Source organism: Pacificoceanicola niger (genome assembly GCF_048553275.1).
In the GTDB taxonomy this organism is placed as follows: Bacteria; Pseudomonadota; Alphaproteobacteria; order Rhodobacterales; family Rhodobacteraceae; genus Pacificoceanicola.
In genome coordinates, this window is the sequence record NZ_JBLZMW010000003.1 from 57672 (window position 1) to 113757 (window position 56086).

The following is a 56086-nucleotide window of genomic DNA, read 5'->3' on the forward strand; positions in this document are numbered from 1 at the left end:
CTCGACGTCGAAATCCTTGTAGGACAGCTTGTGCGCAGGCGCTTCGATCTGGATATAGCCGCCGGCGCGGAACTTCACGTCCTCGCCTTCGGGCAATTCCAGAACGAGGTTCTTGATGAAGGTCGCCACGTTTTCGTTGGAACGCACCGTGCATTCCCACTTCTTCACGCCAAAGACCTCTTCGGGGACCTCAATCTCCATATCCTGCTTCACCGACACCTGACACGACAGGCGGTCGCCGCAGGCGGCCTCGCGCTTGGTGATGTGGCTTTCTTCCGTGGGCAGGATCGAACCGCCGCCGGAATGGATGCGCACGCGGCATTGCGCACAGGTGCCACCACCGCCACAGGCGGAGGGCACGAACATTTTCTGCCCCGCGAGGGTTTGCAGCAGCTTGCCGCCGGAGGGGACCGAAATGGTCTTTTCGCCGTTGATGGTGATGTTGACGTTGCCCGAGCTGACCAGCTTGGAGCGCGCCGCGATGATCATCGCCACCAGCGCCAGAACGATCAGCGTGAAAAGAAAGACGCCAAGTCCGAAAGTCATCATGGATCGGGTCCTCCGCTTACAGTTTCACGCCGCTGAACGACATGAAGGCCATGGCCATCAGTCCCGCGGTGATGAAGGTGATGCCGAGGCCCTGCAGGCCGTCGGGAATGTCCGAGTACTTCAGCTTCTCGCGCACGCCCGCCATGGCGGTAATCGCCAGGGCCCAACCAAAGCCGGAAGAGACACCGTAGGTCGCCGCCTCGGCAAAGTCGTAGGAGCGTTCCACCATGAACAGCGAGCCACCGAGGATGGCGCAGTTCACTGTAATCAGCGGCAGGAACACGCCGAGCGCGTTGTAGAGCGGCGGGAAGTACTTATCGAGCACCATTTCGAGGATCTGCACGATCGCGGCGATCACCCCGATATAGGAGATCAGGCCAAGGAACGTCAGGTCCACATCCGGGAAGCCCGCCCAGGCCAGCGCGCCGGGGGCGAGCAGGTAGGTCAGGATCAGGTTGTTCGCCGGGACGGTAATGCCCTGCACCACCATGACGGAGATGCCGAGACCCATGGCCGTCTGGATTTTCTTCGACACGGCAAGGAAGGTGCACATGCCAAGGAAGAAGGACAAAGCGAGGTTCTCGACGAAAACCGCTTTGACCGCGAGGGAAATCAGACCTTCCATCAGTGCGCCTCCACGTTCTGGATGCGGTACTCACGCTCTTCGACCTGTTTCGGCTTCCACGTGCGCACAGCCCAGATCAGCAGCCCGATGACGAAGAAGGCCGACGGCGGCAGCAGCAGCAGACCGTTGGGCACGTACCAGCCGCCATTGTTCACGGTTTCGAAGATGGTGATGCCAAAGAGCGAACCGGAGCCAAAAAGCTCGCGGAAGAACGCCACGATCATCAGCAAAAGCCCATAGCCAAGCCCGTTGCCGACGCCGTCGATGAAGCTGTCCACCGGCGGGTTCTTCATGGCGAAGGCCTCGGCGCGGCCCATCACGATGCAGTTCGTGATGATCAGGCCGACAAAGACCGACAGCGTCTTGGAAATCTCGTAGGCATAGGCCTTGAGGAACTGATCCACCACGATCACCAGTGAGGCGATCACGACCATCTGCACGATAATCCGGATCGAGCTCGGGATCTGGTTGCGCAGCATCGAGATGAACATCGACGAAAACCCGGTCACCAGCGTCACCGCCAGCGACATGACCAGCGCCACCTGCATCGAGGAGGTCACCGCAAGCGCCGAACAGATGCCCAGCACCTGCAGCGTGATCGGGTTGTTGTCGATCAGCGGATCGACAAGTTGCGAACGATAGGTCTGTGCCATCAGCCAACCTCTCCTGCTTTGAGGCGCTCAAGGAAGGCGCCGTATCCGGCCTCGCCCATCCAGAACCGCACCAGGTTGTTCACCCCGGCCGAGGTCAGCGTCGCCCCGGCCAATGCATCGACGTAGTAGTCCTGCCCTTGCGGCGGCGGTGTCTTGGCCACGGTGATGGCCAGTGTGCCGTCGTCGGTAAAGAGCTTTTTGCCGTTCCACAGGGCTTTCCAGCGCGGGTTGTCCACCTCGGCGCCCAGGCCGGGTGTCTCGCCGTGCTGATAGAATTGCAGCCCGAAAATATCGTTGCCGTTCTCTTCCAGCGCGATGAAGCCATAGAGCGTGGACCACAGGCCATAGCCTTCGATCGGCATGATCACCTTGTCGATTTCGCCGGCCTGATCGCGCAGCAGGTAAACCATGCGATAGGACTGCATCGAGCCGCCCAGTCCCGCGGGGTCCTCATCCAGCGCGCGGACAATCGCGGGATCGTCCTTGGCTGCCAGCTGGTCGAAGGTTTCGATCTCGAACTGATCGGTGAATTCACCGGTCGACAGGTCGAGCACATGCGGCTCGAAGCTGGCGAAGGCGTCGTTCACCGGGGTCGCCGGATCGTAGACACCGGCCACCTGCAGGATGTTGACCCGCTTGTCGCGAAGCTGGTTTTCCGCCTGAACCGGGCGCAGGGCCACAGCGGCGGCCGACACCACCATAGAGCCGACAAGGCAGAGCGCGACAGCAACGGCGACCGTCTTGCCCACGCTATCGGGTGGCGCATCGAGGAAACGGCCGATCGGGCCTTTCTTCTCCTGATTATCAGGCATGACGCTTGGCCCTCCGTTTGATGTTGGCCTGCACGACGAAGTAGTCGATCAGCGGTGCAAAGACATTCCCGAAAAGGATCGCGAGCATCATGCCTTCGGGAAAGGCCGGGTTGATGACGCGGATCATCACAACCATGAACCCGATCAAGGCACCGTATATGTAGCGGCCCACGTTGGTATGGCTGGCAGAGACCGGTTCCGTGACCATGAAGGCGAGACCAAAGGCATAGCCGCCAACGACAAGGTGCCAATACCACGGCATTGCGAACATCGGGTTGGTATCCGACCCGATCAGGTTCAGCAGCGTCGAGAAGGCGATCATGCCGCCAAGGCAGCCCACGATCAGGCGCCAGTTCGCGATCTTGACCACAAGAAGGAAGGCCAGACCGATGAGAGCCGCAAGGGTCGAGGTTTCGCCGATGCACCCCTGAATGGTGCCGATAAAGGCGTCCATCCAGTCGATGCCGCGCTCGGGCAGCGCCTGATAGCCGTCAGAGGCGCCAATCGCCAGCGCGGTCGCCCCGGAGAAGCCATCAACCGGCGTCCAGACGCTGTCGCCGGACATCTGCGCAGGGTAGGCGAAATAGAGGAACGCCCGACCGACCAACGCCGGGTTGAGGAAGTTTTTCCCCGTGCCCCCAAAGACTTCCTTGCCGATGACCACGCCGAAGATGATGCCCAGAGCCACCTGCCAAAGCGGCGCGGTGGCGGGCATGATCAGCGTGTACAGCATGGAGGTCACGAGGAAGCCTTCGTTGACCTCATGCTTGCGCACGGTGGCAAAGACGACCTCGAAAATGCCGCCCGCGACCAGCGTGGTGATATAGATCGGCAGGAAATAGGTCAGCCCGTGCAGCATGTTCGCCAGCGGGTTGTTCGGGTTGAAACCGATGCCGAGGCCGTCAATCAAGGCCGCGCGCCAACCGGACGGGCCGTATTCGGCAATCGCCAGATTGGTCTGCAGGCCGGTGTTGTACAGGCCCATCAAGATGCAGGGGATCGTGGCGAGGACCACATAGGTCATGATCCGCTTCATATCGATGTAGGAGCGCGCATGGGGCGCGACGGTTGTCACCGTCTTGGGCGTATAGACGAAACTCTCGACCATCTCGTAGATGGGGAAATACTGCTCGTACTTGCCGCCCTTGACGAAGTGCGGCTCGATACGGTCGAAGAAACTGCGAAGACCCAAGGCCTAGCCCTCCTTCTCGATCTTGGTGAGGCTGTCGCGCAGAGCGATGCCGTATTCATACTTGGCGGGGCAGGCAAAGCCGCAAAGCGCGACGTCCTCTTCATCCAGCTCCAGCGCGCCGAGCGCCTGGGCCGTATCCGTGTCCATCACCAACAGCGACCGCAGAAGCTGAGTCGGCAGGAAATCCTGCGGCATCAACTGCTCGAAGGTGCCGATCGGCACCATGGCGCGGCGGCCACCATTGAGGTTGGATGTCAAAGCATAAAGCTTGTTCGCAAAGGCAGAGCCAAGCACCGGCTGAAAGGCGAATTTCGACGGCATTGGCCGAATCCAGCCAAGCGGGATCTGCTTGTGATCCTCTTCGATCAGGGTGATCTGCCGCGCATAGCGCCCGAGATAGGCGGTGGCGCCCTCCCCGGCCTTGCCACTCAGAATCGATCCGGAAATGATCCGCAACGGAGTGTCGGTCTTCAGGTCCTCGGCGCAGAGATCCAGCATGGAGGCCCCGGCGACCGTGCGCACCAGACGCGGGCGCGCGCACATCGGCCCGGTCAGGGCGATGATGCGGCCACTGTCGATCCGGCCTGTGGCCAACAGGCGGCCAATGGCGATGACATCGTGATAGCCGATGGTCCAGACGGCCTTGTCCGAGGTCGGAGGCTCAAGGAAATGCATGTGCGTGCCGGCCAGACCTGCGGGGTGCGGGCCGGAGAAGGTGGCCACCTCGACTCCGGCGACATCTCCACCCGGCACTGACGCGCCGGTTTCGTGGCACAGGTATGTCTTGCCCTCGGTCAGCAACGCCACCGCCGCGAGACCGCGCGAGAAGGCCTCGGGGTCATCCGCGATGATCTGCGCCGCATCCGCCGACAACGGCTCGCTGTCCATCGCGGTCACGTAGATTGCCGCGGGGCGGGCATCGGACGCGGGCACCTTTGAATAGGGACGCGTACGGAACGAGGTCCAGAGCCCGGCGGCACAGAGCTTGGCGGCGACGCCATCGGGCGTGCTGTCATCCCCTGTACCCGAAAAATCCACCGGCTCGGCGGCGTCCTCGATCACGTCGATCTCGACGCTGATGAGAACCCGGCGCGCGCCTCGGTTGATCGCCTTGATCCGGCCGGACACCGGCGCTGTGACCACCACCTCTGGCGTATCCTTATGGGCAAGGATTGGCGCACCGGCGGCGACGATATCGCCCTCCTGAACCGCGAGGCGCGGCTTCAGACCGATGTAATCCTGTCCCAGAATCGCGACGGTTCCGACGGTTGCGGCCTCGATGGTCGTGGCGTCAGGTGCCCCCAGCACCGGAACATCCAGACCCTTTTTCAACGAATGTTGCTGCACGTCTTGAGTCCTGTCCTTCGTATTCGCCGCCTTATGCGACAGCATCGCCGGGTTTGAAAGGCGTTTCCGGTCACATTTTTCGATTCAGTGTTGAACCCAATGCCATTCTGCCCCAGAAGCGGGCAAACACGCCAGTTGACCACTCAATAGCATATCCGGAGTAGGCCCGTGACAAACCCTCTTCTCCTTTCTCGCCGCAGCTTCATGATCATGCCGCTTGCTCTTGCAGCCTGCAAGCCGGGTTGGTCCGTGCTGGAGCTGTCCGGACTGACGATGGGCACCGGGTATAACATCGTGGCGGTGGACCACGGCAAGTCAGTCGACAAGGCCGCGCTTCAGGGCGCCATCGACGGCGCGCTCTCCGACGTCACCGCCCAGATGTCGAACTGGGATGCCACCTCCGAGATTTCGCGCTTCAATGCGGCCGCCAAGGGCGAAAGCCTGACCGTGTCGCGCGAATTGGCCGAAGTCATGCAGGCCGCCTCCGACGTGCATCGCGCCTCGATGGGCACCTTTGACGTGACGGTCGGTCCGCTGATCGACCTTTGGGGCTTTGGCGCCGGCAAGGGCCACGGCGCCCTGCCCTCCGATGCGCAGATCGCGCAGGCCATGGGATGCTGCGGTCAGGAACGCTCGGTCGCACAGAGCGGCAACACCCTGACCAAGACCAACGACGGCGCCGAAGTCTATCTCTCGGCCATTGGCAAAGGCTATGGCGTTGATCACGTCGCCCGTGCCATCTCCGCCTTTGGTATCACCGATTACATGGTCGAAATCGGCGGCGATCTGGTGACGGCGGGCCGCAACCCCGAAGGCCAGCCTTGGCAAATCGGCATCGAGACACCACAAAGTTTTGACCGTGGCATCATGCAGGTCGTCGGCCTGTCCGACCTCGGCATGGCCACCTCGGGCGACTATCGCAACTACTTCGAAGCGGACGGCCAGCGCTATTCGCACATCATCGACGCCACCACCGGCCGCCCCGTCACCCACGATACCGCTTCGGTGACCGTGCTGACCGACAACGCGATGCTGGCCGATGCATGGGCGACCGCCCTGCTGGTCCTTGGCCGCGAGCGCGGGATGAAAATCGCAAATGATCGTGATCTGGCGGTCCTCTTTGTTGACCGCGCGGGCGATGAAACCAAATCTGGATTCAAAACCGCCGCATCGAACCGGTTCGCGGCACTGACCGCCTGAATCCAGAAAGGCCCGCCCCATGTCCACCTTCCTGCTGACCTTCGGCCTCTTTGCGCTTGTCATGGCTGGCATGGCGGTGGGCGTGATGTTCAGCGGACGGACGATCAAGGGCAGCTGCGGCGGGCTGAACGCCATTTCCGATGCGGATCATTGCCTCGTCTGCAAGAAGGAAATCGACCCGGACAGCCCCCTGCGGGAGCGGCTGTCCTCCTGCCCCCGAGCAAAGAAAATGCTCGACGAGATGGAAAAGCAGGGCTGAACCGACCGCTCGGATGGATCTCTTTGGTCCCGTACGCTCAGGCCGCTTACCCTTGCATTGGCACAAATCCCAACGTCAACAACGCCGCGGCAGCAATGACGCCATAGACCCAGAGCTGCCAGCGCGGCCCTTCGGTCTTCCACACATGGCGATACCTGTAGCCCGCAAAGCAGGCGATCACGAAGATCACCGTTGCGGTGGCGGGTGTCAGCACAAATTCAATCAACTTAAGGCCGTCCTTCGCTCAAATCCGTTTACTCGTCCGCGTTTTGCACTACGCTGATAGGCGTACAAGCGGAGGAAAGCCATGCCTGCATCCTATCAGTCCCCCACCCGCGGCGATGACGAGCAAGAAAAGTCCACCAGCCAATCGCTGGAAACCAATCTTTCGGCGGCCGAGGTGACGGTGGGTCATGTGCTCGACAGCAAGGGCGGGGACATCTTCTGGATCAGCCCCGACGACACGGTGCACCACGCGGTCGAGGTGCTGAGGGACAAGCGCATCGGCGCGCTGTTGATCAAGAATCCGCAAGGCGAGGTCGCCGGCATCCTGTCGGAACGGGACATCGTGCGGCGCCTGGCCGATACCCCCGGCACCACCCTGCCCCAAACGGTCAAGGACCTGATGGTGACAAAGGTGGAGACGACCACCCGCGACGAGACATTGGTGCGCGTTCTGCGCCGCATGACCGATGGCCGGTTCCGCCATATGCCGGTGATGGACGAAGGCTTTGCCATCGGCATGATCACCATTGGCGATGTGGTCAACTACCGGCTGACCGCGCTGGAATACGAGGCCTTGAAACTCAAGCAGCTGATCGTCGGCTGAGCCGGGCATAGGTGGCGTAGCCACGATAGAGCGCGTCTTGCCGAAGGCCATCGTCGGCCCCGGCATGACGTCGCATGACGTCCGGCAAATCCGGGCGCGGCGTGACGTGGAATTTCGCCAGCCACATCAGGAGGCCGCGCCGGAACCAGCGCGGCAGCGCGCTTTGATCGCCAAAATCCACAAGATGCAGAGTGCCCCCCGGCGCCAGATGGCGCAACGCTTCGCTCAGCGCCGACTGCCAATCCGGGATCATCGACAGGCTGTAGGAAAACACGATGTGGTCGAAATGGTCCACGCCGAGCAGCGTTTCGGGATCGAACTTGCAGGCATCCGCCCGCGCCAGAGCCGCCTCGGAACCCAGCTTTGCCCGTGCCGACAGCAGCATTTGTTCCGATATATCAAGCCCGAAGAGCCGGGCCTGCGGGTAACGCTGGCGCATCGCCGCCAAATTGCGCCCGGTGCCGCAAGCCACCTCCAGCACGCTTTGCCCCGACTGCACATCCATCTGCTCGATCAGATGATCGCGCCCGAGCAAATAGTATTTTCGCGTGACGTCATAAATCCGTCTCTGACGGCGGTAGACCTCATCCATCAGCGCGCCGTGATCGCCCGCATGGCTCATGTCAGCCCCGCAACCGGTAAAGATGCACACCGCCGTAGATCGCCGAACGGTCGCTGTCAAAGGCCGCCCGAGAGGCTGCCGCGTCATAGTCCCAGCACCCGAGGATCGCGTCCGGCACACGGCCCGGCAGAATGTCCGCCGCGCCGCCGGTGCGGAACAGGACACGCGCGCCCGGCATCGCGGTCCGGGTGATCTCGCGCCAGAGCGCGGTCAGCTGCTCATCCGTCATCCAGTCCTGCGCATCGAGCAGCACATAAGCCGATTTCGACGCAGCGGGCAGCTTTCCCAGCAGATCCGTGATCCCCAGATTATGAACGGAGGCCCGCGCCGCCGCATCCCGCAGGGTCTCGAAATGCCGCGCCTCAAGGTACGGCGGCACCGGCCCCGTTCCATCGGCCTTGTAGGCGCGGTTTGCGGCCTGCCAGGCAAAGTAGTTCTCCGCCATCGGAAAATCGCAGAACAGCTTGCGCGTGCGCGCCTCCAGAACCGGCAGGATATCTCCCCCCGCATCGGCGGCAAGCTTGTCGTATTGCGCCGGTGGAATGCCCAGACCAAAGAGCGACGCCCGGCGCCGCGCCATCATCCGCACAAAGCGCGAGCGGAACAGCGGCGCAATCTCCGCGTCGAAAAAAGCGCGCTGCTCACGCAGTGTATTGGCCTTCAGCAGCCGATCGAAATCCACCCGACCAATCCGCGCCACAAGATGCACCAGCCCGAGAAAACGGCCCAGGACGCCAAAGCGATAGAACCCCTTCTCGAACATGGCCTTGCGCGGGCGCAGTCCCTCCCGCCCGTTCCAGAAATCGCGCGCCGGACGGGGCATGTAAGGCAGGATGTAACGATTCATCAGGGCGCTGTTCCCGTCCCGGTCCGCATGCCCGAACAGCGCATAGAATGCCCGATGATCCGGAAGATGCTGCGCAGCGGCCAGCTTCAGCCAGGTCAGCTGCACATGCCAGGGCGACAGATCCACCGCCGTCACCGATCGCGGCGCGGCCGTCAGATAGGACATCACATTGCAACCGCCCGAGGCGATACAGACGACGTGGTCACGCTCTGACAGCGCCAGTGCGTCCATATCACAGACCGGATCCTCCCAGATCTGCGGATAGACAAGCCCCTGGAACAGTCGCGCAAACAGGCGTTCGGACAGCGTGCCGAACGAAAAACTCCGGTTTTGGTAAACCGCTTCGCCAATGATGGTGCCGGATGTGTCGTTCATGCCATTCTCTTTTCGCTCTGTCCGTTGGCTGCGCTGCGGTGCTTGCGCCGCTGTCGCCGTTTCAGCAGTTGCTCTCGATTGTTGCGCGCCTCCCAATCCACCAGCCGCAGGTCGCCCTGATGATTTTCGATGACCGCCGTGCAGCTTTCGACCCAGTCGCCGGTGTTGATATAGCGAATATCGCCGATCTGCCGGATGCAGGCGTGGTGGATGTGGCCACAGATCACCCCGTCAAACCCTTTTTGACGCGCGTCTTCGGCCAGAACTTCCTCGAACTTTGTAATGAAGTTCACCGCCTGCTTGACCTGGTTCTTGCTCCATTTGGACAGTGACCAGTAGCGCGGCGACCACAGACGGCGCAGGGCATTGATCTTCGGATTGAGCCAGATCAGCAGCGAATAAGCCCGATCGCCGAGATGCGCGAGCCATTTGGCATTCATCACCACCGTGTCGAACTCATCGCCATGCACGACCCGGTAACGCAGACCGCTGGCCGAAACAAAAACATCCTCGGCCTTCACCTCGATGCCGCCGAAATGCACTCCGAAGTAGCCGCGCATGACCTCGTCATGGTTGCCGGGAATGAAGACGACCCGCGTGCCGTCATGCGCCTTTTGCAAGATCGCCTGGACCACGGCATTGTGGCCTTCCGGCCAATGCCAGCCGCGCCGAAGGCTCCATCCGTCAAAGATGTCACCAACGAGATACAGCGTATCGGCATCGTGCTTTTGCAGGAACTGAACAAGAAGGGCCGAGCGACAACCACGTGTTCCAAGATGAACATCCGATAGAAAAATCGTGCGATCGCTCACCGTGCCGCCCCCGCCGTGTTCCGTCCGCAAGGCCCTACGAAGCCGATGCAACACCTGCGTGACAAATTTGAATCAGCTCGGTGATCATGAGGGTCAGCGCAGCGCGCCCCCGGGGGCTGCGCCAAAAAAAAAGCAGTGCGCAACACCGCACTGCCCCTTTGATCAGAGCGGGATACCCCCCGCTCAATCGTCTGTTATTCCGCCGCGACGTCCGACGTGACCGTGTTGCGCTCGAACGCCTGCATCTGGTCTTCTGCCCAGAAGCGGACATCGTGCTGAGCGACCATGGCACGGTTTTCCTTCATCCGGCCCCGGCGGTCTTCTTCGGGAAGCTCAAGCGCGTAGAGAATGCCGCTGTCCATGGAGCGGTGGGAAAACGGATTGGTCGGCACAGCCGCGCCGAGCTCCACCGCCGCCCCGGCAAATTCGGACAAAACAAGCACCCCGTCGCCATCGGTCCGCGCGGCGCAGAACTCCTTGCAGACCAGGTTCATGCCATCGGCCAGCGGTGTGATCCACGCCACCTCTGCCGCGCGGTAGTAGGCGATGAGATCTGTAAACGGCACCGGCCTCGAGATCAGCGCCACGGGCTGATATTCGAATGTGCCATAGCGGCCATTGATCCGCCCGGCCAGCGCCTCCAGCTGTTCCTGGATTTCCTGATAGGCCGTCATATTGGCATTCGCCGCGACGGAGACGTGCATCAGGCGCAGAGTGCCGCGTAGATTCGGGTTGCTTTCCAGCAGCCGCTCGAAACTCTCAAGCTGCTCGATGCCGCCCTTGGTGTAATCGGTCCGGCCAACGGACAGCACCAGCTTGGTATCGCCCTTCTCGGCCTTGATCTGTGCGACTTTCTCTTCTGTCTCAGGGCTTGCGGCGAGTGTTTCGATGTAGGCCACATCGACACCGACCGGGCTGGCCTGCAGCCGGATGCGCCGTCCCTCAAAGTCCAGTTCGGTCACGACCGATTGCTCCGACAGGGCGGAGGTCACCGCGTTCATCTCCGGTTTGACCTTCTCGCGCTTCATCGTCTCCACTTCCAGCAACGAGCGCGCCGCCGAGACGAAATTGTTCACATAGCGGGGAATGTGGAACCCGACCACGTCACAGGCCAGCAGGCTTTCAAGGATTTCCTTGCGCCATGGCAAAGCGTTGAACATATCGGCGCTGGGGAACGGGGTGTGGTGGAAGAAGCTGATCTTCACGTCCGGACGCAAGGTGCGCAAATACCCCGGCACCAGCCACAGGTTATAATCGTGGACCCAGACCACGGCGCCCTCTGCGGCCTCGTTTGCGGCGGCTTCGGCAAAGGCCCAGTTCACCTCCCGAAAGGTCGGCCAATCCACAGGGTCATAGTTGTAACGCTCCTTGAAGCCGTGCAGGATCGGCCAGAACGCTTCCTTTGACGAGACATGATAAAAACTCGACACCTGCTCCGCCGTGAGCGGCAGGCGCGACACGGTGTATTTGCCATATTGGTCATCAATCTCGATGACGCGCTCGAAATCCGGGTTCGCCGGGTCCTCTGCCTCTTTCCACGCGACCCAGGATCCCTTGTCGACGCGCCCGAAAAAGCTCTTGAGAGTTGGCACGATGCCGTTCGGGCTCTTGTTTTCGCGGTATTCGGTTTTGCCGTTCACCACGACTTCTTCGTAAGGTTGACGATGGTAGACGATCACGAGATCGGACGGCATATATCAGGCTCCCTTCGGGGCTTCGTGAAGGTTGAGCGCATTGATGGCTTCCATAATCCCACCTGCGCCATGGGCTTGTGCGGAGTAAACGCTTTTGCAGCCACGAAGTTCCGTAATCAGCGCGGTTTCCGAATTGCCGACCGCCACCGCCGGCAGACCGGAGGCCAGCATCGACAGATCGTTGAGCGTATCCCCGGCACACAGAACGACATTCTCCGGGATCTCCAGATGCTGCACGAGGCGGCGAATGGATGGCCCCTTGGAGATACCCTTGGGCAGCACATCAAAGTACCGGTCGTCCGAAATGAGCCAGTCAAACCCCATATCCTCAACCAATGACTTGGCGCTGTCGTCAAAAGCGGCGGCGTTGAGATCATAGCTTACACGATAGCGGAACGCGGTCGGCTGCAGCGTGAGGCCGGGATGCCCGTCCAGCGCCGCCTTGACGCGCGCGCCCGCATCGCCCCAGATCTTCGCAATATCCTCTTCCAACGCCGGGATCGGCTCCACATGGCCATCGCTGCGCACATGGGCGATGGTCGTGCCGACGTCGCCGACAACGTATTCGGGCCATGGCAGCCCTTTCTCCCGGCACATTTCCATGATGAATTCCGGATCGCGTCCGGTCACGAAAATCAGGCCGACGCTGTCGCGGTTGTCTTCGATCCAGCGATACAGGGTCTGCCGGTCCGCGTCCGAGCCTCCAAGGAACGTGCCATCAAGATCGGTCGCAAGGGTAAAGCGCCGCGCGGCGATCGCCGGGCGCGGCACGCTATGAACAGTCATGGATCAGGTGTCTCCGAATTGCAGCGGAAGATTGGGGGAAGGATGGGCCAGCGACAGCTCAAGCGCATAGGGCTCCGCTTCGATGGGCCGCGCCCAAAGCGCCGTGAAGGCCGCGCGCAGATCAGCGCCGTCGTGCAGTACCGCGTTCACTGTTTCGCAAATCGGCATGGAGACGCCCACGCGCGCCGCCAGCTCTGTCACGGACACGGAATTCACCTCGCCTTCGACCACGACGGGACGGCCCTCGAAGCACGCGGCCCGCGCCGTTCCTTGTCCCAACTGGAATCCAAGCGACATATTTCTTGAGGTTGTCGAACTGCAGGTCAGGGTCAGATCCCCGGCCCCCGACAGCCCCGTCACCGTTTCGCGTTTGCCGCCCAAAGCCTGCGCCAGCAGCTTCATCTCGTCGATGCCTCTGGTGATGAGTGCGGCCCGGGTGTTCTCGGCGAATCCCGCCCCGGACATCATCCCGCAGGCAATGGCAATCACGTTTTTGACCGCCCCGCCGACTTCGACGCCGACAAGGTCATCGGACACGTAGGGCCGGAATCCCCCGCCCGACAGTGACATGGCCAACCGCGCCGCCGGGCTCTTTTCCGGGTTCAGCCGGTCTTCATAAGAGAAGGGAAAGGCCACGGTGGCGGCCGTCGGATGATCCAGAGCGGCCTCGCGCGCGAAGGTCGGCCCCGAGACACAGCCCACCGGGTGACCCGGCAAGGCGTCCGTGACAACCTCGGACAACAGGTATCCGGTGCCCCGCTCCACGCCCTTGCAGGCCAGCGCAATCGGCGCAGCGTCGGGCAGATGCGGCTTGATCGCCTCGCACATGGCGCGCAGCGTGGACGACGGTGTCACCATCAGCACCGCGTCCACATCGGCCAGCGCCTCGGCGATGGAGGCCGTCGCCGTGAGGCTCTCCGGCAAGGGGACATCGGCCAGATAGTCGCCGTTCATCCCGGTCTTGTTAATGGCCTCGGCGAGCGCCGGGCGCCGCGCCCAGAGCCGCACGTCATGACCATTCCGCGCCAGTATGGAGGCAAGCGCCGTCCCCCAACTGCCTGCGCCAAGAACGGCAATGCGGCCAAAGGGAACACAAGGTTTGTGTGATCTGGAATCCGCTTCGGAATCCTTCATGGTCAGAGCTCCTTTCAAGGTCTCGGCCATTTGCGGTCTTTCCGAGCGATCCTCCGGCGGCCGATGTGGCGCGGAGCGGCAGGGCACCGGATCGGACACGATCGGCCCATGGATCACGGTCTGTAGGCGCGATACCGAACGGCGCGCACCGATTTGTCCGTATCAAAGCCTTTTGCCAGCTCGAAGAGCCCGCGATGCCGGCTCTCTCTCGCCTTTAAGGTTAGGGTGGTGCCCGCAGCGGTCAAGAAAATATTGCCGCATTGCAGCATGACATCCCCGCCTTGCCTCCTCAGAGGCAGAATGCCGCTCTTGCGTGCATCCGCTGAACCGTCCCCAAAATCCACTTTGCCGCAAATGGATAGACGAACAGCACGGCGCAGATCCAGCCCGTTGAACGTGGCCGACTTCATCGCTATTTCATCGAATGGAATTCATCGCCCGCCGACCGCCGCCCGCAGAGGGGCGCCCATCATTTGGAGAAGACATGTCCTTCCGCCAGCGCCTTGGCGCCCTGCTCGACCGGCCTTCCACCCGCAATGTGATCACCGCCGTAATCCTGTTCAACGCGCTCATCCTCGGGATTGAAACGTCCGACGCGGCCATGGCGGCGGCGGGCGGTTTGATCATTGCGCTGGATCAGGTCTGCCTTGCGATCTTTGTTCTGGAACTGGCCGCCAAGCTCTATGCTCGCGGCCCGTCCTTTTTCAAATCCGGCTGGAACATCTTTGACTTCGTCATTGTCGGCGTCGCCCTGATCCCCGCCGCCCAAGGGCTTTCGGTCCTGCGCGCCCTGCGCATCCTGCGTTTGCTGCGGCTGATCTCCGTTGCGCCAACGCTGCGCCGCGTGGTCGAAGGCTTCGTCACGGCCTTGCCCGGCATGGCATCGGTCTTCCTTCTGATGGCGCTGATCTTCTACATCGCGTCGGTGATGGCGACAAAACTCTTCGGCGACGGCTTCCCGCAGTGGTTCGGCTCGATCTTTGACTCGGCCTATACCCTGTTCCAGATCATGACATTGGAAAGCTGGTCCATGGGGATCGTGCGCCCGGTGATGGAGGTTTATCCCTACGCCTGGGTGTTCTTTGTGCCGTTCATCCTGATGACCACCTTCGCCGTGGTGAACCTGATCGTCGGTCTGATCGTGAATTCCATGCAGGAAGCACACGCCGAGGAGAGCAACGCCGCAACCGAGAACTACCGCGACGCCGTGCTCGTCCGTCTCGAAGCCATCGAACGCCGCCTTGCGGAAAGAACCGCCGATCGGGAGTGACCGCAGCCGCGCCCGATTGGGGGTCAAGGCAAACGGCCGCGCGTGCGCCGCGGTGCAATCGCCCCGGCAGCCGAAGCCGCGACGAGACAACGATGAACCGCGTGAAGCCACCGGGTCTCCGTATCATGGCCCGCGCCGTCAATCCTCACAATGCCGAACTCCGGAGCCGCGCGCCATGTTGAACGCCTGCGACGCGCTCGGCAGGCCTGGACTTGTTCCTGTGGGATTCGCCGGTCTGGGCAAAGGGCGGGTCTAGGCTTCACCGCCTTTGGCGGCGACGCCTATTACACTCCGTCGCTGTCGGATGAAAAAGGGCTAACACGATCCAAGCGCGCGCAGCTGCGTCGGGATCTCTTTTCGCCGGTAGAAACTGCGGGCTGTTTGCCCGTAGCTTCGCAGAAACGCGTCTCTCTCCCGCGCGCGCCTCAGCGAGGGAAAGAGGCTGATCAGCTCATCATAGGCCCCCCTATCCAGCGCCTTGATCGCCTCCGGGCCCGGGAAGAAGCTTTCACTGGGCAAGCCGTTAGAAAAGATCACCTCATGACGCTCGAACAAGAGGTGCCAGTATGTCACGCTGCGGCATCCTTTCTTGATGCGCGCCGTCCCGCCACGCATTTCGGCGAGATGTTTTGCACGGATCATTATCTCGTTATTGTCGTGGCGGACCAAGACCCCATGTTGCGGCGACACGACAAGCGCGTCGTGATTGCCAAAAGCGCCGGGTTTGATCTCGATTGGCTTGAGATCCGGCATGCGGGACAGATCCTTGATCCCGAGACGCCTCATCCCGCGCCAAACCACCGGCTTGGGGCCGTTATCCTTGGTCAAGACCAGATCACCGGGGCAGAGACGTTCGATCGGCACCTCGCCGGTGGGCGTCAGGATGCGTGTACCGGCGGCAAAGCAGACGACGCCTGTGTTGTCGGCGGCAAAGCTGCTCTGGCTTGCGCCCTGAAACGTCAGGCTGTCGCCGGAAGCAAACCGTGCATTGTCCGAGTAATCAACTGCGTTGCCCGCGAGATCGGTGGTGTTCGACTGATTGAGAATTCCGTCATCGGCAAAGTCGGCGCGCAATTCCCAAATGTCGTCGTAAAAGGCGGAAAGGTCGATGAAGTCGTTGTTGGTGGCGTCACCATCGTTCAGCGCGCCGGTGTTTCCGATGTTGAAGTCGGTGATCGTGTCGGCCCCGTCACCGGGCGCATAAACAAAGGTGTCGTTTCCAGACCCGCCCGACATCCCGTCATTGCCGATACCGCCGGACAGGACATCATCGCCCGAATTGCCCAGAACCGTGTCGTCGCCGGATCCCCCCGAAACGCTGTCGTCACCGCCGCCGCCCTGCACATAGTCGTCGCCGTCTTCGCCGAAGACGGTATCACGACCCGCGTCCCCGCCGATATCATCGTTTCCGGCGCCGCCGTAGATCAGATCGTCGCCGCTGTCGGCATAGATCTCGTCCTGACCCTCGCCGCCCAGCAGCGTGTCAGCGCCCGCGCCGCCCCACATGGTATCGTCGCCGCCACGACCCTCGGCGTAAACGCCAATCGAGTCCGCGCCCGACGTCAGTGAATCGTTTTGCTCGGTAAGAATGAACCGCTCGACTTCCGAAAACGAAAGCGTGTCGGCACCAGAGGATACTTCCCCGGATTCATTGCCGAAATAGTCCACTGTCGCGGCAGTGGTCAGAGCACTCAGATCGACGGTGTCGCTGTCGACGCCGGCCTCGCCACCGACAATCGTATCCGCGCCGAAACCGTCACGGACGATAAACGTGTCGGACCCGTCGCCGCCATCAAGTCTATCCGCACCACCTCCACCGTCGATGACATCGTCGCCGCCGTTGCCCTCGATGGTGTCGGTGCCGTCACCGGCCACGATGGTGTCATCTCCGTCACCGCCGACCACAGCCATCCAGCGTGTGTCGGCACCACCATCGACAAAACTGGCCTGATCGTTGAGGATCAGTGTCTCGATTTCACTGAACGTAATGGTGTGGGTGCCGTCAGTTATCGTGCCTGCGTCGGGGCCTGAATAGCTTATGGTGATTGGACCCGTCACCTGGCTAAGGTCGATGGTATCGACATCGGTCCCGCCCGCGCCACCATCAATCGTGTCGTCGCCAAATCCGTCCTGAATGACAAAGACATCTTGTCCGTCACCGCCAGACAGGCTGTCTGCCCCTGCGCCGCCAGTGATCGTATCGGCGCCGGTGCCGCCTGAGAGTGTGTCCGCTCCCGCCCCGCCGCTGATGGTGTCGTTGCCTGCGCCACCCCTGATGGAGTCGTCGCCGGCATTGCCGTTCAGCGTATCGTCGCCGTCACCACCGATAATCGTATCGTTGCCGGAGCCTGCGGATACGAAATCGTTCCCCGCTCCGGCGTCAATATAATTTCCGCTGTCGTCAACCTGTGCCGCGGTCTGATTGGCGCTGATCTGGTCGGAATATCCATTCGAGATGACGTCGTCGCCACCGGTGCCGTCAATTACAGGTTGGAAATCCTGAGACACCCGGTCTGCGATCAGACCGGAATGGTTGCTGGAAACCGCGCCAAATGTGACGGATTGGATCGGTTTCGCCTCAAGCGCGTCCTGGTGGACATCCTGGAAATGCGATCCGGTCATGAATGTGTTGCCGACATCGTCCTGAATGACCGCCACAAGCCCGTTCCCGCTTGTGCCGTCTGCATAGGTGAAAGTCGCATCGATCACGACCAGCGAGTCGAAGTTGTAAAGCCCGCCGCCGTTTATCGAAAACTGGTCGTTGGCACCCTGGAAGTCATAGACGTTTGGATCGCTGCCGGTTGTCGCGCCATTTCCCGCAGGCGCAAAGGTCTGGATGGAATTGTAGAGCGGATTGCCCGGCCCCCCGAAGGTCTGACCGGTCAGAAGACCAGCGTTTTCGGCGACACTGTCCGTCTCGTTGACATCAAGTTGTGAAAACGTCCCGAGGTTGAAAACGTTGAAAGTCGTCGGCATTGGGCAACCTGTATCGCATCGCGGCTGAACTTGGCCCGGACAATTAAGCACAGGAAACCTTACCAATCCTAAAGCAGTGAAACCCCGGGCAACGCTGGCAAGAGCATCCAATCCATATCGGCGAGACCAAGGAGCAAAGCCGGAACTACGGCAGATAACACACGCACACCTCCGGATGGTCAGGCCACGTCGGGCACGGCTCCGATCACATCGAGTCCCATCAGGGGCTAGGAAAATAGGCGCAGGATATATCTTGCTCCCGGGCAGCGACGTGCCCAAACCGGCAGTTGGGGAAGGAAGACTTTGCTCGGGGCGAAAAACGATACACCGTCCACAAGCAGCCCTCACCGTCACCCTGTCATTGTTGACAACCGGTGCCGGCGTCGAGGTCTACGTCAGCCTTGCGGCAATCCGACAGAACTCAGGCCGATGGCCGTTTCCAAGCCCAGTTTCGGCCCAAAGACGCGCCTATGAGGTTCGGCCAGTTCAACAAAAATCACTCTACACGCAAAAATTTCGTGCTCGTCAGAGCGGTCTGACTGGTTCGCAATGGGGAAAATGGCGGAGGATAATCCGTACAACCACCGTTTTCCCACGTTCCTACGTGTCTGGATTCACCCACATATTATACTGTGATAAAACAATAAAAATCCATGCGCCCCCGTTGCTGTTCGCACCTGCCTGTCCGAAATCAAGATGAAGTGTGGGAACAAATGTGGCAACGATCTATGCCGCTGAATGCTCGCAAGGTGGAAGCTGCCTCGCCCGGATGCCATGGCGATCGGCGCGGCCTTTTCCTCTACGTCAAACCTTCCGGCGCGCGATCTTGGGTGCTGCGCTATCACGTGGCGGGACGGCGACGTGATCTTGGGCTTGGCCCTTATCCCGATGCCAGCCTCGCCATGGCGCGAGAACGGGCGACTGAGGCGCTGCGGCTCATTGCCGATGGCGAAGACCCCATCGCCAAGAATCAACAGGTCAAGCCCAAGACCTTCCGCGACGCCGCGCTGGAATTGATAGAAAGCAAGCGTCCCGGCTGGAATAACGCCAAGCACGCGGCGCAATGGACTTCAACGCTCGCAGCCTACGCCTTTTCAAGATTGGGCCAAGTGCAGGTCGCCAAGGTTGAACCGGCGGATGTGGTCGTGGCGCTCAAACCGATCTGAGCGAAGAAACCAGAAACCGCAAATCGCGTACGTCGGCGGATCGAAGCAGTGATCGACCATGAGTCGGCGCTGGGGATACGTGAGGGCGACAACCCGGCGCGCTGGCGCGGGCATTTGGACCACCTTTTGCCTAAGCCGACCAAGGTGCACTCGGTTAGGCCCGCAGCCAGACGATCTTGCCGTCTTGCGGCTCGAGCCCCGCGGTCCAGGTCAGCGTCTCTTCCATCCTGCTGATGGATTGCGGCGATGGAAGCACGCGGATTTTCCTGGGCTCTTGCCCGACCTTGTCCGCGAAACTGTGAACGATCTCTGGTCAGGTCCTGAAGTACCCTAGCATGCGTGGCTCCGGCAGCCGTTTGAGCACGAACGCCGCCTCCGACAACCGGGCTTCCACGAGGCCGGCGGTCCAGACCAAGTTGTGCGAATTCGCATGAGCGTTCATCACTGCCCGCCCTTCGAGTCGAGGGCCCACGGAAGGAGCGCGAGCGCATCGGTCTCGTTGTCATCCTGTGGAGAAAAGCCACGCTGCCGGATCGCTTCGATCATGGCGGCCTTTTTCGCATTGCCCTTGCCGGTGGCAAAACGCTTGATGGTGCCCACGGGCACGCCTTCGTAAGGGATGCCGCGCAACTCCGCCCATGCGGTGAGCGTGGCCATGTGCCCGCCATAGACGTGGCTTGCATCGGTGCCGGCGTGTCGGCGGACTTCCTCGAACCAGATCGTAGAAATAGGGCCTGAAAGCCTGTCGAGTTCAGTCATCCAGTTGGTGAAGCGCAGGTACCGCATGCCGCCACCGTCGAAGCGGCGTGGCCGAAAACACGCGGTTCCGCTGACGATCAGCCCGTCCGCGCCGCGCAACGCCCAGCCGGTCTCCGTGCCGAGACCAAGGGCGAGCACGGGATGAGGCAATGCATCCTCAGCATGGGATTTGAAGTCGCTGGCGGGTGCGACGGATGTGACGGGTCGTTTGGTAACTCTTTACGGGCGCGCGTATGCGTGCGTGACGGTTATTTGGGTATGACCCTCACATCCGTCGCGGTGTCTGATTTCTTTGGCATTTTTAAACTCCGGTCAAATAGGTCATCATCGCTGTCGCAAACCTTGATTCCCTGGAATCCGCGGGCGTTTCTGGTGTTGCGTTTCTCGAATCCGCGAGCGCCAAGACTTTCAGAGAAGCGCTTCATTGAACCGGCGTATTCGCCGTTCGCCTCGGCCCAGAACTTCCAGCTGGCAAAGAGCGCGCTCGAGCCGGTCCAGTGCGATGGGCCTGTCTCACACCGTTCCTCGATCCAGCGTCCAAGCGCATCTCATGCCTCAAAGTAATCCTCGGTCGCCGCCATCACCGCTTCGGGCGGCCGCAACCCGGTCTCCTGCCATTCGAGGCATCCTCGCAGCGCCCAGGCGAGGATGCCGTCCCGTTCAGCCAGCAGACGGTCAGGCAGGCGGTGTCCACATTGTTCGTCGCCGCTGGTCCGGTGTGTTGAAACTGAGAACATGGCGTTCAATAATCTCTGGTTCGAGTGTGCTGAATGCGGTGAAGAGATCGACCGAGAACCTTTGTTCGGAAAAGCCTTTGGCGATGTGAACGATCAAGAGGCCTATTCTGTCGCGAAAGATGGCGGAATGCCTTCGGTCACGACTTGTCCGATCTGCGACCGAGAATCTTGGAGTCGCTGGGATCGCAAATGCGTCTTTTGCAACGAGGACCGGTTGATCTGCGATCTATGCGAAACCGAGTGTGATCCGGAAGACTAAAACAGCCTTGATGGCCTTTGTTCCTCATGTTCATGGGGAATGCAGAAAGCGATGCTCGATGACTGAAGCGGCCTGGTTTCCACCGATACAGTTGACCAGTGCTGGTTCGATCTGTGTTCCATCTTTAGAGCACGACCGCCGTCGAAGTGTTCAGCTGCATATTCTGAAATATCTAAGCAATTTCATTCGGTTGCAAGCTGATCACCAAATCGGCGCAGTCATGAGGTTCGGAGAATATCGGCCCTGAGAGACCGCTTCCGGCGCTCTTGGCCCGGTGGCCGGTGCTCAGCCCCTCCCTCATAACCCTCTAAAATAACGGAAAAACCCGGCCCCAGCCGGATCGAGAGAAACGTTTCTCAAGGACAAGTGGCGGAGGCTCAGGGATTCGAACCCTGGGGACGCTTTCACGCCCGCTGGTTTTCAAGACCAGTGCAATCGACCACTCTGCCAAACCTCCGGTGTCACGCCTGATAGCGCCCCGAAAATGATTCTGAAAGCGCACGGTCAAGGGAAAATCCGTCGCTCCTCTTGTCAGCAGGCTTTTCTTATGAACCGCATCGGGGTACTGTGCCTTCAAAAGGGCCGTAAAGTGCCCGAACCGAGGCAACAACACCGGGACATCTTCCAAACGATCCCGGCATATGGCGCGGCACCGCCGCGGACAAAAGGCGAGAGGCACGATATGAGCAGGTGGACCTTGGCACTCCGCAGCAGAACGCTGCGTAACTCAGTGCTAATCCTTGGATTTTTCGCATTGTCGGCCTGCGCCGATGGGCAGATGCCATCCTTCCTTCAGGGAAAGTCGAACGCGAATGTCGAAGGGGCCGTCACGCGCGCGGCCACCGGCGGGATCGGCACCGAAGAGACGATCGAACGTGACATCGAGGCTCCGGAGATCTTCGACGCGAAGGAAGCCGGGCTTTGGGACGGCCGCCCCTCTCTTGGCGGTGTCTGGGTTGCGCATCCGGACGTGGATGAGCCCGGCCGCGTGATCATCCGCAATGAGACCAACGGAAAATTCGTGATCGGCGCTCTTTTCCGCCGCGAGCGTCAATCGCCGGGACCGCGTCTGCAGGTCTCTTCGGATGCCGCTGCCGCGCTCGGCATGCTGGCCGGACAGCCAAACAATCTCAACGTTGTGGCGCTCAAGCGCGAGGAAGTCGCGCCCGCGCCTCAGCCACTGGCTCAGCCCGTCCCCGAAGGCGCGGTCCCTGCCGCGCCCGAAGTCGCGGAAAACGCGCTTGCCCCGGCTGACGCCGAACAGGATCCGGTCATTTCCGGCGCCTCCGCGGCCATCGAAACCGCGTCGCTTGCCCCGTCCAAACCCACCGTCACGCCGCCCGCCGCGCCGAAACCCGCCGCTGCGGCAGCCCCGGCTCCGAAGAAACCTTCGGCGCTGAGCAAGCCTTATGTGCAGATCGGCATCTTCTCGATCGAGCAGAATGCCAAGAACACCGCCACCGCGATGCGCCAGGAAGGCATGGTGCCGACAGTGAAAAAGCACAATTCCAACGGCAAGGTCTTCTGGCGGGTTATCGTCGGCCCGGCCCAGACCAAGGACGATCTGTCTGCCCTGCTTACCAAGATCAAAGGCACAGGGTTCACGGATGCCTATGCAGTGACGAACTGAACCGGCGCGCCCATTCGCGATACATTTTATCCCTGCGCCCCTCAGCGCAGGGATTTTTTTTGTTGCACACCACAGAGCGCCAAAGGCTGCACGGTCCAGCCAACAGGGCCGTCCCGCCGCGGAACGCGCAAAACCCCGCCGCATCGGCGTGACAGCCCCGGCGCAATCGGCCATAAACGTGCTGACTCGAGCATTCCCCAGAGGAGCATTCCCATGACCGCCCTCCCCCGTCGCCTTCTGACTGGCGTTGCCGCCCTGGCCCTCATGGCCAGCCAGGCGTTCGCCTTCGACACCCGCGCCAAGGCCGCCTTTGTCATGGATCAGACAACGGGCACCGTCCTTATGGCCAAACGCGCCGATGAGGCCCTGCCACCGGCCTCCATGTCGAAACTCATGACTCTCTACCTCGCCTTCGAGGCTGTGCGCGACGGTCGCCTTCGCCTCGATGAGGAGCTGCGCGTTTCGCAACATGCGATGAACTACGGCGGCTCGACGCTGTTTCTCAAGGCGGGCGAACGGGTGTCCGTTGATGACCTGCTGCGCGGGATCATCGTGCTGTCCGGCAATGACGCCTGCGCCGTGATCGCGGAGGCTCTCTCGCCCGATGGCACCGAAGCCGGTTTTGCCCGCCTGATGACCCAGCGCGCCCAGCAGCTTGGCATGACCTCTTCCACCTTCAAGAACGCCAACGGATGGCCCGCCGACGGCCATGTCATGTCCGTGCGCGATCTGGTCCTGCTGGCGCGCTATATCATCGAGGACTTCCCAGATTTCTATCCGATGTTCGCGCAGGAGGAATTCCTCTTCGACGAAAACGAAAGCCAGAACCGCTACAATCGCAACCCGTTGCTTGGCCTTGGCATTGGCGCCGATGGCCTCAAGACCGGCCACACTCAGGAAGCGGGATATGGTCTTGTGGGCAGCGCGGCCCAGGGCGAACGCCGGGTGATTTTTGCCATCACAGGTCTCGACACCGCCAAGGCCCGCGCCGAGGAATCCGAAAGCATTGTCAACTGGGCCTTCCGGCAGTTCGCCGAACAGACCATCGTTACCAAGGACAGCGCGATCGCCGATGCTGACGTCTGGCTTGGCTCGCAGGAGAGTGTGGCGCTGGTCGCGGACAAGGATGTCACCCTGCTGCTACCGCGCGCCACGCCCGGCGGGCTGAAGGCCGAGGTGGTCTATACCGGCCCCGTCGAAGCCCCGATTCAGGCCGGGCAGCAGTTGGCCGAGCTGATCATATCGCCAGAGGGGCTGCCGGAAACCCGGGTGCCGCTCTTTGCCAAATCCACGGTCGAGGCGGGCGGCTTCGTGGACCGTATGATGACCGTGAGCAAACACCTCATCACCCGCCTGCAGGATCAACCCAGCGGCGCCGACGCAGGTCAACCGCAGGACAACATGTGAAAAAACGCGGCCTTTTCATAAGCTTCGAAGGCATCGACGGATCCGGAAAATCAACCCAGACCAAGGCCCTCGCTGACCATCTGCGCAACATCGGACGCGACGTGGTTCTGACCCGCGAACCCGGTGGCAGCCCCGGTGCAGAGGAAATCCGCGCGCTCGTCCTGCAGGGCGAGCCGGACCGCTGGTCCGCCGAAACCGAACTGCTGCTGTTCACCGCCGCCCGCCGCGATCATCTCGAACGGGTGATCTGGCCAGCGCTGGACAAGGGCAGCGTGGTGATCTGCGACCGCTTCGCCGATTCCACCCGCCTCTATCAGGGGCGCTCCGGCCTGCGTGACAAGGTCGACGCGCTGCACGCGCTGATGATCGGGGTCGAGCCGGACCTTACCATTCTCATCGACATGGACGCGCACGAGGCCCTTCCCCGTGCCAAATCCCGCGCCACCGCAGAAGAACGCTTCGAGGACTTCGGCCTTGCACTGCAGGAACAGATGCGCACCGGCTTTCTGGCACTGGCCCATGCGCACCCGAAGCGCTTTCGCGTGGTCGATGGTGGCCACTCCGCCGAGACCGTCGCCGCCGAGATCCGTAAACACGTCGAAGACCACCTGTCATGAGTACCGACAGCGCCCTGCCCGAACCGGACCGCGTTCCCGGTGCGCCGCACCCGCGCGAGACCCCGCGCCTGATCGGTCAGCCGCGAGCCGAGGCCGACTTCCTGACGGCCTATACCACCGGGCGGCTGCACCACGGATGGCTGATCACCGGCCCGCGCGGCACGGGCAAGGCGACGCTGGCCTGGGCCATAGCCCGGTTCCTGCTGGCCACGCCGCCAGAGGCGGACGACGGCCTTTTCGGCGCACCGCCTCCGCCGGAAAGCCTGCACATCGACCCCGAACACCTGGTGGCGCGCCGCATGATGGCGCTCTCCGAACCGGGGCTGTTTCTGCTCCGGCGTGGCCCGAACGACAAGGGCGACAAGCTGGCCGCAGAAATCCGCGTCGGCGAGGTGCGCAAGCTGGCGAACTTCTTTGCGCTCTCTGCTGCTGACGGCGGGCGGCGCGTGGTCATCGTGGATGCTGCGGATGATCTGAACGTACAGGCCGCCAATGCCATCCTCAAGATGCTCGAAGAGCCGCCCGCCCGCACCACGCTGCTGCTGATCTCGCACCAGCCGGCCCGGCTGTTACCAACGATCCGCTCACGCTGCCGCGAACTGCGGCTTGGCCCGCTTGACGCCGGGCAGATGGCCGAGGCACTGACACAGGCGGGCATAGAGACACCGGACGCAGGCGCTGCGGCGCTGGCCGAACTGGCTGGCGGTTCCGTCGGCGCGGCGGTGCGCTTGCTGAACCTTGACGGTCTTGCGCTCTACCGCGAACTGCTTGGCGTACTCTCCAGCCTGCCAAGCCTCGACCGTCCAAGATTGCTTGCCCTGTCGGACAGCTGCGGCGGAAAGGGACGCGAGGAGCGGCTGGACCTGCTGCTGACATTGACCGACCTGCTGACCGCGCGCATCGCCCGCACCGGCGCCACAGGACAACTGCCCGCAGCCGAGGCCGCGCCGGGCGAACACACCGCTTTGCCCAAACTCGCTCCGGACGTCCGTGCCGCCCGACGCTGGGCCGACATGGCGCAGAAGGCCGCCGACCGTGCCCGCCACGCTCGCGCCGTCAATGTCGATCCGGCGACGCTTGTGACCGATCTATTCTTGCAGCTGCAAAAGGCCGTGTGAGCAAAAGGAACGGTTTCGGCCCGAATCGGGAATCGCCCGGTAGTCGGTTTTCCTCGGGACGCCGTTTCTTTTCCGGCGGCCCCCCCTGACTTTCTTGTTCACCGGACTTTCTTGTTCAGGAGAAGGCGGAAATGACGCCGCTGATCCCGGCCAGACCCTCTGGGTGGTTTCCTGCGATCGTGTAGTAGCGGCACTGTGCCCCCGCGCGCCGCAGTGATCCTGCCGCGCGGGGACTTTATCTCGGACCGGCAGCTCACCGGGGCGGGCGTTACAGGATGCCGCCGTGAATCAGCCTGTCGGCCAGCTGTGCGTAGGCCTGCGCCATTGGCCCATCGCCCAGTGCGACCGGCCAGCCGTCGTCGCCGCCAAGCCGGGTCTCAAGATCAATGGGCAATTGCGCCAGCAGCGGCACGCCAAGCTTTTCCGCCTCCGCCGCGACGCCGCCGTGACCGAAGATATGGCTGTCCTTGCCGCAATGCGGACAGGTGAACACCGCCATGTTCTCGATCAGCCCCAGCACCGGTGTCTTGAGCGTGGCAAAGGCGTCCAGCGCCTTGCGCGCATCGAGCAGTGCCACGTCCTGCGGCGTGCTGACGACGATCGCGCCAGCGACCTCGCTTTTCTGACACAACGACATCTGCACGTCTCCTGTGCCGGGAGGCAGGTCGACGATCAGCACATCCTGCGTACCCCAATTCACTTGCATCAACATCTGCTGCAGAGCGCCCATCAGCATCGGGCCACGCCAGATCACCGCCTTGTCCTCGGCCAGCATCGAGCCAATGGACATCACCGTGACGCCATGGGCTTTGAGCGGCGTGATCATCTTGCCGTCCGGGCTTTGCGGCTTGTCCGTCAGGCCGAACATGCGCGGCTGCGAAGGGCCGTGAATATCCGCATCCAGCAGTCCTACGCGCTTGCCCGCGCGGGCCAGCGCCACGGCAAGATTGGAAGACACGGTGGACTTGCCCACGCCGCCCTTGCCCGAACCGATGGCGAGGATGGTCTTGACGCCCGGCGGGCGCATCGGCCCTTCCTGCGCTTTGGCATGGCCGCCGATCTTCAACGAGGGCGCCTTGGGCGCGTCATGTGCGGTCAGCACCGCGCTCACCGAGGTGACGCCGGGCACCTGCCCGACAGCGCGCTCTGCCGCTTGGCGCAGCGGCTCCATCAGGCGGGCAATTTCGGGGCTTGGCGCTTCGATGACAAAGCGCACAGCACCCGTTTCTTCGCGCAGGGCTCGAATCATGTCCCGGGAAATCAGGTTTCCTCCGTCCGGCAATTCAAGCCGTTCAAGCGCTTTGCGAACGTCGTCCAGTAATTCTGCCATGCTCATCCTCTGTGCGTGTTGCCGCATTACGTGGCTGTAACCTAAGGTCAACTCAACCGTGACACCAGAATGTGCACATTTTTCAAGCTTAACACAAACTTAACCCCTCTGCTTCCCATGCATTTGCTGCATAGCGGCATTGACGCCCTGTCTATTGTGCAGGTGCAGCAATTGCCCCATGTTTAGCGCAACCAGACAGTAACACCCGGCCAATGAGGCACGATACAATGGCATACGCAACCGACCTTACAAACCGCGCTCCCTCCGGATTGGGGGCATTCTTCTCGACGCTGACAGGCGATCTGCGCGCTCGTTTCTCCCGCCGCAAGGTTTACAAGACGACCTTCCGCGAGCTGGCGTCCCTGAGCGACCGTGAACTCAATGATCTCGGCCTGAACCGGACCATGATCCGCCGCGTCGCCTATCAGGCGGCCTACGAAATGTAAGAATTCCGCCGGGGTCTCTCCTCCTCCCTGACCCCTTCGGGACCATCGCGGTGATGTCTCTCCTCCTCCCTGACGTCATCGCGCTCAATACCGGGCCTTACGGCCCGACAAGATGAAGATCCTCTCTCCTCCTCCCTGAGGATCGACATCAAAGCGGCAGCTTCCTCTCCTCCTCCCTGGGAGCTGCCGCACGAGATTTCGGACCGGACGGTCCACGGCATTGGCATCGGACCCTCTCCTCCTCCCTGGGAAAGGTGCCATACAGCGGCAGAGCCCTCTCCTCCTCCCTGGGTGGCTGCCGCGCTTTTACCGGGCCTTCGGGTTCGAGACATGCGGGTTCTCTCTCCTCCTCCCTGAGAGCCTACATGCAGAGCGGCGGCTTCCTCTCCTCCTCCCTGGGAGCCGCCGCAAAAATTCGGATCGGGGCCCCTCTCCTCCTCCCTGGGGTGCCCGTACATGGAACGGCGACGCTCTCTCCTCCTCCCTGAGCGTCGCCGTTTTCTTTTTCCGGCCCGTCCATCCCCACGATCCAAGGGCAAAGCCCTTTCATTCCCGGCCTCATCCCGCTATCTGCCAAAGCAAGCAAATATTGGGAAAATGACCGATGGCGATGGACAAGAGTTTCGACGCAAAATCCGCAGAACCGCGCCTGTATGAGGCATGGGAAAAGGCCGGGGCCTTCCGGGCCGGGGCGAACAAATCGCGCGATGACAGCTTCTGCATCATGCTGCCGCCGCCGAATGTGACCGGCGCGCTGCATGTCGGCCACGCCTTCAACCATACGCTCATGGATATCCTTGTCCGTTGGCACCGGATGCGCGGCTTCGACACTTTGTGGCAGCCGGGTCAGGACCATGCGGGCATCGCCACGCAGCTTCAGGTCGAGAAGAAGCTGAAGGCGGAGAAAGGTCTGGCGCGGCGGGATATGTCCCGTGAGGACTTTCTCTCCCATGTCTGGGACTGGAAAACGCAATACGGCGGCACGATCATCGACCAGATGAAGCGGCTCGGGGACAGCTGCGACTGGGAACGCAATGCGTTTACCATGTCGGGCGCACCGGGCGCGCCTGCGGGCAACGAGGGCAACTTCCACGATGCGGTGATCAAGGTCTTCGTAGACATGTACGAAAAGGGCCTGATCTATCGCGGCAAGCGCCTCGTGAACTGGGACCCGCATTTCGAGACGGCGATTTCCGATCTTGAGGTCGAGAACATCGAAGTCGCAGGCCACATGTGGCACTTCAAGTATCCGCTCGCGGATGGCGTCACCTACACCTACGTCGAGAAGGACGAGGACGGGAATGTCGTCTTCGAGGAGGAGCGCGATTACATCTCGATTGCCACGACGCGCCCGGAGACCATGCTTGGCGACGGAGCCGTTGCGGTCTTCACCACCGATGAACGCTATGCGCCCATCGTCGGTAAGCTCTGCGAGATCCCGGTGGGTCCGAAGGAACACCGCCGCCTGATCCCGATCATCACCGACGAATACCCGGACCCGAATTTCGGTTCCGGTGCGGTGAAGATCACCGGCGCGCATGACTTCAACGACTATCAGGTCGCCAAGCGCGGCGGCATCCCGATGTATCGCCTGATGGATACGCGCGGGCAAATGCGCTCCGATGGTGCGCCCTATGCGGAGGCCGCACAGATCGCCATGGAGGTCGCGCAGGGCAAGCGGACCCTGACGGAGGCGGAGGCCGATGCGGTCAACCTGGTCCCCGATCATCTGCGCGGTCTGGATCGTTTTGAGGCCCGCGACGCTGTTGTGAGGGAGATTACCGAAGAGGGTCTCGCCGTGATGACCGTCGCCACCGACCCGCGCCTTGGCAAGCCGGTAAAAAAGCCGGTCGCCCCGGAAGAAGGCGGCGAGGATCGCACGGAGGAACTTGTCCCGCTGGTCGAGGCGAAGCCGATCATGCAGCCGTTTGGCGACCGCTCCAAGGTCGTCATCGAACCAATGCTGACGGACCAGTGGTTTGTTGACGCTGAAAAGGTCGTTGGCCCCGCGCTGGACGCGGTGCGCGGCGGCGATATCAAAATCATCCCGGAGAGCGGCGAGAAGACCTATTACCACTGGCTGGAGAACATCGAGCCGTGGTGTATCTCGCGCCAGCTTTGGTGGGGGCATCAGATTCCGGTTTGGTACCTGCCCGGCGAAGAAGACTGGATTGCGCTCTGCGCCGCCACCGAGGAAGAGGCGCTGGAGAAAGCAAAGCTGCGATTCCCGGACGACTATTCCATACGCATCGTCGCCGACCGCTTCGAGGCGGCCAAGGTATTGCAGGCGGATATCGACGTCATGGACACGAGGGACGAGGGTACGATCCGCACCTTCGAAGGGCCAATGACCATCCCGATGTTCCGCGACCCCGACGTCCTCGACACTTGGTTTTCCTCCGGTCTCTGGACCTTCGGCACGCTCGGCTGGCCAGAAGAGACGGACGCGTTGAAACGTTTCCACCCGACCGATGTGCTGATCACCGGCTCTGACATCCTGTTCTTCTGGGTGGCGCGGATGATCATGCAGTCGCTGACCGTGACCGGCGAAATTCCCTTCCACACCGTCTACCTGCACCAGCTCGTCCGCGACGAGAAGGGCAAGAAGATGTCGAAGACCACCGGCAACGTCATTGATCCGCTTGATATCGTGGACCAATACGGCGCGGATGCCTTGCGTTTCAACAATGCTGCCATGGCCTCCATCGGCGGCGTGCTGAAGATGAGCGTCGACCGGATCACCGGCTATCGCAACTTCGGCACCAAGCTGTGGAACGCCGCGCGGTTTGCGGAGATGAACGAAGCCTGCGGCTCGGATGGCACCATCCCGACGCCCAAAGCCACGCTCAACCGCTGGATTGTCGGTGAGACGGCGAAGGTGCGCGAAGACGTGGACAAGGCGCTGACCGAATACCGCTTCAACGACGCCGCCAGCGCGCTTTATGCGTTCGTTTGGGGCAAGGTCTGCGACTGGTATCTGGAATTCTCCAAGCCACTGTTCGATTCCAAGGACGCCGCCGTGGTGGCCGAGACGCGGGCAACGATGGCCTGGGTCATTGACCAATGCCTGATCCTGCTGCACCCGATCATGCCCTTCATCACCGAAGAGCTCTGGGCCGAGACGGGCAAACGCGATGGCTTCCTGATGCTGACCGATTGGCCGACCTATGGCAGCGATCTGGTGGACGCCGAGGCCGAGGCGGAGATGTCCTGGGTCATTGCCCTGATCGAAGGCGTCCGCTCGGCCCGCGCGCAGATGCACGTCCCGGCGGGCCTATATGTGCCGATGCTGGTCACTGGCCTTAATGACACCGAACGCGGCGCGTGGGAGCGCAACGAGACGCTGATCAAGCGCCTTGCGCGGATCGAAAGCCTTGAGACCGTCGAGAGCTTCCCCAAGGGCTGTGTGACGGTCCCTGTGGGCGGCGCGAGCTTTGGCCTGCCGCTGGCGGATATCATCGACGTGGCCGAGGAAAAGGCGCGTCTGGAGAAGACGCTGGGCAAGCTTGGCAAGGAACTCGGCGGGCTGCGCGGGCGTCTGAACAACCCGAAGTTCGCCGAGAGCGCTCCGGAAGAGGTGGTCGAAGAAACCAAAGCCAACCTGGCCGCGCGAGAGGCGGAAGAGGCACAGCTCAAAGAGGCGCTCGCCCGCCTTGCCGAGATCGGCTGAGCAGGCCCGGGTGCGGGGCACAGCCCCGCCCTACGGACTGTATCGCATAAAGACGCCCGTCTCCCCCGGAGGCGGGCGTTTTCGTTTGAGTATTTGTGAAGAGAAGAAGGTCAGCCGCGCCAGAAACGGATGGAAAACAACGTGAACACGGCCAGAACTTCGAGCCGTCCGGTCAGCATGGCAAAGCTCAGCATCCATTTCGCCGTGTCGTTCAGCCCCGCGAAGTTGCCCGCAGGGCCGATCTCATCGCCCAGACCGGGGCCTATGTTGGCAATGGCCGTGGCGGCGCCGCTGACCGAGGTGATGAAATCGAGCCCTGTCAGCGACAAGCCCACAGCAAGGACACCCAGCGAGACCACAAAGAACACGAAGAAGGACATGACGGAGCTGAGCACCTCGTCGGTGACGGGCCGGCCTTCGTATTGCGGTGTGAAGACGCCGTGCGGCGAGTAGATGCGCTTGAGCTGAACCTTTACCGAGGCGAAGAGCAACTGGTAGCGGAAAACCTTGACCGAGCAGGCGGTCGATCCCGCGCAGCCGCCGATCAGCCCGATGAAGAAGAATAGCATGACAAGGAAACTGCCCCACTCCATGTAGTCGACGCTGGCATAGCCGGTGCCGGAAATGATCGACGTAATGTTGAAGAGAGACTCGCGGACGGCCTGTTCCGGATGATGCGGGAATATCCACAGCAGGGCGACGGTGGTGACGCAGACGAGAAAAAGGATGATGGCAAGGAAGGTACGGATCTGCGCGTCCTTCCAGATCGCCGTGCGATTGCCTGCGACCAGCTGCACGTAGCGCACAAACGGCAAGGCCGCGAGGATCATGAACACCGAGGCAACATATTCCGCCGGTCCGGAGAACGTGCCGAAAGAGGCGTCGTAATTGGCAAAACCACCCGTCGAAATCGTCGTCAGCGCATGGACCGAGGCGTCGAATGGGTTCATTCCACACAGCAGGTAGGCGCCGGCGCAGATCAATGTAAGAGAAACGTAGATCGTTGAAATGGAGGACGAGATCTGCGTCGCACGGGGCAGGATCTTGCCCATGGTTTCGAAGGCTTCTGAGCGGAAGATCTGCATGCCGCCAACGCGCAGTTCCGGCAGGAACACCATGGCGACCACGATGATCCCGATGCCGCCAAGCCACTGCAAAAGGCCGCGCCAGAGCAGGATACCCTTGGGCAACGTGTCGAGCCCGGTCAGCACGGTGGAGCCGGTGGTGGTGAGCCCGGACATGGCCTCGAAATAAGCGTCGGTAAAGCTCGCCTGTGTCTCGCCCAACATCAGCGGCAGACCACCAAAAAGCGGCAGCGCGGCCCAGACGCCGACAGTGAGCAAAAAGGTCTGCTGGATCGTCAACCCTTCCTTGACCGCGTTGCGGCAGGCCAGCGCGGTCAGACCGCCAACGAGGATCGTAATCGCCGCACTTTCATAGAACACGGTCCAATGCCCCCGCCCTTCGGCAAGGTCCACGAGCATCGGCAGGAACATGGTGCCGCCAAGACAAGCGACCAGCAGGCCGATGACATAGGCGACGGGGCGGATATCGAACATGATCGCAGGCTTGGCCTCAGTCCGCGGGGCTGTCAAGCGCGCTTGCATCGTGGACCGCCTTGCGCCTTGAGGGTGGCGCTGCGGATGCACATCGGCTCGGAATAACGGACAGGCCGAACCGGTCTTGGTTCAGTTCAGCAAATCGCGGAAGACATGCGGCAGGATATCGCTCCGATCAAGGCCCATATCCGCCAGCTGTTGATCGCTGGCCGACTCAAGCGCAATGATCTCGCGCAGTCGCGCCCGGCGCATTTGTCCGGGGTTGAAGCCAAACCCGATCGAGGAAAAATAGCAGTCTATCTTCCTGGCAAGGGACGCATGTCCCATTGCGATCCTTACGTTGTGTCGCGGCATTTCGGAAACCTCCTGTCAGGCTAATCAGGCAATCGGCTTCCTCCCATCACCCGTCAACATCGCACAGTTTGCGTAATAAAACCGTGAAACCGTCCATCACGTTGTCGCGCGGCGGCTTTGATGCACAAAAAAACGCCCGTCGAAGCGGGCGCTTTTGTGAAAAGGCCAGTTTGCAGACGTTTCAGCCGACGTGAAACAGCGTGGAGAACAGTTTGGGATCAAGGCTTTCCGCCTCGAACAAGGACCCTTCTGTCAGCACAGACACAGCATCATGCGAATGCAGGCTTTCCTGATGCGACGCGACCACACGGTAATCGCCAATCCGCAAATCGGCCTGACAGCCCTGCGCAAAGAGGCGCGCGGCATCCTCGACGAAAATCGGATTGGCGGCGTTCAGTTCGGCAAACGCCTGCTCGTCCTCACGCTTGACCATGACCTGCGTCTCTGTCGGGACCGCGTCCCGGCACATTTCGATCAGGTCCTCGAACCACAGGCATTCGCCGTCCTTCACCTCGACCGAGACCCGCGCAACGGAGCGCTGCGAATGCGGCGTGGCCAGCTGACCGCGCGTGCGCCGCGCATGTTCAGAAAGCTCCAGAGAGCAGGGGCAGGTTGACGAATAGACATAGTCGAGGTGCATGATCTTGCGCCGCACCCCGTCCACTTCGACCAACTCCAGCGCAATGTCGTAATATTGGTAACCGGAGAGCCCGGACCGCAGCGAACGGACCTTCATCGGGAAGGAAAACCGCATGTTGATACGGGCATCGAAGCTTTCGAGATCGGTCTTGTAGTCATCCAGCGCCGCCTCAATCACTTCGAAGCTGAAGGTCTTTTCCGCATGCGCGTAGAAGGAGCGCATGATGCGGGACATGTTGATGCCCTTCTTGTCCGCATCGAGGCTGACCGTTCCGGTGACGCTTGTCTCCAGCGTCAGATCGCCATTGTCGCGGGTGCGGAATTGCAGCGGCAGGCGGAAGTTGGAAATGCCCACGTGCTGAATCGCCCGGTTTGCCCCTTTGATCAGGGAGGATGGTCCGTTCTGCAGATCCGGCAGAGACTCCTTATAAGCCGGATCGACCGCAAATTCGTCAGGATAGGCGCGGCGCAGGGCCGGGTATTCCTCTGGAGCGAGATCCACCAGGCGCGCCACCGCAGGATCGAGATCGCGCAGCTCGGTGCCCGGCTTGCCATCCGCCCAATGCCGGAGCAGCGCCAGCGCCGCCTCGGCTTCGTCGCGGCTCGGTTTCCGGTCAATTTCCGGCGTAAACATATTCATGGGGATCTCCCCTGCCCGTCGTGGTTCAAGTCATACATAGGAGTTGCGCAGTGCAATTTCCAATCACGCTGAGTCATACGCACAAAACGACAGATCGGTTCAGAATTAAAGTGCCGGGACGCAAGTTCGCGCCCCGGCACCGTCCGGAAAAGACATCACGCTGCGTCCAGCGCCTGCATCAGATCCGCGATGATGTCTTCCACCGCCTCCAGGCCAACAGACAGGCGCACGAGACCGGGCGTGATGCCAAGCAGATCCTTTTGTTCCTGCGGCAGGCGCTGGTGGGTGGTGGTGGCCGGGTGTGTCGCGATGGACTTGGCATCGGCGAAGTTGTTGGAAATCAGGATGGTCTGCAGCGCGTTGAGAACGCGGAAACAGGCGTCCTTGCCGCCTTTGACATCAAAGGTCAGCACCGTACCGCCCGCCTCCGACTGGCTTTGGGCCAGGGCGCACTGCGGATGCGCCGCGTGGGTCGGATAGCGCACGCTGTTGAGCTTTTCATGCCCCGACAATGCATCAGCCACCGCCAGAGCGCCCGCCGCCTGCGCCTTCACCCGCAGCTCCAGCGTTTCAAGCGCCTTCAGGTGCGTCCATGCTGTAAACGGGTTCATCGCACTGCCGGTGTGCTTCATATAGGCCTCGACCGGGCCACGGATCAGCTCTTTCGGGCCGCAGATCAGACCGCCAAGCATCCGCCCCTGCCCGTCCACATGTTTGGTCGTCGAAATGATGCAAAGGTCCGCGCCGCAGTCGCGGGCATAGGAAAACACCGGTGTCGCCATGGCATCATCGACCAGAACCAACGCCCCGACCTTGTGCGCAGCGTCACAAACATGCTTGAGATCAATGACTTCAAGCGTCGGGTTGGAAATCGATTCGAGAAAGACAAGCCGCGTATCCGCGCGCAGCGCCGCATCCCAGGCCGCGTTGTCCGTGCCATCGACAAGCGTCACCTCGACACCGAAGCGGGACAGGATGTCTTCCAGCACATAAAGGCAGGAGCCGAACAGCGCCCGCGACGCCACAACATGATCGCCGGCCTTCAGCAGCGACATCAGCGCGCCGTTCACCGCCGCCATGCCCGAGGCGCAGGCAAAGCCATCCTCGAAGCCGAGATAGCCGCTCAGCCGGTCTTCGAACATGCGCATGGTCGGGTTGCCATAGCGGGCATAGATGAATTCGTTGTCAGCGGCCTTGATAAACCGCTGCTCTGCGGCCTCTGCGGTGTCGTACACGAAGCCCTGCGTCAGAAAGACGGCCTCGGAAACCTCGTTCCACTGGCTGCGCTTGGTGCCCCCGTGCACCAATTGAGTGCGGCGGCTGGTTTTGCCCTGTTCGCTCATGTCCATTCTCCTTGGCGCCCGCGCCAAATAAAAAAGCCCCGATCGCGGTCAAGCGAAAGGAGCCCTTCGTCTGACCTCTTTAGCGGTTTTGGAACGTCGGCGCCAATGCGCCTCGTGCCGTGGCCCGCAATCCGGTAACAAATCGCCACGCCGCTCGCATACGGGTGTTGCGCGGCAAAATCAAGGGCGTCACGCAGGCGTAACAAATGCTTCACGAAATCATCGCAGCCTTCTGAGACACCGAGGCCACAAGATGTAGTGAGACGCGGCCATGCCCCTACTACGAATTTCTGCCAGCGAAACCGGACCTGCATTGCATGGGGCCACGGCACCATTGTTGCCCACCCTGCGCCACGCGCTTGCGGCCGATCCGGGACCGATCACGATCATGATCCATGGCTACAAATACCTGCCCGGGGATCCCGTGTATTGCCCGTTCATCGGGATTTTGGCTGGCAAACCGAGGCAACCCGGCGGGCGTGTGCTCAGCTGGCCCCGGCACCTTGGGCTGCGCGGACAGCGCGGCGAGGGGCTTGGCATTTGCTTTGGTTGGGCGGCACGCGGCACGATCCGTCAGGCCTGGCACGCGGCGGAATCTGCGGGCGGCGATCTTGCGGTGCTTCTGAATCGCCTGCGCGCGCTGACCCCGGCGCGCCCGATCCATATCGTCGGTCATTCGCTTGGCGTGCGCGTCGCGCTCTCGGCGCTTCGTTCAAGTCCGCCAGGCACCGTGCGCACCCTCATCGCGCTGGCCGCGGCGGATTTCGAAAACCATGCGGAGCAGGCACTGGCCGCCGCCGGGCCGGCGCTGCGCCTGCTCAACGTGACCAGCCGGGAGAATGACCTGTTCGACTTCCTGCTCGAACGCAGCGTCCCGGCGCCCGGCCCCAAAGCGCGGATGCTCGGCTTTGGCGCTCTGCGCCATCCGGGGCTTGTCACCGTGCAGCTTGACGATGTGCAAACCCTCGCCGCGCTGCGCCGACTGGGATTTCCTGTCGCCCCGCCGCTGCGCCGGGTGTGCCATTGGTCGCCCTATCTCAGACCCGGCGTTTTCCCGCTGTATCGTGCCCTGCTGCACGATCGCCTCGATTGGACGCAGCTGCGCCATGGCCTGCCCACGCAGCCCGCGCCGCGCTGGTCCGGTCTTTCGCTCCGCCTCCCACGCCGGTTTCCCGGAAAATACGCGCAAAGCCCAGCAATAGGGCAGATTTGATCCACAGAAAGCCCGGCGCCTGTTGCCTTTACCCGTCGTCACAAGACATCATCCGGAGCAAAGCAAAAAGGCAGGCACCCAATGGATTCCTTTCTCCTCGAAGCATCGGTCTTTCTGGCAGCGGCGGTCATCGCGGTGCCCGTGGCCGCGCGTCTCGGGCTGGGATCGGTGCTTGGGTATCTGATCGCCGGGCTGATTATCGGACCCGGCCTTGGCCTTGTCGCCGACACGGAAGACCTACGCCATTTCGCTGAATTCGGCGTTGTGATGATGCTGTTCCTCATCGGTCTGGAACTCGAACCCCGGGCGCTTTGGGACATGCGGCACCGGTTGATCGGGCTTGGCGGGCTGCAAATCGTACTGACGATGCTGGCTGTGCTGATCGCCTGCTCCATGCTCGGGATGCTGTGGCAGACGGCGCTTGCCGTTGGCATGATCCTCGCGCTCTCCTCGACCGCGATCGTGCTGCAGACCCTGACCGAGAAGGGGCTGATCCAGACCTCTGGCGGGCGGGCCACCTTCTCGGTGCTGCTGACCCAGGACATCGCGGTGATTCCGATGCTCGTCGCCATTCCGCTGCTTGCTACGGTCGCGCCGATCTCCGCAAATCCGGATGGCTCCATCAGCCGCCGCCCGGCGGGCGGCGAGGTTCACCACGGCTTGTCGCTTGTTGAAGGCCTGCCCGGCTGGGGTGTGGCTCTGGTCACGCTGGCCGCCATTGCGGCGATCATTCTCGGCGGGATCTACGGCGCGCGGCCGCTGTTTCGCTTCATCCATGCCTCGCGCCTGCCGGAGATGTTCACCGCAGTGGCGCTGTTGATCGTCTGCGGCATTGGCGCGCTGATGATGCTGGTCGGGATTTCGCCGGCGCTCGGCACCTTCCTTGCCGGGGTCGTGCTTGCCAACTCGGAATTCCGCCACGAGCTGGAATCGGACATCGAACCCTTCAAGGGCCTGCTGCTCGGGCTGTTTTTCATCACCGTGGGCGCGGGGATCGACGTCGATGCCTTCGGACGCGAGCCATTCACCATCCTCGGCCTCGCGCTTGGGGTGATCGTGTTGAAAGGCACGGTGCTCTACGTGCTTGGCGTGGGGTTCAAACTCAAGGGCCGCGGGCGGTGGCTGTTTACCCTCGGGCTCGCGCAGGCCGGGGAATTCGGCTTTGTGCTGATCTCCTTCGCGCTGCAACAGCAGGTTCTGACAACACAGCTTGGCGACCGGCTCTTGCTGATCGTCGCGCTGTCGATGCTGATCACCCCGCTGCTGTTCCTGTTGTTCGACTGGCTGGAAAAACGGTTGGATACGGCCACCGAGACCATTGAAGACGACGAGATAGACGAGCAAGGGCCAGTCATCATTGCCGGGATCGGCCGTTTCGGGCAGCTGGTCTATCGCCTGCTTCAAAGCGCCGGCAAGAAAGCCGTGGTCATTGATCGCGACATGCAAACCATCCAGATGATGCGCGCCATGGGCTACAAAGGCTTCTTCGGAGATCCGACCCGGCCCGAACTTCTGCATGCTGCCGGGATCGACACGGCGCGGGTTCTGGTTGTGGCGCTCGACGATCCCAAGCAGGTCAATCGCCTTGTGGCCTATGCCCGCCGTATCCGTCCCGATCTGCATATCGTTGCGCGGGCGCGCGACCGGACCCATGTCTATCAGCTCTATCAAGCGGGCGCGGATGATATCGTGCGCGAGCTGTTCGACAGCGCCCTGCGCGCCGGGCGCTATGTCCTGGAGAATGTCGGCATGAGCGAATACGAAGCCGCCATCGCACAAGAGACCTTTTTCCATCAGGATCGGCGTAATATCCGGGAACTGGCTTCGCTTTGGGATCCGACGAAAAGCGCGGCGGACAATCCGGCGTATCTGGCGCGGGCGCAGGAGCTTGAGAAAGAACTGGAGCGCAAGCTCTTCGAGACACTGGAAGCCCGGGCGCAAAAGGACAGCGACGCCGCCTGATCTCCCCCGCCCCCATCGGCAATGGGACAGGCACAAAAAAGGGCCGCCTCGCGGCGACCCTCAAAGCACAAATCCGTCCAGATCAGGCGGCGCGCAGATCCAGAACGTCGCCGACCTGCTTGGCCGCAGCCACCTCGTCACCGCCAGCGACCGCCGCAACTTCGCGGGTCAGACGCTCCAGGGCCGCCTCGTACAGCTGACGCTCCGAGTAGCTTTGCTCGCGCTGATCATCGGCGCGGTGCAGATCGCGCACCACTTCGGCAATGGCAATCAGGTCGCCCGAGTTGATCTTTTGCTCATACTCCTGGGCGCGGCGCGACCACATCGCCCGCTTGACCTTGGCCTTGCCCTTGAGCGTCTTCATAGCCTGATCCACAACGTCCGGCGAGCTGAGAGAGCGCATGCCCACTTCGGTTGCCTTGTGAGTCGGCACACGAAGGGTCATCTTGTCTTTCTCGAAGGAGATCACGAAAAGCTCCAGCTGGATGCCGGCGATCTCCTGCTCTTCGATGTTGACGATCTGGCCGACGCCATGCGCCGGATAGACCACGTAATCGTTGGGACGGAATTCGGATTTTTTGGCTTTGCTCATTTACGTCGCATCCTCGCAACTTCGCACAGGCGACAAAAAGAGCGACCGGAGGCTTACACGCTTCCGTTCACCCGATTGTATCGCTGTCAGATTACGCGCTTAACTGCACTGCAGCCCGGCACCCTGTGCTTTTCGGTTCCATTTATGGAAAGAGTGTAACACAAAATTCGTCCCACTGGTAGCGGTGACGCGATTCGCATTATGTTCAATCTTTACAAGATTATAGACTGCTTTCTTGCCGGTCGGTCCAATCGCGTGGCGCGAATCAATCAGCCACCTTCACCCGGCGCTTCGGAGAAGTATTTGTTCATCTTGTCGGCTTCGCCGTCCCGCTCTTCGGCTTCGGGCAGCTGATCCTTCTTGGTAATGATCACAGGCCACATTTCCGAATACTTGCGGTTGAACTCCACCCATTTATCCATGTCCGGCTCCGTGTCCGGGCGGATCGCGTCGGCGGGGCACTCTGGCTCGCAGACGCCGCAATCGATGCATTCATCGGGGTGAATCACCAGCATGTTCTCGCCTTCGTAGAAGCAATCCACGGGACACACTTCCACGCAATCGGTGTATTTGCAGGCGATGCAGTTGTCGACGACGACGTAGGTCATTGTTTCACATCCAGTTCAGGCGCTTCGCCGGACTAGCTAGACCAGCCTCCGGGATCATTCAAGCGCCCCGCGCCGATCAAGATCGAGTTTCCTGCGATCACGCTTGGTTGGGCGCGCGTTGCCTTCCAGACGGCGAATTGGCGGAATATCCGTCTCATCCCGGGGCTTTGGCGGATCAAGGTCCTCGTAGAGGGCCTGCGCCTCCGGGGCCGGGCCGCGCCGCTCGCCGAGCGCCACGACCTTGATCACGCGAATGTCACGATCCTTGCGGAAGGTCAGAACGTCACCGGCGGCCACCGAGAAGGCCGGTTTGGCCACAGGGGTGCCGTTTACCCGGCAATGCCCCGCGCCGACTTCTTTGGCGGCCAGCGTGCGCGTCTTGAAGAAACGGGCATGCCAGAGCCATTTGTCGATGCGGAGTTTGCCGGGCGTCTCAGCCACTTACTTCTTGTCCTTCAACCCCATGAGTGCCGCGGCGAAAGGATTGTCCGGGTCGATCCGATCCTTCTTTTCGGGACGCGACTGGAAGGTTTTGGGACCGCGATCCCGATCGCCTTTCGGCCCCCCTTTGCCTTTGCCCTTCGGGCCGCCTTTGCCGCGCGGCTTGCCGCTGGCCGCGCCTTTGCCCTGCGCATCGCCGTCACGGCGCGGGCGTCCGCCACCCCGGCGCTCATTGCGGCCGCCCCGGTTTCCGCCCCATGTGAAGGTATAGAAAACCTCCAACTCGGGACCGGCCACGGCGGCGTCCGGTGCGGTGCCCACTGCGTTCTCTTCGGCAGGCATATCCGGCACGACGGCTTCGTTGGAGGCAGCGTCCGTGGTCTCTGCGGGCTCCACGGAGACGGGCGCCTCGCCCTGATCCTCAAGCGCGGCAACCGGCTCTGCCACATCTGCGGGCGTTGGGACCTCCCCGGCGCCAGGCTCCAGGGTCGCAGGCGTTTCGGCCGCCACGTCCATGACCGGCGTGTCCGGTGCGGTGTGGGTGGCCTCACCCTCCACTTGCTCACCGGTTTCGGGCTGAACGACCGCATCGACGGCCTTGACCTTTGCCCGCTCGCCCTTCTCGGCGTTATAGCCCAGTCCGCCCATGAGGTCGGCGAATTGCTCCAGTGTCATGCCGGTGATCGACAGCATGTCCGCTTTGGCTTCGAAGCCGCCCCGGCTGTCCTCGGTGCGGATCATATCCGCCAGACGCTCCAGCATGTCGATACGGATCGCGCGCTGTCCCGCCTTACGGTATCCTGCCAGCGTGTAGTGCTGCTCCGGCACCTCTGCCATGTTCGGCACCGTCACCAGCCCCGGCGGCGGCGCCTCCGGGAATTCGTCCAACCCGTTGTAAAGGCTCCAAAGCACCAGACGCAGACGGGTCGGCGCGGGCTTGAGAAGAAGCGGCATGAAAATCGTGTACTGACCGAAGCGAACGCCGTGTTTGCGCAGCGCGCCACGGGCGTCCTGATCCAGCGATTTGACTTCCTCGGCCACGGCGGAGCGGGGAATAACGCCCATGCCTTCAACAAGCTGGAAGGCGAACCCGCGTGCAAGCCCGGTCAGCGCCTCGTCGCCCTGCAGTTTTTGCAGCGGCTCGAACTGCGCGGCGATCTTGCGATCAATAAAATGCTGCAGACGGCGCTCGACCTTCTGGGCCACATCGGCACCGGCTTCGTCGTCGACGAAGGCCACGACACGCGGTTTGAGCGCATCATCGCCCTTGGCGAGCTTGCCTACGGCCTGCTCGCCCCACATCAGACCACCCTGCTCGGTAAAGTCGATCTCGGTATCGGGTGCATTGTACAACCGATCCGCGCGCAGATGGAAATGCGGCGCCAGCGCCTGAAGCGAGGCTGCCTTTAGGGTCTTGGCCTCCTGGCCTTGAGCATCCTTGTCCTGGCGGAACCGGAACCCTTCGAGTTTCCCGACGAATTCACCTTCGACGGTCACTTCACCTTGATCGTTTACATCGGCCAAAAGGGCCTCCTTCTGTTTCAACCGCCGAAGCAGAACACTGGTCCGCCGGTCTACAAATCTTTGAGTCAGCGCCGCATGCAGGGCGTCCGACAGGCTGTCTTCTACAGCGCGGGTTGCCTCGCGCCAATGGGTTTCGTCACGCACCCAGTCACGCCGCTGCGCCACATAGGTCCACGTGCGGATATAGGCGAGACGTTTCGACAATGTGTCAATATCGCCATCCGTTCGGTCGATCCGCTTGAGTTGGCGGGCCAGAAAGTCGTCCGGAACCTTACCAGTTTCGTGCAGATGCTGGAAGATAACCTGCAACAGGCCGGCATGTTCCGCCGGCGAAATTCCGCGAAAATCCGGGATTCGGCACACATCCCACAGAAGTTGCACGGATTGCGGGCTACTCGCGCGGGCCCGTACCTCCGTTTCAGACGCCAGCGCGCGCAGCGCCCGCAGGTCATCCGCCTCTCGCGCCTTTACCAATGTGTCGTGATCCGGCGCCACGCAAAGGCTTTGGTCCAGCGCATCGATCGAGCCGAATCTCAACGCGGCATTGCGCCAGTTGAGCTTTTTCAGCGGAGTGAACCGGTGATCCGTGATCGCCTCGACCCAGTCGTCGGGGATCTGGCCCGCGTCGCCCGTGGTGCCGAAAGTGCCGTGGCTCATGCCCCGCCCCGCGCGCCCGGCGATCTGCGCCAGCTCATTCGGCATCAGGGGACGCATCCGCCGCCCGTCAAATTTCGTCAGACTGGAAAAGGCCACGTGGTCGATGTCCAGGTTGAGGCCCATGCCGATGGCGTCCGTCGCCACCAGGTAATCGACCTCGCCATTCTGGTACATCTCGACCTGCGCGTTGCGCGTGCGCGGGCTGAGCGCCCCCATGACGACCGCCGCGCCGCCCTTCTGGCGCTTCAGGAGTTCGGCAATCGCATAGACATTATCAACCGAAAATCCTACAATCGCGGTGCGCGGAGGCATCCGGCTTATCTTTTTCGAACCAGCATAGACCAATTGGCTCATGCGCTCCCGACGGACGAATTCAACACCGGGCACCAGTTGGGCAATGGGGCCGCGCATCGTGTCGGACCCCATGAACAGCGTTTCATGCGTGCCGCGCATCCGCAGCAGACGGTCGGTAAAGACATGGCCGCGCTCGGGATCGGCGCAGAGCTGGATCTCGTCCACACCGACGAAATCCGTACCCAACCCCTCCGGCATCGCCTCCACCGTGCACACCCAATATTGGGTGCGTGGCGGCACGATACGCTCTTCGCCGGTGACAAGCGCCACCACGGACGGACCGCGCAGCGCGACGATCTTGTCATAGACCTCGCGCGCCAGCAGCCGCAGCGGCAAGCCGATGATACCCGTGCGGTAGCCGAGCATCCGGTCGATGGCATAGTGGGTCTTGCCGGTGTTGGTCGGACCGAGGATAGCCGCGATCCGTGCGCTCATGGCCATGGGGCCGCCTTTTTACTTCAGAGCGTGACGCCCTTTACTTCGACTTCGAGCCGCTTGAGCGCCGAGAGAACGTCCTCATCGTGCGGCCTGAGTTCCAGTACCCTTTGATAGGCCTCGTAGGCAAGCACGGGATGACCGGTCTGCTCATGCACCGCGCCAACACCGCGCAAAGCGCCGAAGTGGTGCGGGTTGAGAGCCAGTGTCCGCTCCAGCGCATCCATAGCCGGTCCCAGACGCTCCATCTGAAAGTAGGCAAGGCCCAGCCCGTGCCAGCCTTCGGCAAAATCCGGCGCATGATCGCTCAGCGCGCGAAAATGCTCCGCCGCCTCGTCGAATGCGCCGCGTTCGAGGGCATCATTGCCACGCTTGAGAAGCAGGTCCATCGACGGCGATCCGGATTTCGACCATTCGTCAATGACTTGGCTTTCCAGCCGCGCCGCCGCCGTTGAATCCTCCGCCGATTGCAACTGTTGCAGAAGCTCTGCGGCGCGGGATTCCGCCGATGCGCCCTGTGGTAGGGAAAACATGACTGTGGCCAGAAGTGCCGCAAGGGTAGATTTGAAGTCCATTATACCTACGCTCATAGTGTGCCGGTAGTGTAGCGCCTGCGCCGGACATTTCCAGCGCACGAAACCGAGAGGACGACTAATGAGCGACACCTTGACGACCGCCGTGGCGGCTTTGAACGAAAAACTGGACGGCGAGGGCTTTGACGGCACCGCCAAGTTCGTTCTGGAGGGCGACGGCAGCCTGATGGTCGATTCGAGCGGAGCCCGGATCGCCGATGAGGATGCGGACGTGACGCTTACCGCCGAGCCCGAGACCTTCCAACAGATCTTTGACGGCGAATTGAACCCGACCAACGCTTTCATGGCCGGGAAACTGACGATCGACGGAGACATGGGCGCAGCCATGCGCCTCGCAACGCTTCTGGGATAATGTGATGCTGACACCTGCCCCGTTCCACTCCGATCTTGCCGAAGGCCCCGCAGACTCGCGGGCCTGGTGGATTACCTCCGAGGATGGCCTGCGCCTGCGCATCGGCCACTATCCGGTGGATGGTACGGCACGGGGTACGGTGCTGCTTTTCCCCGGACGCACCGAATACATCGAGAAATACGGCCGGACGGCGGCAGCCCTCGCCGCCGCCGGCTACCACACCCTCGCAATCGACTGGCGCGGCCAGGGCATGGCCGAGCGTATGCTCGACGATCCGCGCACCGGACATGTCCATGTCTTCGATGACTATCAAACCGACGTGGCCGCCATCCTGCACACCGCAGCCGAACTTGGCCTGCCGCAGCCGATGCACCTGATTGCCCACTCGATGGGCGGCTGTATCGGTCTTCACGCCGTGATGGAGGGGCTGCCTGTGGCCTCCTGCGTCTTCACCGGGCCGATGTGGGGCATTCGCATCGCGGATCCGCTGCGTCCCGCCGCCTGGGCGCTTTCCTGGGGCAGCAAGCGTGTGGGGCTGTCGCATCATTATGCGCCCGGCACCGGCATCGACAGCTACGTCGCCTCCGCCCCGTTCGAGGGCAATCTGCTGACCACTGATCCGGACATGTGGGATTACATGCGGCGGCAGGTCCTGGCCCAGCCCGAATTGCAGCTTGGCGGCCCCTCGCTTGGCTGGCTGCACGAGGCGCTGCGCGAAACCCGGATGCTGGCGCGCCGCCCGTCGCCGACCCTGCCCTGCCTGTGTTTCACCGGAACCAATGAACGCATTGTCGACGTCTCGCGCATCCGCGAGCGCATGGCGCATTGGCCCGGTGGCAAGCTGGTGATGGTCGACGAGGGCGAACACGAAGTCCTCATGGAGGGTGAAGAGCGTCGCGAACACCTCCACGCGCAGATCATTTCCCTCTTCGAAGGCGCCTCTGCCAGGCACGCGCTGATCGCCTGATCTGGACAGCCTGCGGCGCGCGCCTATCTCGCCGGTATGGCTGATCCGCTCCTCATCTTCACCGATCGCGGCATCTTTTGCCCGCGCGGCGATTTCCACATCGACCCGTGGCGCCCGGTTGCGCGCGCCATCATCACCCATGGTCACGCGGATCATGCCCGCCCCGGCCATGGCGCCTACCTCGCCACGCATCAGGCGCTGCCGGTCATGCGCCATCGTCTTGGCGACATTCACGCCGAAGGTGTGGCCTATGGCGAGACACGGGACATCGGCGGCGTCACCGTCAGCTTCCATCCCGCAGGCCACATTCCGGGATCTGCGCAGGTGCGCGTGGAACACGGCGGCGAAGTCTGGGTCGTTTCCGGCGACTACAAAACCACCCCTGACGGGCTGTGCGAAGCGTTCGAGCCGGTGACGTGTCAGCACTTCATCACCGAATGCACCTTTGGCCTGCCCGTGTTCAAATGGCGCGCGCAAGAGCGCGTCGCGGAAGAGATCAACGCGTGGTGGGCGGCGCAGGCAGCGGCGGGCGGCTTCGCCCTGCTCGGCGCCTACTCCCTGGGCAAGGCGCAGCGACTTTTGCATATGCTTGACCCGGAGATCGGTCCGATCCTGACACAGGGCGCGGTGGAGGCAACAAACGCGATCCTGCGCGCGCAGGGCTACACCTTGCCGGATACGATCCAGGTCACACCCGATCTGGATGTCAAAGCTCTGGCGGGGGCACTCGTCATCGCGCCGCCCTCCGCGCTCGGCAGTCAGTGGTCGCGCCGTTTCAAGAACGCGTCCACCGGTTTCGCAAGCGGCTGGATGGCGCTGCGCGGAATCCGGCGGCGGCGCGGGCCGGATCGGGGGTTCGTCGTCTCCGATCATGCCGACTGGGAGGGATTGCTCGGCGCAATCAGGGAAACAGGGGCGGAAAACATATATCCAACGCACGGTTACACCGATATCTTCGCGCGACACCTGAACGAAGTCGGCTATGCCGCACAGGTCGTTCCGACGGAGTTCGGCGGCGAGGAACACAGCCCTTCAGATGAGGCAGCGTGAGCTATGAAGGATTTTGCCGCGCTCTTTACGAAGCTGGACCAGACCACGAAAACCACCGTGAAAACAGCGGCTTTGGCCGAGTTTTTCAGAACCGCCCGCGATGAGGACAAGCTGTGGTGCATCGCGCTCTTTTCTGGCCGTCGCCCGAAACGGGCCGTCACCACGACGCAACTGCGGGCCTGGGCGGCGGAGCGGGCAGATCTACCACTCTGGCTGTTGGAGGAGAGCTATCCCATCGTTGGCGATCTGGCAGAGACCATCGCCCTGCTCCTGCCATCCCAAGACGTGGACACCGACATGGGTTTGTCCTTTTGGATCAATGAACTGCGCGCCCTTTCTCAAGTACCACAAGATGAGTGGAAACCGCGTATCCTGGACGCGTGGAACAGGCTGGACACAACCCAGCGGTTTCTTTTCAACAAGCTGATCACCGGGGGCTTTCGCATCGGCGTTAGCCAGAAGCTCATGACCCGTGCGCTTGCCCGTGCGACTGGACAAGACGAAGCCACGCTTGCGCTCAAGCTCATGGGTGGCTGGACCCCGCAGAGCACCACGTTTCATGCGCTGATCGAAGCTGATGACCCGGAGGCCGACGCCAGTCGCCCTTATCCCTTTTATCTTGCGCATCAGCTTGACGATGTCCCTGCCGCTCTTGGCGCGCCCAAGGAGTGGCAGGCTGAATGGAAGTGGGATGGCATTCGCGGTCAGCTGATCCTGCGAGACGGCGGGCATCATCTTTGGTCCCGCGGAGAAGAGCTGATCACCGACCGTTTCCCGGAATTTGCCCGCACCGCCGATTTCCTGCCGCCCGGCACGGTCATCGACGGTGAGATCGTGACCTGGGATGGCACCGCGCCCATGGGGTTTTCGACGTTGCAGCCCCGGATCGGCCGAAAAACCGTACCGAAAAAACTGCTCGAGGACGCGCCCGTGGTCCTGCTCGCCTATGACCTGCTGGAACACGGCGGTGAAGATATCCGCGCTCTGCCGCTGGCGGACCGCCGCGCCCGCCTCGACACCCTGCTGCAGGACCTGCCGCCCGAGGCCGCCGTGCGCCCCTCTCCGGTCATCGCCTTCGACACCTGGCAATCGCTGGCCGAAACCCGTGCCACCGCCCGCTACGAGAAGGCCGAGGGGCTCATGCTCAAACGGATAAGCAGCCCCTATCAGATCGGCCGCAAGAAGGGCGATTGGTGGAAATGGAAGCTCGATCCGCTGAGTGTCGACGCGGTGATGATCTATGCCCAGCAAGGCCACGGCCGCCGCGCCAATCTCTTTACCGATTTCACCTTCGCCGTCTGGAAGGGAAATGAGCTTGTCCCCTTCACCAAGGCCTACTCCGGCCTGACCGACGCGGAGTTCAACCAGATCACCGCATGGGTACGCAAGAATACGCTGCAGCGGTTCGGCCCGGTCCGACAGGTGCGCCCCGACCATGTCTTCGAGATTGCCTTCGAGGGCATTCAGGCCAGCCCACGCCACAAAAGCGGCATTGCCCTACGCTTTCCCCGCATGTCCCGCTGGCGCCACGACAAACCTCCACAGGAGGCCAACAGCCTGTCCGACCTGCAGGCGATGTTGGCGCAATATGGCTGAAATCGCACAGGCCGGTGTATCCGGCCTTGCCGGATCACGCGTCGGGGCCATACTGGGCGCACATTGACCTGTCAGGCCACGCCCATGCGCATTTTCTTGATCCTCACCCTGTGCCTGTTTCTGCCATCGATCGGAATTGCGCAATCCGCACGCCCCGAGATCTCTGGCGACATCGCCGTCAGCGCCACCTCCTACGGCCCGGATCACGGCATCGGCCAGTTGGATTTCTCCTTCGCCCTCCCCCTTGACCGCAGCGGGCGCCTCAGCGCGGAGATCGGTGCCTTTATGTATGTGCTGCCGCAAAAACGCCCGCACGAGACCTATCTCGCGCTCACATGGGATGACCGCTTGCGCCTCGGCGTGGTGCGTCCGGCCTACGATTTTGTCCTGCCTTCCGTGTTCGAAGAGCATGCCCCGCATCTTGCCTATGCCCGCGCCGAATACGCCCGCGCCTATACCACAACCACGGCCATGCGGCAGGGCGCGGTGCCGTGGGGGCTGTCCTATACCGACGATCAAGGGCCAGTCGGCTGGGCGGTCTCGCTGCACCACGCGGCACGGGGCGGTTTTTTCAGCGCCACATCGGCAGCCCGTTGGCAGCGCGGTCTCTGGCGGATCGCCGGAGCCATCGAAGGCGTCTGGGACACCGCCGGCGCTTTCAAGGGCACCAATGCCAAGCTTGGCGTCGCCTATCTGCGCGAGGGCTGGTCGCTCGGGCTTGCCTGGTTGCATCCGGACGCCGAGAATCTGCCCGACGCGCTGGCGCTCGCCGCGCGGCTCGATGTGGCGCAGAAAGTTGCCCTGTCGCTGTTTGGCGAGTTCACCGATGGCGGCTCGGACGACGCCTATGGCCTTGCTGCCAGTTACGCCCTGAGCCAGAGCGCAACGCTGTCGCTTGCGGCGACGCAATGGCGGGACGACACTGGCCTGCACCTTACCCTGACCCACCGGTTTTGAGAGCGGGCGCCCGGCTTTTGCGGTGGTCTTACCGTGCAATGACTCAGATTTTCAACGGAATCCAGTGACAGGCAAGCCCCGTCAGGGCTGCGTTACCCCCGTTCCTCAAGGCCAAAACCGCCCCTTCCCGGCCCGGCCTTCAGCAATTTTCACCATGGCCCCTGTTTCAACCGACCTCCTGGCGGACTATGTCTGAACCCAAGCAGACATGAGGACGCCATGAAGCACAGTTATTTTCCCCGCCCGAAACCGCTCTTTGATGCCAACGCCGGCGGTGGGGGCAAGGACCTCGGCGACCTGCCGGAATGGGACCTGACGGATCTCTACGCCTCCGAAGGCGCGCCGGAGCTGAAGCGCGATCTCGATTGGCTGGAGCAGGCCTGTGCCAGTTTCGCGGCGGACTACGAAGGCAAGCTCGAAACACTCGACGCGGACGGCTTTCTTGAGGCGGTCCACCGCCATGAGAAGATCGAAAACATCGCCGGGCGCATCATGTCCTATGCCGGTCTGCGCTATTATCAGCAGACCACCGATTCCGGCCGCGCCAAGTTCATGTCGGACATGCAGGAGAAGATCACGATCTACACCACGCCATTGGTGTTCTTCACGCTGGAACTCAACCGCCTCGATGACAGCCTGCTCGACGGGTTCTTCAAGGAAAACGCCGATCTCGCCCGCTACAAACCCGCCTTTGACCGCATCCGCGCGATGAAGCCCTACCAGCTTTCCGACGAGCTGGAAAAATTCCTGCACGATCTCGGGGTGGTCGGCGACGCATGGGAGCGGCTGTTTGATGAGACCATCGCCGGGCTGACCTTCGAGATGGAGGGGGAAGAGCTCAACATCGAAGCCACGCTCAACTACCTGACCGATCACGACCGCAGCAAACGCGAGGCCGCCGCGCAGGAGCTCGCCCGGGTGTTTCAGGACAACGTGCGCACCTTCGCCCGTGTGCACAACACGCAGGCCAAGGAAAAGGAAATCCTCGACCGCTGGCGCGGGATGCCCACGGCCCAGTCAGGCCGCCATCTGTCCAACGATGTCGAGCCCGAAGTGGTCGAAGCGCTGCGCAATGCCGTGGTGAACGCCTATCCGCGCCTGTCGCACCGCTACTACGCGCTCAAGGCCAAGTGGCTGGGCCTCGACACCATGCAGGTCTGGGACCGCAACGCGCCGCTTCCGATGGAAACCACCCGCACCGTCGCCTGGGACGAGGCGCGTGAGACCGTCATGAACGCCTACAACGAATTCGACCCGCGCATGGGCGAAATCGCGCAGCCGTTCTTTGACAAGGGTTGGATCGACGCCGCCGTGAAACCGGGCAAGGCCCCTGGCGCGTTCGCCCACCCCACGGTCACCAACGTGCACCCCTACGTCATGCTCAACTACCTCGGCAAACCGCGCGACGTGATGACACTGGCGCATGAGCTGGGCCACGGCGTGCATCAGGTGCTCGCCGCCGATCAGGGCGAAATGCTGGCCTCCACGCCGCTGACTTTGGCGGAAACCGCGTCTGTCTTTGGCGAGATGCTGACTTTCCAGCGGATGCTGGCGAACGCCAAGGATGATGCGGAGCGCAAGGTCCTGCTGGCGGGCAAGGTCGAGGACATGATCAACACGGTCGTCCGCCAGATCGCCTTCTACGACTTCGAGTGCAAACTGCACGAAGCCCGGCGCGGCGGCGAGCTGACCCCGGATGACATTAATGCCCTGTGGATGTCGGTGCAGGCGGAATCGCTGGGACCGGTGTTCGAATACATGCCGGGCTACGAGACCTTCTGGGCCTACATCCCGCACTTCGTCCACTCGCCCTTCTACGTCTATGCCTATGCCTTTGGCGACGGCCTGGTGAACGCCCTCTATGCCGCCTATCAGGAGAACCCGGAGGGCTTCGAGGACAAGTACTTCGACATGCTCAAGGCGGGCGGCTCGAAGCACCACAAGGCCCTGCTGGAACCGTTCGGCCTCGACGCTTCGGACCCGAAATTCTGGGACAAGGGTCTGAGCATGATCGAAGGGTTCATCGATCAGCTTGAGGCGATGGAGGGGTGATGCTGGCCCCATGGACCTTGACCCTCGGATGGGAGCGGTTCATGGGGCTGCGCGACACACACATTGATGAATTCCTGCGGCTTCTTCGGCAGCCGCAGCATTTTCTGACAATGGATAACGAACGCTACGCCCCACTGCGACTTCTGCGCGAATTGGGAGAGGGCAAGCCATTTCCCGTACCAGAAAACGACCCGGTTCCCGCAAAGCGGCTGCACGCGGCCCTCGCCGAACAGGGATGGAAAACCGTGTTATATGGCGACATCGGTTTCGACACCGCGTTTGAGGCATGGAGTGCATATTGCGTTCGTTTTGACGCGAACAATACCCCTCGAACCTGGGCCGGCAGCGACCCCAGATCCGGGCGTAGTTTTACCGTTCCTGCCTGACCCAAGCCTTTGCTCTTGCCCGCCTGTACGCCCCTACAAAGGCAATTCGGTCGTGTCCTTGATGTCCTCCATCACGAAGCTGGCCGAAATGTCGGCCACCGGCACACGCGCGATCAAGCGTTGATAGAACGTGTCGTAGTCGCGGACACTGGCCACACGCACGCGCAGCACATAATCAAGCTCGCCTGACATGCGATGGGCGCTGACGATCTCCGGCATGCGCCGCACGGCCTCGTGAAACAGCTTCAACCAATTGGAATCATGTTGATTGGTGCGCACCAGCACCATCACCAGAAGACCCAGCCCAACCGCATCCGGATCGAGGATCGCCACTCTGCGTTGAATGACCTTGCTGGCCTCAAGCGCCTTGACCCGGCGCCAGCAGGCATTGCGCGACAGATGGACCCGCTCCGCCAGCGCATCGACGCTCATGCTGCAATCGCGCTGCAAGAGCGTCAGGATCTTGCGGTCTATTTCATCCAACATATCGGCCATCGTGTGGAAAATATCCCAAATTCTCTGCGGATTACAGAGATTTTGAGATTTTTTTGGACCGCAGCCATGGGAGTATCGCCTGAGAGAGCAACGCAAAGGTCCCGCAATGAAAGCCGATCACAACAGCTCATCCCCCGTCCCTGGGTTTATCCGCGCGTTTGTGGACCACCCGGCAAGCGTGAACGAAACCTACCTCCAGCACGCCGCCTTTGCCGGACGCTTTGCCATATTGCTCTTTGCAGCAGGTGGGGCCGCGTTGGTCCATGCTGTGGTGCCCCCGTTGTTCGAGTCGACAGCAAGCCGCATGATCAAACAGATGCACGCAGATATGCAGGCGCGGCACTGACCCGCGTTTTGCTTTTCCCGAAACGAGCAATCCATGCTATCATTCAATCATTGATTGAATGGATCATAGGATTTGAACGATGGCAGATTGCGACAAGTGTAGTGGTTCGGGCAAGATTTCCTGCCCCAAATGCGGTGGGCTCGGCCAGATTGGCAATGGCAGCGGTGGCTACAAGACCTGCCATGTCTGCGACGGGAACAAGAAGACGAAATGTCCCAAGTGCGATGGCAGCGGAGACGGCTGAGCCGCCGCCCGCCCTCACTTCAACTGACTGTCCTTCGATCCCCGTCGGTTGATCCCCGACCGGGCCTTCAAGGCCCCGTCCCGCTCGCTTGCGCACTCCACGCATAATTTGACCCCCGGCAAAGCCACCCGCCGCGCCTCCGGGATCTCCTCGCCGCATTCGGCGCATTGCGCCAAACTCTCCCCAACCGGCCCCCGGCGCAGTTTCATGCGCTCCAGCTCCTCCTGGATCGTGGCCTCCATCTGTTCGTTTTCCGCCCCGTCGCGGCTCCATCCGCCTGCCATGACCGACCCTTTCGCATGCTCGCCCAAAACCGAAACACGAAAACTTGAAACTGTTTTCCGACTCGAAGCGTATCTTAATCAGATCCTTCCGGAAAGGTGCCGACATGAGACCCATCCTCGCCCTGATCTTCACCCTCTTCGCCCTGCCCGCGCTTGCCGCGCAGAGCTTCACCTTCGCCAACATCGACGGCGGCACGATCAGCCTCGATCAATGGAAAGGACAGCCGGTTCTGGTGGTCAACACCGCCTCGCGCTGTGGCTTCACGCCGCAATATACCGGCCTTCAGGAACTCTATGACCGATACAAGGATCGCGGCCTGATTGTCCTCGCCGTGCCGTCTGACGATTTCAATCAGGAGCTTGCCACCGGCGATCAGGTCAAAGATTTTTGCGCGGTGAACTTCGGGCTGACCCTGCCCATGACCGACATCACCCACGTACGCGGACCGCAGGCGCATGCGTTTTACCTTTGGCTGAAGGAGACCGCTGGCTGGGAGCCGTCATGGAATTTCAACAAGGTGCTGATCGGTGCGGATCGTAGTGTCGCAGGCACATGGGGCAGCACCGCCCGCCCCCTGTCCCGCACCATCACCGACAAGATCGACGCGCAGTTCAAAGGCCCCTGAACAAAGACGCCCCCGCCGATCCCGGCGAGGGCTGTTTCTCATCGGCGCGCACGGATCACGCGCGGTTGAGAATGCCGTAAATCTCATCCTTCAGAGCGGCCCGCTGCTTGCGCAGGGCTTCCTCTGCGAGTTGCTCCATCGGCTCCACGTTTGTTTCAGCCCGATGAACACGGCGGTTGATGTCGTGATACTCATCGGCCAGCTTGGCGAAATGCGCGTCGGACTGCTTGAGCGCGCTCAACTGGTCTGCCTTGTCCGGGAACTCCTCGGACAGCTCGTGTGGGGTATGGGACATTTTGCGCCTCCTTTTCGTGACTGTTCGAAAGGAGTGTGACCGCATCGCGGCCCCGTCACCTTGACCCTGATCAACCCGCCGGATTTTTTGGCGGAATTAGCGCCGCGCCGCACGCCAACCAGCGGCTACCGCCTCTGCCGCATCACAGAACCAGCGTTCCCCGCGCGCCTCTGAAATCCGCGTCGCATCGTAATGCACCTGCCCCGGAACGTGGAAAATGCGCGCGCCACTGCTCTGGGAAATATTTCCTTTGATCGCGCAGCCCTCCGGGCCGCCGCGCGCATTCCACAGGGCCGCAGCATGGCGAGAGGCCTTGCGAAAAGCCGAGGGAGATTGGACGCCAACCGCATGCAGCCCGCGACCGGCCTCCGCCGCCGTGTGCTCTTCGTCGACGTAATCCAGCGAATACCTGTCATAGGCAAAGGCCAGACCGCTGCGCACCAGCGCCGCGCCAATGTCCTCTCCGCCCACACGGCAGCGCGCCACCGCCCTGCCATAACGATCCGTATCGAGCCAGTCGCATCGGGCCATGCGCCCGTCATAGCGCGCCTTGACCTCGCCGCTGATCCATTCGCCGCAGGCCCACATCGGCACGCCCGCACCGCCACACATCTGATCACGCTCCGGCGCGTCAATGCCATGCAGACGAATACGCTGATCGCCGATCCGGACCGTATCGCCGTCGATCACCTGCATGGGACCGGCAATGACATCTCCGACCGAGGCAAACGCGGGTGCGCTGGCGAGCAGCAGGATCAAAAGTGAACAAAGTCTTAACATACCGTTAACATCGGCACCCGGTCGCCTGAAATCAAGCGGATCCGTTTACCGAGGTTAACGCGCGCGCCCTATCGCTGGCGGCTCTCCCACGCCGGATTGATCCACGGCGCGCTGTTGTCCGCAGGCAATCGCCGCCCCAAAACATGATCCGAGACCTTTTCGCCGACCATGATGGACGGCGCATTGAGATTGCCGTTGGTAATGCGCGGGAAAATCGAGCTGTCCGCCACACGCAGACCCCGGGTGCCGATCACCTCGCCCACAGAATTAACCACTGCCTTCGGATCATCCTGCCGCCCCATCCGACAGGTGCCGCAGGGATGGTAGGCGCTCTCCACTTCCTCACGAATGAAGTCATCGAGTTCGTCGTCCGTCCGCGCGGCCGCACCCGGCTGGATTTCGTGACGCCGGTAAGGCGCAAAGGCCTCCTGCGCAAAAATCTCGCGCGTGAGGCGAATGCAGCGGCGGAAATCAATCCAGTCCTGCTCGTGACTCATATAGTTGAAAAAGATGCGCGGTGCGTCTTTGGCCTGCGCGGACTTCAAAGTAATCTCGCCGCGCGCGGGAGAGCGCATCGGACCGACATGGGCTTGAAACCCGTGGCCTTCGGCGGCGACAGAGCCGTCATACCGCACCGCAAGCGGCAGGAAATGATACTGAATATCGGGATAGTCCACACCGGCCCGAGAACGGATGAAGGCGCTGCTTTCAAACTGGTTCGACGCACCGGGTCCATCCCGCAGCAACAGCCAGCGCGCGCCGACATAGGCCTTGCCCAGAAGGTTCCAGTACTTGAACAGGCTCACCGGCTGCGAGGCGGCCATCTGTATATAAAGCTCCAGGTGATCCTGCAGGTTCTTGCCCACACCGGCGCGGTCCGCGACCACGTCGATGCCCATGGGGGCGAGTTCCGACGCCGGCCCCACACCGGACAAGAGCAGGAGCTGCGGAGAATTGATCGCGCCCGCGCAGAGGATCACCTCCTTGCCCGCCTCGATCACCTCCCGTTTGCCGTGGCGCTCGATCTCGACACCGACGGCGCGCCCGCCCTTGAAGACCACCCGCTGCGCGAGCCCGCGCACCACCTCGGCCCCCAGTTTTCGTGCCGGCCGCAGATAGGCCTTGGCCGCCGACCAGCGCTCACCTTTCCAGACGGTCATGTCGAAGGGCCCAAAACCCTCCTGCTGCTGGCCGTTGTAATCGCCGGTCGCCGGATACCCCGCCTGCAGACCTGCCTCGACAAAAGCCTTCACAAGCGGATTATCCCGCGGTCCGCGCGTTACGTGCAGGGGACCATCGCTCCCGCGCCAAGCCGGATCACCACCATGCCCGCCATCGTGCCAGTTCTCAAGCCGCTTGTAGTAAGGCAGCACATCGGCGAAGCCCCAACCATCCGCGCCCTGATCGCGCCAATGATCGAAATCACGAGCATGCCCGCGTACGTAAATCATGCCGTTGATCGAAGACGATCCGCCGAGCACCTTGCCACGCGGACAGGCAAGACGCCGCCCACCCAGGTGCGGCTCCGGCTCGGATTGGTAGCCCCAATCGTACTGCTTCATGCTCATCGGATAAGACAGCGCGCCGGGCATGTTGATGAACGGCCCCCAATCGGAGCCGC

54 protein-coding genes, 1 tRNA gene and 1 pseudogene (2 of these 56 only partly in view) are annotated in these 56086 nt (G+C 62.0%); 22 read left to right on the forward strand and 34 right to left on the reverse strand.

The window, feature by feature from the left end; genetic code table 11:
• The 6 genes in view from nqrF to ACN2XU_RS05085 are tightly spaced (at most 16 nt apart) and all read right to left on the reverse strand, a layout consistent with a single transcriptional unit that may run on beyond the window.
• Nucleotides 1-549, reverse strand: the 5' end (the start) of a protein-coding gene (gene nqrF, locus ACN2XU_RS05060; RefSeq protein ID WP_419409324.1) for an NADH:ubiquinone reductase (Na(+)-transporting) subunit F. Its footprint begins 675 nt before the window's first position; only the first 549 of its 1224 coding nucleotides appear in the window; its start codon is at nucleotides 547-549; its stop codon lies off the left edge, out of view.
• 16 nt (nucleotides 550-565) lie between these two features.
• Nucleotides 566-1174 (reverse strand): NADH:ubiquinone reductase (Na(+)-transporting) subunit E, encoded by a 609-nt coding sequence (gene nqrE, locus ACN2XU_RS05065; RefSeq protein WP_419409325.1) that lies wholly within the window; start codon nucleotides 1172-1174, stop codon nucleotides 566-568.
• Nucleotides 1174-1827, reverse strand: coding sequence for an NADH:ubiquinone reductase (Na(+)-transporting) subunit D (locus ACN2XU_RS05070; protein WP_419409326.1), 654 nt, complete (start codon nucleotides 1825-1827; stop codon nucleotides 1174-1176). The genes nqrE and ACN2XU_RS05070 overlap by 1 nt, the downstream gene beginning before the upstream one ends.
• Nucleotides 1827-2639, reverse strand: a complete 813-nt coding sequence (locus ACN2XU_RS05075) for a Na(+)-translocating NADH-quinone reductase subunit C (RefSeq protein WP_419409327.1) — start codon at nucleotides 2637-2639, stop codon at nucleotides 1827-1829. Before ACN2XU_RS05075 ends, ACN2XU_RS05070 begins: the two co-directional genes overlap by 1 nt.
• Nucleotides 2632-3831: an NADH:ubiquinone reductase (Na(+)-transporting) subunit B gene (locus tag ACN2XU_RS05080; RefSeq protein ID WP_419409328.1), complete on the reverse strand. Its 1200-nt coding sequence runs from the start codon at nucleotides 3829-3831 to the stop codon at nucleotides 2632-2634. Before ACN2XU_RS05080 ends, ACN2XU_RS05075 begins: the two co-directional genes overlap by 8 nt.
• A gap of 3 nt (nucleotides 3832-3834) precedes the next feature.
• The gene (locus ACN2XU_RS05085) at nucleotides 3835-5178 is read right to left on the reverse strand and encodes a Na(+)-translocating NADH-quinone reductase subunit A (protein ID WP_419409329.1); all 1344 of its coding nucleotides are present in this window, start codon (nucleotides 5176-5178) and stop codon (nucleotides 3835-3837) included.
• Between the two features lie 168 nt (nucleotides 5179-5346).
• On the opposite strand from ACN2XU_RS05085, the gene ACN2XU_RS05090 reads away from it, so the two are divergent.
• Entirely contained in the window at nucleotides 5347-6378 is a 1032-nt protein-coding gene (locus tag ACN2XU_RS05090) for an FAD:protein FMN transferase (protein WP_419409330.1), read from the forward strand.
• A 19-nt stretch (nucleotides 6379-6397) separates the two neighbouring features.
• Complete coding sequence (gene nqrM, locus ACN2XU_RS05095; RefSeq protein WP_419409331.1) at nucleotides 6398-6637, forward strand: (Na+)-NQR maturation NqrM; 240 nt, start codon at nucleotides 6398-6400, stop codon at nucleotides 6635-6637.
• A gap of 46 nt (nucleotides 6638-6683) precedes the next feature.
• On the opposite strand, the gene ACN2XU_RS05100 is transcribed toward nqrM, so the two are convergent.
• Nucleotides 6684-6863, reverse strand: a complete 180-nt coding sequence (locus ACN2XU_RS05100) for a hypothetical protein (protein WP_419409332.1) — start codon at nucleotides 6861-6863, stop codon at nucleotides 6684-6686.
• Nucleotides 6864-6944: 81 nt separating this feature from the next.
• Here ACN2XU_RS05100 and ACN2XU_RS05105 point away from each other — a divergent pair, with 81 nt between their 5' ends.
• Entirely contained in the window at nucleotides 6945-7466 is a 522-nt protein-coding gene (locus ACN2XU_RS05105) for a CBS domain-containing protein (RefSeq protein ID WP_419409333.1), read from the forward strand.
• Here ACN2XU_RS05105 and ACN2XU_RS05110 read toward each other — a convergent pair.
• The 7 genes from ACN2XU_RS05110 to ACN2XU_RS05140 form a co-directional block, all read right to left on the reverse strand.
• Complete coding sequence (locus ACN2XU_RS05110) at nucleotides 7444-8088, reverse strand: class I SAM-dependent methyltransferase (RefSeq protein WP_419409334.1); 645 nt, start codon at nucleotides 8086-8088, stop codon at nucleotides 7444-7446. The genes ACN2XU_RS05105 and ACN2XU_RS05110 overlap by 23 nt on opposite strands.
• 1 nt (nucleotide 8089) lies before the next feature.
• The gene (locus tag ACN2XU_RS05115; RefSeq protein ID WP_419409335.1) at nucleotides 8090-9310 is read right to left on the reverse strand and encodes a BtaA family protein; all 1221 of its coding nucleotides are present in this window, start codon (nucleotides 9308-9310) and stop codon (nucleotides 8090-8092) included.
• Nucleotides 9307-10122, reverse strand: coding sequence for a UDP-2,3-diacylglucosamine diphosphatase (locus ACN2XU_RS05120; protein WP_419409336.1), 816 nt, complete (start codon nucleotides 10120-10122; stop codon nucleotides 9307-9309). The genes ACN2XU_RS05115 and ACN2XU_RS05120 overlap by 4 nt, the downstream gene beginning before the upstream one ends.
• Nucleotides 10123-10316: 194 nt before the next feature.
• On the reverse strand, nucleotides 10317-11816 hold the full coding sequence (ggpS, locus tag ACN2XU_RS05125) for a glucosylglycerol-phosphate synthase (RefSeq protein WP_419409337.1): 1500 nt from the start codon (nucleotides 11814-11816) through the stop codon (nucleotides 10317-10319).
• Between the two features lie 3 nt (nucleotides 11817-11819).
• Nucleotides 11820-12602, reverse strand: coding sequence for an HAD-IIB family hydrolase (locus tag ACN2XU_RS05130; RefSeq protein WP_419409338.1), 783 nt, complete (start codon nucleotides 12600-12602; stop codon nucleotides 11820-11822).
• A 3-nt stretch (nucleotides 12603-12605) separates the two neighbouring features.
• Complete coding sequence (locus tag ACN2XU_RS05135) at nucleotides 12606-13736, reverse strand: NAD(P)H-dependent glycerol-3-phosphate dehydrogenase (protein WP_419409339.1); 1131 nt, start codon at nucleotides 13734-13736, stop codon at nucleotides 12606-12608.
• Between the two features lie 113 nt (nucleotides 13737-13849).
• Nucleotides 13850-14146, reverse strand: a complete 297-nt coding sequence (locus tag ACN2XU_RS05140; RefSeq protein WP_419409340.1) for a hypothetical protein — start codon at nucleotides 14144-14146, stop codon at nucleotides 13850-13852.
• A 74-nt stretch (nucleotides 14147-14220) separates the two neighbouring features.
• On the opposite strand from ACN2XU_RS05140, the gene ACN2XU_RS05145 reads away from it, so the two are divergent.
• Nucleotides 14221-15006, forward strand: a complete 786-nt coding sequence (locus ACN2XU_RS05145) for an ion transporter (protein WP_419409341.1) — start codon at nucleotides 14221-14223, stop codon at nucleotides 15004-15006.
• 315 nt (nucleotides 15007-15321) lie between these two features.
• Here ACN2XU_RS05145 and ACN2XU_RS05150 read toward each other — a convergent pair whose 3' ends face one another.
• Entirely contained in the window at nucleotides 15322-17982 is a 2661-nt protein-coding gene (locus tag ACN2XU_RS05150; RefSeq protein ID WP_419409342.1) for a Hint domain-containing protein, read from the reverse strand.
• 728 nt (nucleotides 17983-18710) lie between these two features.
• Between ACN2XU_RS05150 and ACN2XU_RS05155 the strand changes: the two are divergent.
• Nucleotides 18711-19250: pseudogene (locus ACN2XU_RS05155) on the forward strand (tyrosine-type recombinase/integrase); the annotation flags it as partial.
• A 52-nt stretch (nucleotides 19251-19302) separates the two neighbouring features.
• Here the strand turns inward: ACN2XU_RS05155 and ACN2XU_RS05160 are convergent.
• The 4 genes from ACN2XU_RS05160 to ACN2XU_RS05175 form a co-directional block, all read right to left on the reverse strand.
• The gene (locus tag ACN2XU_RS05160) at nucleotides 19303-19404 is read right to left on the reverse strand and encodes a DUF6362 family protein (protein WP_419409343.1); all 102 of its coding nucleotides are present in this window, start codon (nucleotides 19402-19404) and stop codon (nucleotides 19303-19305) included.
• Nucleotides 19405-19589: 185 nt separating this feature from the next.
• On the reverse strand, nucleotides 19590-20057 hold the full coding sequence (locus tag ACN2XU_RS05165; protein WP_419409344.1) for a hypothetical protein: 468 nt from the start codon (nucleotides 20055-20057) through the stop codon (nucleotides 19590-19592).
• Between the two features lie 398 nt (nucleotides 20058-20455).
• Nucleotides 20456-20644, reverse strand: a complete 189-nt coding sequence (locus ACN2XU_RS05170) for a hypothetical protein (protein ID WP_419409345.1) — start codon at nucleotides 20642-20644, stop codon at nucleotides 20456-20458.
• A 626-nt stretch (nucleotides 20645-21270) separates the two neighbouring features.
• Nucleotides 21271-21360, reverse strand: a tRNA-Ser gene (locus tag ACN2XU_RS05175).
• A gap of 321 nt (nucleotides 21361-21681) precedes the next feature.
• Between ACN2XU_RS05175 and ACN2XU_RS05180 the strand changes: the two genes are divergently transcribed.
• From ACN2XU_RS05180 to ACN2XU_RS05195, 4 genes are all read left to right on the forward strand, one after another.
• A complete protein-coding gene (locus ACN2XU_RS05180) occupies nucleotides 21682-22533 on the forward strand; it encodes an SPOR domain-containing protein (protein WP_419409346.1) in 852 nt (283 codons plus the stop codon).
• Between the two features lie 213 nt (nucleotides 22534-22746).
• Nucleotides 22747-23940, forward strand: coding sequence for a D-alanyl-D-alanine carboxypeptidase family protein (locus ACN2XU_RS05185; RefSeq protein WP_419409347.1), 1194 nt, complete (start codon nucleotides 22747-22749; stop codon nucleotides 23938-23940).
• Complete coding sequence (gene tmk / locus ACN2XU_RS05190; RefSeq protein ID WP_419409348.1) at nucleotides 23937-24557, forward strand: dTMP kinase; 621 nt, start codon at nucleotides 23937-23939, stop codon at nucleotides 24555-24557. Before ACN2XU_RS05185 ends, tmk begins: the two co-directional genes overlap by 4 nt.
• The gene (locus tag ACN2XU_RS05195; RefSeq protein WP_419409349.1) at nucleotides 24554-25675 is read left to right on the forward strand and encodes a DNA polymerase III subunit delta'; all 1122 of its coding nucleotides are present in this window, start codon (nucleotides 24554-24556) and stop codon (nucleotides 25673-25675) included. Before tmk ends, ACN2XU_RS05195 begins: the two co-directional genes overlap by 4 nt.
• A 268-nt stretch (nucleotides 25676-25943) precedes the next feature.
• Here ACN2XU_RS05195 and ACN2XU_RS05200 read toward each other — a convergent pair whose 3' ends face one another.
• Nucleotides 25944-27005 (reverse strand): Mrp/NBP35 family ATP-binding protein, encoded by a 1062-nt coding sequence (locus tag ACN2XU_RS05200; protein ID WP_419409350.1) that lies wholly within the window; start codon nucleotides 27003-27005, stop codon nucleotides 25944-25946.
• Between the two features lie 227 nt (nucleotides 27006-27232).
• On the opposite strand from ACN2XU_RS05200, the gene ACN2XU_RS05205 reads away from it, so the two are divergent.
• On the forward strand, nucleotides 27233-27451 hold the full coding sequence (locus ACN2XU_RS05205; RefSeq protein WP_419409351.1) for a DUF1127 domain-containing protein: 219 nt from the start codon (nucleotides 27233-27235) through the stop codon (nucleotides 27449-27451).
• A 604-nt stretch (nucleotides 27452-28055) separates the two neighbouring features.
• The gene (locus ACN2XU_RS05210; protein ID WP_419409352.1) at nucleotides 28056-31121 is read left to right on the forward strand and encodes a valine--tRNA ligase; all 3066 of its coding nucleotides are present in this window, start codon (nucleotides 28056-28058) and stop codon (nucleotides 31119-31121) included.
• Nucleotides 31122-31231: 110 nt separating this feature from the next.
• Here the strand turns inward: ACN2XU_RS05210 and ACN2XU_RS05215 are convergent, their stop codons facing one another.
• The 4 genes from ACN2XU_RS05215 to ACN2XU_RS05230 form a co-directional block, all read right to left on the reverse strand.
• Complete coding sequence (locus ACN2XU_RS05215; protein ID WP_419409691.1) at nucleotides 31232-32680, reverse strand: TrkH family potassium uptake protein; 1449 nt, start codon at nucleotides 32678-32680, stop codon at nucleotides 31232-31234.
• Between the two features lie 129 nt (nucleotides 32681-32809).
• Nucleotides 32810-33034 carry a hypothetical protein gene (locus ACN2XU_RS05220; RefSeq protein WP_419409353.1) on the reverse strand — a complete coding sequence of 75 codons (225 nt, stop codon included), beginning with the start codon at nucleotides 33032-33034 and terminating at the stop codon, nucleotides 32810-32812.
• A gap of 181 nt (nucleotides 33035-33215) precedes the next feature.
• Nucleotides 33216-34313 carry a GTP cyclohydrolase FolE2 gene (gene folE2 / locus ACN2XU_RS05225; RefSeq protein ID WP_419409354.1) on the reverse strand — a complete coding sequence of 366 codons (1098 nt, stop codon included), beginning with the start codon at nucleotides 34311-34313 and terminating at the stop codon, nucleotides 33216-33218.
• Between the two features lie 155 nt (nucleotides 34314-34468).
• Nucleotides 34469-35656 (reverse strand): aminotransferase class V-fold PLP-dependent enzyme, encoded by a 1188-nt coding sequence (locus ACN2XU_RS05230; RefSeq protein ID WP_419409355.1) that lies wholly within the window; start codon nucleotides 35654-35656, stop codon nucleotides 34469-34471.
• A gap of 271 nt (nucleotides 35657-35927) precedes the next feature.
• Between ACN2XU_RS05230 and ACN2XU_RS05235 the strand changes: the two genes are divergently transcribed.
• Nucleotides 35928-36869, forward strand: coding sequence for a hypothetical protein (locus ACN2XU_RS05235; RefSeq protein ID WP_419409356.1), 942 nt, complete (start codon nucleotides 35928-35930; stop codon nucleotides 36867-36869).
• An 81-nt stretch (nucleotides 36870-36950) separates the two neighbouring features.
• Nucleotides 36951-38831 carry a monovalent cation:proton antiporter-2 (CPA2) family protein gene (locus ACN2XU_RS05240; protein ID WP_419409357.1) on the forward strand — a complete coding sequence of 627 codons (1881 nt, stop codon included), beginning with the start codon at nucleotides 36951-36953 and terminating at the stop codon, nucleotides 38829-38831.
• Nucleotides 38832-38913: 82 nt separating this feature from the next.
• Here ACN2XU_RS05240 and ACN2XU_RS05245 read toward each other — a convergent pair whose 3' ends face one another.
• The 5 genes from ACN2XU_RS05245 to ACN2XU_RS05265 all read right to left on the reverse strand — a co-directional run bounded on the left by ACN2XU_RS05245 (nucleotide 38914) and on the right by ACN2XU_RS05265 (nucleotide 44017).
• A complete protein-coding gene (locus ACN2XU_RS05245; RefSeq protein WP_419409358.1) occupies nucleotides 38914-39423 on the reverse strand; it encodes a CarD family transcriptional regulator in 510 nt (169 codons plus the stop codon).
• Nucleotides 39424-39692: 269 nt separating this feature from the next.
• Complete coding sequence (gene fdxA, locus ACN2XU_RS05250) at nucleotides 39693-40031, reverse strand: ferredoxin FdxA (RefSeq protein ID WP_419409359.1); 339 nt, start codon at nucleotides 40029-40031, stop codon at nucleotides 39693-39695.
• 54 nt (nucleotides 40032-40085) lie between these two features.
• Nucleotides 40086-40472 carry an RNA-binding S4 domain-containing protein gene (locus tag ACN2XU_RS05255; RefSeq protein ID WP_419409360.1) on the reverse strand — a complete coding sequence of 129 codons (387 nt, stop codon included), beginning with the start codon at nucleotides 40470-40472 and terminating at the stop codon, nucleotides 40086-40088.
• On the reverse strand, nucleotides 40473-43448 hold the full coding sequence (locus tag ACN2XU_RS05260) for a helicase-related protein (protein WP_419409361.1): 2976 nt from the start codon (nucleotides 43446-43448) through the stop codon (nucleotides 40473-40475). It abuts the gene before it with no gap.
• A 17-nt stretch (nucleotides 43449-43465) separates the two neighbouring features.
• Entirely contained in the window at nucleotides 43466-44017 is a 552-nt protein-coding gene (locus ACN2XU_RS05265) for a tetratricopeptide repeat protein (RefSeq protein WP_419409362.1), read from the reverse strand.
• A 79-nt stretch (nucleotides 44018-44096) separates the two neighbouring features.
• On the opposite strand from ACN2XU_RS05265, the gene ACN2XU_RS05270 reads away from it, so the two are divergent.
• From ACN2XU_RS05270 to ACN2XU_RS05300, 7 genes are all read left to right on the forward strand, one after another.
• Nucleotides 44097-44387 carry an SCP2 sterol-binding domain-containing protein gene (locus ACN2XU_RS05270; RefSeq protein ID WP_419409363.1) on the forward strand — a complete coding sequence of 97 codons (291 nt, stop codon included), beginning with the start codon at nucleotides 44097-44099 and terminating at the stop codon, nucleotides 44385-44387.
• A gap of 4 nt (nucleotides 44388-44391) precedes the next feature.
• The gene (locus tag ACN2XU_RS05275) at nucleotides 44392-45354 is read left to right on the forward strand and encodes an alpha/beta fold hydrolase (protein ID WP_419409364.1); all 963 of its coding nucleotides are present in this window, start codon (nucleotides 44392-44394) and stop codon (nucleotides 45352-45354) included.
• A gap of 36 nt (nucleotides 45355-45390) precedes the next feature.
• Nucleotides 45391-46404: a ligase-associated DNA damage response exonuclease gene (locus ACN2XU_RS05280; RefSeq protein WP_419409365.1), complete on the forward strand. Its 1014-nt coding sequence runs from the start codon at nucleotides 45391-45393 to the stop codon at nucleotides 46402-46404.
• A gap of 3 nt (nucleotides 46405-46407) precedes the next feature.
• On the forward strand, nucleotides 46408-48000 hold the full coding sequence (locus ACN2XU_RS05285) for an ATP-dependent DNA ligase (protein WP_419409366.1): 1593 nt from the start codon (nucleotides 46408-46410) through the stop codon (nucleotides 47998-48000).
• A gap of 84 nt (nucleotides 48001-48084) precedes the next feature.
• The gene (locus ACN2XU_RS05290) at nucleotides 48085-48957 is read left to right on the forward strand and encodes a hypothetical protein (RefSeq protein ID WP_419409367.1); all 873 of its coding nucleotides are present in this window, start codon (nucleotides 48085-48087) and stop codon (nucleotides 48955-48957) included.
• A 219-nt stretch (nucleotides 48958-49176) separates the two neighbouring features.
• Complete coding sequence (locus tag ACN2XU_RS05295) at nucleotides 49177-51009, forward strand: M3 family oligoendopeptidase (protein ID WP_419409368.1); 1833 nt, start codon at nucleotides 49177-49179, stop codon at nucleotides 51007-51009.
• Between the two features lie 41 nt (nucleotides 51010-51050).
• A complete protein-coding gene (locus ACN2XU_RS05300; protein WP_419409369.1) occupies nucleotides 51051-51395 on the forward strand; it encodes a hypothetical protein in 345 nt (114 codons plus the stop codon).
• Nucleotides 51396-51428: 33 nt separating this feature from the next.
• Here the strand turns inward: ACN2XU_RS05300 and ACN2XU_RS05305 are convergent, their stop codons facing one another.
• Nucleotides 51429-51890: an Lrp/AsnC family transcriptional regulator gene (locus tag ACN2XU_RS05305; protein WP_419409370.1), complete on the reverse strand. Its 462-nt coding sequence runs from the start codon at nucleotides 51888-51890 to the stop codon at nucleotides 51429-51431.
• A 106-nt stretch (nucleotides 51891-51996) separates the two neighbouring features.
• Here ACN2XU_RS05305 and ACN2XU_RS05310 point away from each other — a divergent pair, with 106 nt between their 5' ends.
• On the forward strand, nucleotides 51997-52236 hold the full coding sequence (locus ACN2XU_RS05310) for a DUF6356 family protein (protein ID WP_419409371.1): 240 nt from the start codon (nucleotides 51997-51999) through the stop codon (nucleotides 52234-52236).
• 258 nt (nucleotides 52237-52494) lie between these two features.
• Here the strand turns inward: ACN2XU_RS05310 and ACN2XU_RS05315 are convergent, their stop codons facing one another.
• A complete protein-coding gene (locus tag ACN2XU_RS05315) occupies nucleotides 52495-52764 on the reverse strand; it encodes a DksA/TraR family C4-type zinc finger protein (protein WP_419409372.1) in 270 nt (89 codons plus the stop codon).
• Nucleotides 52765-52868: 104 nt separating this feature from the next.
• Between ACN2XU_RS05315 and ACN2XU_RS05320 the strand changes: the two genes are divergently transcribed.
• Nucleotides 52869-53390, forward strand: a complete 522-nt coding sequence (locus ACN2XU_RS05320) for a glutathione peroxidase (protein WP_419409373.1) — start codon at nucleotides 52869-52871, stop codon at nucleotides 53388-53390.
• Nucleotides 53391-53445: 55 nt separating this feature from the next.
• Here ACN2XU_RS05320 and ACN2XU_RS05325 read toward each other — a convergent pair whose 3' ends face one another.
• From ACN2XU_RS05325 to betA, 3 genes are all read right to left on the reverse strand, one after another.
• Nucleotides 53446-53685: an HP1242/YdcH family protein gene (locus ACN2XU_RS05325; RefSeq protein WP_419409374.1), complete on the reverse strand. Its 240-nt coding sequence runs from the start codon at nucleotides 53683-53685 to the stop codon at nucleotides 53446-53448.
• 96 nt (nucleotides 53686-53781) lie between these two features.
• Nucleotides 53782-54465, reverse strand: a complete 684-nt coding sequence (locus ACN2XU_RS05330) for a thermonuclease family protein (RefSeq protein ID WP_419409375.1) — start codon at nucleotides 54463-54465, stop codon at nucleotides 53782-53784.
• Nucleotides 54466-54533: 68 nt separating this feature from the next.
• Nucleotides 54534-56086, reverse strand: the 3' portion of a protein-coding gene (betA, locus tag ACN2XU_RS05335) for a choline dehydrogenase (protein WP_419409376.1). The gene runs 103 nt beyond the window's last position; the window shows 1553 of its 1656 coding nt (coding positions 104-1656); its start codon lies beyond the right edge, outside the window; its stop codon occupies nucleotides 54534-54536.

Excerpts from the sequence above, each read along its gene's own strand:
- nqrE (WP_419409325.1), bottom strand. The coding sequence starts at position 1,174 with ATGGAAGGTCTGATTTCCCTCGCGGTCAAAGCGGTTTTCGTCGAGAAC.
- ACN2XU_RS05070 (WP_419409326.1), bottom strand. The coding sequence starts at position 1,827 with ATGGCACAGACCTATCGTTCGCAACTTGTCGATCCGCTGATCGACAAC.
- ACN2XU_RS05075 (WP_419409327.1), bottom strand. The coding sequence starts at position 2,639 with ATGCCTGATAATCAGGAGAAGAAAGGCCCGATCGGCCGTTTCCTCGAT.
- nqrM (WP_419409331.1), top strand. The coding sequence starts at position 6,398 with ATGTCCACCTTCCTGCTGACCTTCGGCCTCTTTGCGCTTGTCATGGCT.
- ACN2XU_RS05105 (WP_419409333.1), top strand. The coding sequence starts at position 6,945 with ATGCCTGCATCCTATCAGTCCCCCACCCGCGGCGATGACGAGCAAGAA.
- ACN2XU_RS05110 (WP_419409334.1), bottom strand. The coding sequence starts at position 8,088 with ATGAGCCATGCGGGCGATCACGGCGCGCTGATGGATGAGGTCTACCGC.
- ACN2XU_RS05115 (WP_419409335.1), bottom strand. The coding sequence starts at position 9,310 with ATGAACGACACATCCGGCACCATCATTGGCGAAGCGGTTTACCAAAAC.
- ggpS (WP_419409337.1), bottom strand. The coding sequence starts at position 11,816 with ATGCCGTCCGATCTCGTGATCGTCTACCATCGTCAACCTTACGAAGAA.
- ACN2XU_RS05130 (WP_419409338.1), bottom strand. The coding sequence starts at position 12,602 with ATGACTGTTCATAGCGTGCCGCGCCCGGCGATCGCCGCGCGGCGCTTT.
- ACN2XU_RS05135 (WP_419409339.1), bottom strand. The coding sequence starts at position 13,736 with ATGAAGGATTCCGAAGCGGATTCCAGATCACACAAACCTTGTGTTCCC.
- ACN2XU_RS05140 (WP_419409340.1), bottom strand. The coding sequence starts at position 14,146 with ATGAAGTCGGCCACGTTCAACGGGCTGGATCTGCGCCGTGCTGTTCGT.
- ACN2XU_RS05145 (WP_419409341.1), top strand. The coding sequence starts at position 14,221 with ATGTCCTTCCGCCAGCGCCTTGGCGCCCTGCTCGACCGGCCTTCCACC.
- ACN2XU_RS05150 (WP_419409342.1), bottom strand. The coding sequence starts at position 17,982 with ATGCCGACGACTTTCAACGTTTTCAACCTCGGGACGTTTTCACAACTT.
- ACN2XU_RS05170 (WP_419409345.1), bottom strand. The coding sequence starts at position 20,644 with ATGTTCTCAGTTTCAACACACCGGACCAGCGGCGACGAACAATGTGGA.
- ACN2XU_RS05180 (WP_419409346.1), top strand. The coding sequence starts at position 21,682 with ATGCCATCCTTCCTTCAGGGAAAGTCGAACGCGAATGTCGAAGGGGCC.
- ACN2XU_RS05185 (WP_419409347.1), top strand. The coding sequence starts at position 22,747 with ATGACCGCCCTCCCCCGTCGCCTTCTGACTGGCGTTGCCGCCCTGGCC.
- ACN2XU_RS05195 (WP_419409349.1), top strand. The coding sequence starts at position 24,554 with ATGAGTACCGACAGCGCCCTGCCCGAACCGGACCGCGTTCCCGGTGCG.
- ACN2XU_RS05200 (WP_419409350.1), bottom strand. The coding sequence starts at position 27,005 with ATGGCAGAATTACTGGACGACGTTCGCAAAGCGCTTGAACGGCTTGAA.
- ACN2XU_RS05205 (WP_419409351.1), top strand. The coding sequence starts at position 27,233 with ATGGCATACGCAACCGACCTTACAAACCGCGCTCCCTCCGGATTGGGG.
- ACN2XU_RS05210 (WP_419409352.1), top strand. The coding sequence starts at position 28,056 with ATGGCGATGGACAAGAGTTTCGACGCAAAATCCGCAGAACCGCGCCTG.
- ACN2XU_RS05215 (WP_419409691.1), bottom strand. The coding sequence starts at position 32,680 with ATGTTCGATATCCGCCCCGTCGCCTATGTCATCGGCCTGCTGGTCGCT.
- ACN2XU_RS05220 (WP_419409353.1), bottom strand. The coding sequence starts at position 33,034 with ATGCCGCGACACAACGTAAGGATCGCAATGGGACATGCGTCCCTTGCC.
- folE2 (WP_419409354.1), bottom strand. The coding sequence starts at position 34,313 with ATGAATATGTTTACGCCGGAAATTGACCGGAAACCGAGCCGCGACGAA.
- ACN2XU_RS05230 (WP_419409355.1), bottom strand. The coding sequence starts at position 35,656 with ATGAGCGAACAGGGCAAAACCAGCCGCCGCACTCAATTGGTGCACGGG.
- ACN2XU_RS05235 (WP_419409356.1), top strand. The coding sequence starts at position 35,928 with ATGCCCCTACTACGAATTTCTGCCAGCGAAACCGGACCTGCATTGCAT.
- ACN2XU_RS05240 (WP_419409357.1), top strand. The coding sequence starts at position 36,951 with ATGGATTCCTTTCTCCTCGAAGCATCGGTCTTTCTGGCAGCGGCGGTC.
- ACN2XU_RS05245 (WP_419409358.1), bottom strand. The coding sequence starts at position 39,423 with ATGAGCAAAGCCAAAAAATCCGAATTCCGTCCCAACGATTACGTGGTC.
- fdxA (WP_419409359.1), bottom strand. The coding sequence starts at position 40,031 with ATGACCTACGTCGTCGTCGACAACTGCATCGCCTGCAAATACACCGAT.
- ACN2XU_RS05260 (WP_419409361.1), bottom strand. The coding sequence starts at position 43,448 with ATGGCCATGAGCGCACGGATCGCGGCTATCCTCGGTCCGACCAACACC.
- ACN2XU_RS05265 (WP_419409362.1), bottom strand. The coding sequence starts at position 44,017 with ATGGACTTCAAATCTACCCTTGCGGCACTTCTGGCCACAGTCATGTTT.
- ACN2XU_RS05270 (WP_419409363.1), top strand. The coding sequence starts at position 44,097 with ATGAGCGACACCTTGACGACCGCCGTGGCGGCTTTGAACGAAAAACTG.
- ACN2XU_RS05275 (WP_419409364.1), top strand. The coding sequence starts at position 44,392 with ATGCTGACACCTGCCCCGTTCCACTCCGATCTTGCCGAAGGCCCCGCA.
- ACN2XU_RS05280 (WP_419409365.1), top strand. The coding sequence starts at position 45,391 with ATGGCTGATCCGCTCCTCATCTTCACCGATCGCGGCATCTTTTGCCCG.
- ACN2XU_RS05285 (WP_419409366.1), top strand. The coding sequence starts at position 46,408 with ATGAAGGATTTTGCCGCGCTCTTTACGAAGCTGGACCAGACCACGAAA.
- ACN2XU_RS05290 (WP_419409367.1), top strand. The coding sequence starts at position 48,085 with ATGCGCATTTTCTTGATCCTCACCCTGTGCCTGTTTCTGCCATCGATC.
- ACN2XU_RS05295 (WP_419409368.1), top strand. The coding sequence starts at position 49,177 with ATGAAGCACAGTTATTTTCCCCGCCCGAAACCGCTCTTTGATGCCAAC.
- ACN2XU_RS05300 (WP_419409369.1), top strand. The coding sequence starts at position 51,051 with ATGGGGCTGCGCGACACACACATTGATGAATTCCTGCGGCTTCTTCGG.
- ACN2XU_RS05305 (WP_419409370.1), bottom strand. The coding sequence starts at position 51,890 with ATGGCCGATATGTTGGATGAAATAGACCGCAAGATCCTGACGCTCTTG.
- ACN2XU_RS05310 (WP_419409371.1), top strand. The coding sequence starts at position 51,997 with ATGAAAGCCGATCACAACAGCTCATCCCCCGTCCCTGGGTTTATCCGC.
- ACN2XU_RS05315 (WP_419409372.1), bottom strand. The coding sequence starts at position 52,764 with ATGGCAGGCGGATGGAGCCGCGACGGGGCGGAAAACGAACAGATGGAG.
- ACN2XU_RS05320 (WP_419409373.1), top strand. The coding sequence starts at position 52,869 with ATGAGACCCATCCTCGCCCTGATCTTCACCCTCTTCGCCCTGCCCGCG.
- ACN2XU_RS05325 (WP_419409374.1), bottom strand. The coding sequence starts at position 53,685 with ATGTCCCATACCCCACACGAGCTGTCCGAGGAGTTCCCGGACAAGGCA.
- ACN2XU_RS05330 (WP_419409375.1), bottom strand. The coding sequence starts at position 54,465 with ATGTTAAGACTTTGTTCACTTTTGATCCTGCTGCTCGCCAGCGCACCC.